At 54.5% G+C, this 54482-nt stretch carries 63 protein-coding genes and 3 tRNA genes (1 of these 66 running past the window's edge); 28 read left to right on the plus strand and 38 right to left on the minus strand.

Features of this window, described 5'->3' with window-relative positions; all coding sequences use genetic code 11:
• Window positions 1-233: 233 nt before the first annotated feature.
• Window positions 234-593 (minus strand): hypothetical protein, encoded by a 360-nt coding sequence (locus ACK5JN_RS13670; protein WP_416870687.1) that lies wholly within the window; start codon window positions 591-593, stop codon window positions 234-236.
• A 131-nt stretch (window positions 594-724) separates the two neighbouring features.
• Here ACK5JN_RS13670 and ACK5JN_RS13675 point away from each other — a divergent pair, with 131 nt between their 5' ends.
• Entirely contained in the window at window positions 725-1147 is a 423-nt protein-coding gene (locus ACK5JN_RS13675) for a DUF2513 domain-containing protein (protein WP_416870688.1), read from the plus strand.
• Here the strand turns inward: ACK5JN_RS13675 and ACK5JN_RS13680 are convergent.
• The 11 genes from ACK5JN_RS13680 to ACK5JN_RS13730 all read right to left on the minus strand — a co-directional run bounded on the left by ACK5JN_RS13680 (window position 1130) and on the right by ACK5JN_RS13730 (window position 8145).
• Complete coding sequence (locus ACK5JN_RS13680) at window positions 1130-1345, minus strand: hypothetical protein (protein WP_416870689.1); 216 nt, start codon at window positions 1343-1345, stop codon at window positions 1130-1132. The two genes, ACK5JN_RS13675 and ACK5JN_RS13680, sit on opposite strands and share 18 nt — an antisense overlap.
• Before the next feature lie 100 nt (window positions 1346-1445).
• Complete coding sequence (locus tag ACK5JN_RS13685; protein ID WP_416870690.1) at window positions 1446-1955, minus strand: gp16 family protein; 510 nt, start codon at window positions 1953-1955, stop codon at window positions 1446-1448.
• The gene (locus ACK5JN_RS13690) at window positions 1945-2397 is read right to left on the minus strand and encodes a hypothetical protein (RefSeq protein WP_416870691.1); all 453 of its coding nucleotides are present in this window, start codon (window positions 2395-2397) and stop codon (window positions 1945-1947) included. The genes ACK5JN_RS13685 and ACK5JN_RS13690 overlap by 11 nt, the downstream gene beginning before the upstream one ends.
• A complete protein-coding gene (locus ACK5JN_RS13695) occupies window positions 2394-2633 on the minus strand; it encodes a hypothetical protein (RefSeq protein WP_416870692.1) in 240 nt (79 codons plus the stop codon). Before ACK5JN_RS13695 ends, ACK5JN_RS13690 begins: the two co-directional genes overlap by 4 nt.
• Entirely contained in the window at window positions 2633-3076 is a 444-nt protein-coding gene (locus tag ACK5JN_RS13700) for a hypothetical protein (protein WP_416870693.1), read from the minus strand. Before ACK5JN_RS13700 ends, ACK5JN_RS13695 begins: the two co-directional genes overlap by 1 nt.
• A complete protein-coding gene (locus ACK5JN_RS13705; RefSeq protein WP_416870694.1) occupies window positions 3073-3555 on the minus strand; it encodes a hypothetical protein in 483 nt (160 codons plus the stop codon). Before ACK5JN_RS13705 ends, ACK5JN_RS13700 begins: the two co-directional genes overlap by 4 nt.
• Window positions 3548-3823 (minus strand): hypothetical protein, encoded by a 276-nt coding sequence (locus tag ACK5JN_RS13710; protein ID WP_416870695.1) that lies wholly within the window; start codon window positions 3821-3823, stop codon window positions 3548-3550. The genes ACK5JN_RS13705 and ACK5JN_RS13710 overlap by 8 nt, the downstream gene beginning before the upstream one ends.
• Before the next feature lie 83 nt (window positions 3824-3906).
• Window positions 3907-4431 (minus strand): host-nuclease inhibitor Gam family protein, encoded by a 525-nt coding sequence (locus ACK5JN_RS13715; protein WP_416870696.1) that lies wholly within the window; start codon window positions 4429-4431, stop codon window positions 3907-3909.
• Between the two features lie 485 nt (window positions 4432-4916).
• A complete protein-coding gene (locus ACK5JN_RS13720) occupies window positions 4917-5855 on the minus strand; it encodes an AAA family ATPase (RefSeq protein WP_271458447.1) in 939 nt (312 codons plus the stop codon).
• 78 nt (window positions 5856-5933) lie between these two features.
• A complete protein-coding gene (locus ACK5JN_RS13725; protein WP_416870697.1) occupies window positions 5934-7916 on the minus strand; it encodes a transposase domain-containing protein in 1983 nt (660 codons plus the stop codon).
• Between the two features lie 4 nt (window positions 7917-7920).
• Window positions 7921-8145 (minus strand): helix-turn-helix domain-containing protein, encoded by a 225-nt coding sequence (locus tag ACK5JN_RS13730; protein ID WP_271440439.1) that lies wholly within the window; start codon window positions 8143-8145, stop codon window positions 7921-7923.
• A 180-nt stretch (window positions 8146-8325) separates the two neighbouring features.
• Between ACK5JN_RS13730 and ACK5JN_RS13735 the strand changes: the two genes are divergently transcribed.
• A complete protein-coding gene (locus tag ACK5JN_RS13735; protein ID WP_416870698.1) occupies window positions 8326-8955 on the plus strand; it encodes a hypothetical protein in 630 nt (209 codons plus the stop codon).
• A gap of 768 nt (window positions 8956-9723) precedes the next feature.
• Here the strand turns inward: ACK5JN_RS13735 and ACK5JN_RS13740 are convergent.
• Window positions 9724-9930 (minus strand): YodD family protein, encoded by a 207-nt coding sequence (locus tag ACK5JN_RS13740; RefSeq protein ID WP_416870699.1) that lies wholly within the window; start codon window positions 9928-9930, stop codon window positions 9724-9726.
• Between the two features lie 172 nt (window positions 9931-10102).
• Here ACK5JN_RS13740 and dsrB point away from each other — a divergent pair, with 172 nt between their 5' ends.
• The gene (dsrB, locus tag ACK5JN_RS13745) at window positions 10103-10291 is read left to right on the plus strand and encodes a protein DsrB (protein WP_416870700.1); all 189 of its coding nucleotides are present in this window, start codon (window positions 10103-10105) and stop codon (window positions 10289-10291) included.
• 52 nt (window positions 10292-10343) lie between these two features.
• On the opposite strand, the gene rcsA is transcribed toward dsrB, so the two are convergent.
• The 14 genes from rcsA to fliF all read right to left on the minus strand — a co-directional run bounded on the left by rcsA (window position 10344) and on the right by fliF (window position 21880).
• The gene (rcsA, locus tag ACK5JN_RS13750) at window positions 10344-10967 is read right to left on the minus strand and encodes a transcriptional regulator RcsA (protein ID WP_416870701.1); all 624 of its coding nucleotides are present in this window, start codon (window positions 10965-10967) and stop codon (window positions 10344-10346) included.
• A 280-nt stretch (window positions 10968-11247) separates the two neighbouring features.
• Complete coding sequence (gene fliR, locus ACK5JN_RS13755) at window positions 11248-12042, minus strand: flagellar biosynthetic protein FliR (protein ID WP_416870702.1); 795 nt, start codon at window positions 12040-12042, stop codon at window positions 11248-11250.
• A gap of 5 nt (window positions 12043-12047) precedes the next feature.
• Entirely contained in the window at window positions 12048-12317 is a 270-nt protein-coding gene (fliQ, locus tag ACK5JN_RS13760; protein ID WP_416870703.1) for a flagellar biosynthesis protein FliQ, read from the minus strand.
• A gap of 9 nt (window positions 12318-12326) precedes the next feature.
• Window positions 12327-13064 (minus strand): flagellar type III secretion system pore protein FliP, encoded by a 738-nt coding sequence (gene fliP / locus ACK5JN_RS13765; protein ID WP_416870704.1) that lies wholly within the window; start codon window positions 13062-13064, stop codon window positions 12327-12329.
• Complete coding sequence (gene fliO, locus ACK5JN_RS13770; RefSeq protein WP_416870777.1) at window positions 13064-13474, minus strand: flagellar biosynthetic protein FliO; 411 nt, start codon at window positions 13472-13474, stop codon at window positions 13064-13066. Before fliO ends, fliP begins: the two co-directional genes overlap by 1 nt.
• Before the next feature lie 28 nt (window positions 13475-13502).
• Window positions 13503-13916, minus strand: coding sequence for a flagellar motor switch protein FliN (gene fliN, locus ACK5JN_RS13775; RefSeq protein WP_064544530.1), 414 nt, complete (start codon window positions 13914-13916; stop codon window positions 13503-13505).
• The gene (fliM, locus tag ACK5JN_RS13780; RefSeq protein WP_416870705.1) at window positions 13913-14917 is read right to left on the minus strand and encodes a flagellar motor switch protein FliM; all 1005 of its coding nucleotides are present in this window, start codon (window positions 14915-14917) and stop codon (window positions 13913-13915) included. Before fliM ends, fliN begins: the two co-directional genes overlap by 4 nt.
• 4 nt (window positions 14918-14921) lie before the next feature.
• On the minus strand, window positions 14922-15389 hold the full coding sequence (gene fliL, locus ACK5JN_RS13785; RefSeq protein ID WP_416870706.1) for a flagellar basal body-associated protein FliL: 468 nt from the start codon (window positions 15387-15389) through the stop codon (window positions 14922-14924).
• Between the two features lie 104 nt (window positions 15390-15493).
• On the minus strand, window positions 15494-16693 hold the full coding sequence (locus ACK5JN_RS13790; RefSeq protein ID WP_416870707.1) for a flagellar hook-length control protein FliK: 1200 nt from the start codon (window positions 16691-16693) through the stop codon (window positions 15494-15496).
• Complete coding sequence (fliJ, locus tag ACK5JN_RS13795) at window positions 16690-17133, minus strand: flagellar export protein FliJ (protein ID WP_064544537.1); 444 nt, start codon at window positions 17131-17133, stop codon at window positions 16690-16692. Before fliJ ends, ACK5JN_RS13790 begins: the two co-directional genes overlap by 4 nt.
• Before the next feature lie 21 nt (window positions 17134-17154).
• Window positions 17155-18525: a flagellar protein export ATPase FliI gene (gene fliI, locus ACK5JN_RS13800; protein WP_416870708.1), complete on the minus strand. Its 1371-nt coding sequence runs from the start codon at window positions 18523-18525 to the stop codon at window positions 17155-17157.
• Window positions 18525-19223, minus strand: a complete 699-nt coding sequence (gene fliH / locus ACK5JN_RS13805) for a flagellar assembly protein FliH (RefSeq protein ID WP_416870709.1) — start codon at window positions 19221-19223, stop codon at window positions 18525-18527. The genes fliI and fliH overlap by 1 nt, the downstream gene beginning before the upstream one ends.
• Window positions 19216-20211 carry a flagellar motor switch protein FliG gene (gene fliG, locus ACK5JN_RS13810; protein WP_416870710.1) on the minus strand — a complete coding sequence of 332 codons (996 nt, stop codon included), beginning with the start codon at window positions 20209-20211 and terminating at the stop codon, window positions 19216-19218. The genes fliH and fliG overlap by 8 nt, the downstream gene beginning before the upstream one ends.
• A complete protein-coding gene (gene fliF / locus ACK5JN_RS13815; RefSeq protein ID WP_416870711.1) occupies window positions 20204-21880 on the minus strand; it encodes a flagellar basal-body MS-ring/collar protein FliF in 1677 nt (558 codons plus the stop codon). Before fliF ends, fliG begins: the two co-directional genes overlap by 8 nt.
• 216 nt (window positions 21881-22096) lie before the next feature.
• Between fliF and fliE the strand changes: the two genes are divergently transcribed.
• Together fliE and yedD are read left to right on the plus strand one after the other, a co-directional pair.
• The gene (gene fliE / locus ACK5JN_RS13820) at window positions 22097-22408 is read left to right on the plus strand and encodes a flagellar hook-basal body complex protein FliE (protein ID WP_416870712.1); all 312 of its coding nucleotides are present in this window, start codon (window positions 22097-22099) and stop codon (window positions 22406-22408) included.
• A 166-nt stretch (window positions 22409-22574) separates the two neighbouring features.
• Entirely contained in the window at window positions 22575-22988 is a 414-nt protein-coding gene (gene yedD, locus ACK5JN_RS13825; RefSeq protein WP_416870713.1) for a lipoprotein YedD, read from the plus strand.
• Window positions 22989-23030: 42 nt separating this feature from the next.
• Here yedD and fliT read toward each other — a convergent pair whose 3' ends face one another.
• From fliT to fliD, 3 genes are read right to left on the minus strand one after another with little or no spacing between them, the layout of a single operon-like run.
• Window positions 23031-23405, minus strand: a complete 375-nt coding sequence (gene fliT / locus ACK5JN_RS13830) for a flagella biosynthesis regulatory protein FliT (RefSeq protein WP_271447391.1) — start codon at window positions 23403-23405, stop codon at window positions 23031-23033.
• The gene (gene fliS / locus ACK5JN_RS13835) at window positions 23405-23815 is read right to left on the minus strand and encodes a flagellar export chaperone FliS (protein WP_416870714.1); all 411 of its coding nucleotides are present in this window, start codon (window positions 23813-23815) and stop codon (window positions 23405-23407) included. The genes fliT and fliS overlap by 1 nt, the downstream gene beginning before the upstream one ends.
• Before the next feature lie 24 nt (window positions 23816-23839).
• A complete protein-coding gene (fliD, locus tag ACK5JN_RS13840; RefSeq protein ID WP_416870715.1) occupies window positions 23840-25246 on the minus strand; it encodes a flagellar filament capping protein FliD in 1407 nt (468 codons plus the stop codon).
• A gap of 265 nt (window positions 25247-25511) precedes the next feature.
• On the opposite strand from fliD, the gene ACK5JN_RS13845 reads away from it, so the two are divergent.
• The 8 genes from ACK5JN_RS13845 to sdiA all read left to right on the plus strand — a co-directional run bounded on the left by ACK5JN_RS13845 (window position 25512) and on the right by sdiA (window position 33095).
• Window positions 25512-27188: a FliC/FljB family flagellin gene (locus ACK5JN_RS13845; protein ID WP_416870716.1), complete on the plus strand. Its 1677-nt coding sequence runs from the start codon at window positions 25512-25514 to the stop codon at window positions 27186-27188.
• A gap of 164 nt (window positions 27189-27352) precedes the next feature.
• Window positions 27353-28072, plus strand: coding sequence for an RNA polymerase sigma factor FliA (locus ACK5JN_RS13850; protein WP_064544586.1), 720 nt, complete (start codon window positions 27353-27355; stop codon window positions 28070-28072).
• A 40-nt stretch (window positions 28073-28112) separates the two neighbouring features.
• On the plus strand, window positions 28113-28664 hold the full coding sequence (gene fliZ, locus ACK5JN_RS13855) for a flagella biosynthesis regulatory protein FliZ (protein ID WP_416870778.1): 552 nt from the start codon (window positions 28113-28115) through the stop codon (window positions 28662-28664).
• An 86-nt stretch (window positions 28665-28750) separates the two neighbouring features.
• Window positions 28751-29551: a cystine ABC transporter substrate-binding protein gene (gene tcyJ / locus ACK5JN_RS13860; RefSeq protein WP_416870717.1), complete on the plus strand. Its 801-nt coding sequence runs from the start codon at window positions 28751-28753 to the stop codon at window positions 29549-29551.
• Window positions 29552-29632: 81 nt separating this feature from the next.
• Window positions 29633-30619 carry a D-cysteine desulfhydrase gene (gene dcyD / locus ACK5JN_RS13865; protein WP_416870718.1) on the plus strand — a complete coding sequence of 329 codons (987 nt, stop codon included), beginning with the start codon at window positions 29633-29635 and terminating at the stop codon, window positions 30617-30619.
• 13 nt (window positions 30620-30632) lie between these two features.
• Window positions 30633-31301, plus strand: a complete 669-nt coding sequence (gene tcyL / locus ACK5JN_RS13870; RefSeq protein ID WP_416870719.1) for a cystine ABC transporter permease — start codon at window positions 30633-30635, stop codon at window positions 31299-31301.
• Window positions 31298-32050 (plus strand): L-cystine ABC transporter ATP-binding protein TcyN, encoded by a 753-nt coding sequence (gene tcyN, locus ACK5JN_RS13875; RefSeq protein ID WP_416870720.1) that lies wholly within the window; start codon window positions 31298-31300, stop codon window positions 32048-32050. The genes tcyL and tcyN overlap by 4 nt, the downstream gene beginning before the upstream one ends.
• Before the next feature lie 322 nt (window positions 32051-32372).
• The gene (gene sdiA, locus ACK5JN_RS13880; protein WP_416870721.1) at window positions 32373-33095 is read left to right on the plus strand and encodes a transcriptional regulator SdiA; all 723 of its coding nucleotides are present in this window, start codon (window positions 32373-32375) and stop codon (window positions 33093-33095) included.
• A 70-nt stretch (window positions 33096-33165) separates the two neighbouring features.
• On the opposite strand, the gene ACK5JN_RS13885 is transcribed toward sdiA, so the two are convergent.
• On the minus strand, window positions 33166-33390 hold the full coding sequence (locus tag ACK5JN_RS13885; RefSeq protein WP_416870722.1) for a DUF2594 family protein: 225 nt from the start codon (window positions 33388-33390) through the stop codon (window positions 33166-33168).
• 456 nt (window positions 33391-33846) lie between these two features.
• On the opposite strand from ACK5JN_RS13885, the gene uvrY reads away from it, so the two are divergent.
• From uvrY to ACK5JN_RS13915, 6 genes are all read left to right on the plus strand, one after another.
• Window positions 33847-34503 carry a UvrY/SirA/GacA family response regulator transcription factor gene (gene uvrY, locus ACK5JN_RS13890; protein WP_064544562.1) on the plus strand — a complete coding sequence of 219 codons (657 nt, stop codon included), beginning with the start codon at window positions 33847-33849 and terminating at the stop codon, window positions 34501-34503.
• A complete protein-coding gene (gene uvrC / locus ACK5JN_RS13895) occupies window positions 34500-36332 on the plus strand; it encodes an excinuclease ABC subunit UvrC (RefSeq protein ID WP_416870723.1) in 1833 nt (610 codons plus the stop codon). Before uvrY ends, uvrC begins: the two co-directional genes overlap by 4 nt.
• Window positions 36333-36387: 55 nt before the next feature.
• Window positions 36388-36936, plus strand: coding sequence for a CDP-diacylglycerol--glycerol-3-phosphate 3-phosphatidyltransferase (gene pgsA / locus ACK5JN_RS13900; protein WP_416870724.1), 549 nt, complete (start codon window positions 36388-36390; stop codon window positions 36934-36936).
• A gap of 151 nt (window positions 36937-37087) precedes the next feature.
• Window positions 37088-37163: transfer RNA gene (locus ACK5JN_RS13905), tRNA-Gly, on the plus strand.
• 40 nt (window positions 37164-37203) lie between these two features.
• A tRNA-Cys gene (locus ACK5JN_RS13910) sits at window positions 37204-37277 on the plus strand.
• Window positions 37278-37288: 11 nt separating this feature from the next.
• Window positions 37289-37375, plus strand: a tRNA-Leu gene (locus ACK5JN_RS13915).
• Between the two features lie 93 nt (window positions 37376-37468).
• Here the strand turns inward: ACK5JN_RS13915 and cho are convergent.
• A complete protein-coding gene (cho, locus tag ACK5JN_RS13920; RefSeq protein WP_416870725.1) occupies window positions 37469-38323 on the minus strand; it encodes an excinuclease Cho in 855 nt (284 codons plus the stop codon).
• Between the two features lie 295 nt (window positions 38324-38618).
• Here cho and ACK5JN_RS13925 point away from each other — a divergent pair, with 295 nt between their 5' ends.
• Window positions 38619-39425, plus strand: coding sequence for a hypothetical protein (locus ACK5JN_RS13925; RefSeq protein ID WP_416870726.1), 807 nt, complete (start codon window positions 38619-38621; stop codon window positions 39423-39425).
• Window positions 39426-39531: 106 nt separating this feature from the next.
• Here the strand turns inward: ACK5JN_RS13925 and ACK5JN_RS13930 are convergent, their stop codons facing one another.
• Window positions 39532-41307, minus strand: a complete 1776-nt coding sequence (locus ACK5JN_RS13930) for a sodium:solute symporter family protein (protein WP_416870727.1) — start codon at window positions 41305-41307, stop codon at window positions 39532-39534.
• Window positions 41308-41807: 500 nt separating this feature from the next.
• Between ACK5JN_RS13930 and ACK5JN_RS13935 the strand changes: the two genes are divergently transcribed.
• From ACK5JN_RS13935 to ACK5JN_RS13960, 6 genes are all read left to right on the plus strand, one after another.
• Entirely contained in the window at window positions 41808-42926 is a 1119-nt protein-coding gene (locus ACK5JN_RS13935; protein WP_416870728.1) for a branched-chain amino acid ABC transporter substrate-binding protein, read from the plus strand.
• A 78-nt stretch (window positions 42927-43004) separates the two neighbouring features.
• Window positions 43005-43919, plus strand: a complete 915-nt coding sequence (locus tag ACK5JN_RS13940) for an ABC transporter permease subunit (RefSeq protein WP_416870729.1) — start codon at window positions 43005-43007, stop codon at window positions 43917-43919.
• Window positions 43920-43928: 9 nt separating this feature from the next.
• Window positions 43929-45218: a high-affinity branched-chain amino acid ABC transporter permease LivM gene (gene livM, locus ACK5JN_RS13945; protein ID WP_416870730.1), complete on the plus strand. Its 1290-nt coding sequence runs from the start codon at window positions 43929-43931 to the stop codon at window positions 45216-45218.
• The gene (locus tag ACK5JN_RS13950; RefSeq protein WP_416870731.1) at window positions 45215-46093 is read left to right on the plus strand and encodes an ABC transporter ATP-binding protein; all 879 of its coding nucleotides are present in this window, start codon (window positions 45215-45217) and stop codon (window positions 46091-46093) included. The genes livM and ACK5JN_RS13950 overlap by 4 nt, the downstream gene beginning before the upstream one ends.
• Window positions 46090-46806, plus strand: a complete 717-nt coding sequence (locus ACK5JN_RS13955; RefSeq protein WP_416870732.1) for an ABC transporter ATP-binding protein — start codon at window positions 46090-46092, stop codon at window positions 46804-46806. The genes ACK5JN_RS13950 and ACK5JN_RS13955 overlap by 4 nt, the downstream gene beginning before the upstream one ends.
• A gap of 84 nt (window positions 46807-46890) precedes the next feature.
• Window positions 46891-47559 (plus strand): YecA family protein, encoded by a 669-nt coding sequence (locus ACK5JN_RS13960; RefSeq protein WP_416870733.1) that lies wholly within the window; start codon window positions 46891-46893, stop codon window positions 47557-47559.
• A 32-nt stretch (window positions 47560-47591) separates the two neighbouring features.
• Here ACK5JN_RS13960 and tyrP read toward each other — a convergent pair whose 3' ends face one another.
• Entirely contained in the window at window positions 47592-48803 is a 1212-nt protein-coding gene (gene tyrP, locus ACK5JN_RS13965) for a tyrosine transporter TyrP (protein WP_416870734.1), read from the minus strand.
• A gap of 196 nt (window positions 48804-48999) precedes the next feature.
• Here tyrP and ACK5JN_RS13970 point away from each other — a divergent pair, with 196 nt between their 5' ends.
• Window positions 49000-49239, plus strand: coding sequence for a YecH family metal-binding protein (locus ACK5JN_RS13970; RefSeq protein WP_416870735.1), 240 nt, complete (start codon window positions 49000-49002; stop codon window positions 49237-49239).
• 34 nt (window positions 49240-49273) lie between these two features.
• Here the strand turns inward: ACK5JN_RS13970 and ftnA are convergent, their stop codons facing one another.
• The 3 genes from ftnA to ACK5JN_RS13985 form a co-directional block, all read right to left on the minus strand.
• Window positions 49274-49771, minus strand: coding sequence for a non-heme ferritin (gene ftnA, locus ACK5JN_RS13975; RefSeq protein WP_416870736.1), 498 nt, complete (start codon window positions 49769-49771; stop codon window positions 49274-49276).
• 190 nt (window positions 49772-49961) lie between these two features.
• Window positions 49962-50297 (minus strand): YecR family lipoprotein, encoded by a 336-nt coding sequence (gene yecR / locus ACK5JN_RS13980; protein WP_416870779.1) that lies wholly within the window; start codon window positions 50295-50297, stop codon window positions 49962-49964.
• An 86-nt stretch (window positions 50298-50383) separates the two neighbouring features.
• Window positions 50384-52570, minus strand: a complete 2187-nt coding sequence (locus ACK5JN_RS13985) for an HD domain-containing phosphohydrolase (RefSeq protein WP_416870737.1) — start codon at window positions 52568-52570, stop codon at window positions 50384-50386.
• Window positions 52571-52857: 287 nt separating this feature from the next.
• Here ACK5JN_RS13985 and ACK5JN_RS13990 point away from each other — a divergent pair, with 287 nt between their 5' ends.
• Window positions 52858-53496 (plus strand): RpiB/LacA/LacB family sugar-phosphate isomerase, encoded by a 639-nt coding sequence (locus tag ACK5JN_RS13990; RefSeq protein WP_416870738.1) that lies wholly within the window; start codon window positions 52858-52860, stop codon window positions 53494-53496.
• A gap of 54 nt (window positions 53497-53550) precedes the next feature.
• Here ACK5JN_RS13990 and ACK5JN_RS13995 read toward each other — a convergent pair whose 3' ends face one another.
• Window positions 53551-54482: the 3' portion of an MFS transporter gene (locus ACK5JN_RS13995; protein WP_416870739.1), read on the minus strand. The gene runs 493 nt beyond the window's last position; 932 of the gene's 1425 nt are visible here — the last part of the coding sequence; its start codon lies off the right edge, out of view; its stop codon occupies window positions 53551-53553.

The raw sequence follows: 54482 nt of genomic DNA on the forward strand, positions 1-54482 counted from the left end.
AGCAATTCCGAGGCGCTTCAATTCTGCCTCCATCACATCGACAAGCGCAACCAGCATTTGTGGCCATTGGTGCTCAAGCTCACCGACAGGGATATTGTCGATATGGTCAAGCAACTGGTGAATGGCCGGGTCGTGTTCAAAAAGCTCCGACTGTTGTGACATAAACCCTCCTCAAGGTAAGTGCACAGTCAGTATACAAAAAATCCCGCACGTTGGCGGGATTGTTGATGACATCAGCTGTCACGTTTGCATGGGTGAAGCTTGAAGAATTTTATATCGTCATGGAGATACAATTTTTTCCCCGATTTATCGACTATAAAAAACTTGATGACTGCCGGGTTACGCATTGAAGCAAATGTATACGAAGTTCCATGCACAGAAATTTCTTTGTCATTCTCTGGTGACGGCGGCTCTGTCTGCACATAGGTATCACCATCATCAAGATTCTGCCAGGAAACCAGGTCAACGCCCATATGAAGCTTGATGCCGTTACATGTCCAGAAGCCAGATGCAGGGTCTTTCTTGCCCGACTCCTCTGCCGCATAAGAGGCCAGACTAACTACCATTACGACTATTGCTAACAAATACTTCATATAACCCCCTTAAAAATAATGATTAAAATTTATCACCGTTTTGCTTGAAAAGCATTTACTGATAACGTTTCCCCGTGGCGTCATCATGGTCACAAAGAGCCGGGATAATTTTCTAACAGTGAGATAGTTGAATGAAACTCGATCTTGATAAAATGAAGAAGTTGCTAAATTGTTTTATTGAATCTCCAGAACCCTACATCACCCTTAAAGAACTTGGTCTGTTTGACATCGATGAGAAGGAACAGAACATATTGATTGCCCACTTGCTACTTCTGGCCGAGAACGGGTTCGTCAGTAGTCTCAAACTGGAGACAGGCTTTGAATCATTAGGCCTACATCCGTCGCATAGAAGCACAGGCATCTCATGGAATTTTGCAATCAAACCAATACGGTTGACACAAGCGGGACATGATTTTGCTGCTGTATTAAATCAACGCCCCGTATTTGAAAAATTGAAAGAAGAAGCGCAGGAGGCTCCAGTCGCCCTCCTGCGCAAGATCGGCAGTGCGCTTGCCGAAAAATTGCTGAAAGAAAAATTAGGGCTGGGGGACTGAAGGTAATAGATCCGCCAATCGAGCTGCTGCAATTGCAGCAGCATCATATTCACCAGCAGCCATAGCCTGTGTTTTGATTGTTTCCAGATTACAAACAACACGGTACAGATTCATTTTTGACATCAGTTCAAATTTATAATCACGAACCAGCTCAGCAATGACGGGTACACGATAAACAGGGTCAGTATTTTTTAACAAATCGTGAATTACCCCACCCCCTCTGGCCAACCGCTTGCAATCAGTTCGGCCGCATGAACTTCAGTGTGCGACACCTCACGAATGTTGCTAGATTCTGGTTTCATTTTGCCCCCTTGCAAATACTCAACATGTTCTGGTAACGCTCACATACACTGTCGTAAGTTGGTTTAATACCGGTGTCAGGTAAACGCTCAAGCATGCACCGCATATGCCACCGTTTCAGACTTTCCAGAACAGTTCTGGCTTTCTCGTCACGCAGCCAGTTCAGCTTTGCCACTCCTTCGCCGCCGTTCTGCTGGCGGGTAATGCGTTTAACGTAAGCATCAATCGCGGTTGTGTCGTTACTGGTGACGAACCCCTGATTGTACATGGTGAACCATACCGCACGAATTTTGCCGGCAATCCCTGATGATGCTTTAGGTTTAGATGATACAGGCTTAAATCCTCTCGCCTTCAGTGCATCAAGAACGGCCTGCAGCTGCGATGCGCTCATATCGCGGCAACTTCTCTTACCGGGTACAACCGAGCCCAAAAAGACGCGATAGGTTTCATCGTCAAGGCCCAGAGAACGCCGCGCCACGTGGATCAGTTTGATGGTATTAGCACGCATCAGCCATTACCTCGCTCAGTGGTGTAACAAGCTCTAGCCCGTCGATTTTCTTAAACTGGCGAACCAACGATGCAGCGGTGCTGAAATGACATACCCAGTACTCCACTACCTCATGGAGGTGCGCATTTTCCTTCTGTTTTAACCAGCGCTTGCCGTCTCTGGTTTTTGATGCACGGCGAATGATAGACGCACCTGGTTTGTAGGTCTTACGACGCCAGACAACCTTTGTTACAGGGCGAAATTCTTTATGTGACGGCCACCCCCACGCTTCACTGCGGGTATCATCAATCCAGACTATTAACGCCAATTTATTCTCAGAGACCATCGCCTTATAAACTGCAATTTTTTCCCCTGAAGACAACTTAAACTCAACCCTGCTGTACAAACCACCAAGTGTATTTTGGATGCCTTGCCATTGTTTCTTTGTGATAGTGGTAGTCATTTGCGACTCCTGAAATAGGTTGAGGTAGCGAAAAACAACAGCTCCAGCACATCAAACAGCCACCAGAGCGTGATGCACCCAATCAGCGCCATCAGAGTGAACGGCCAGGCTACAGCCGCAACCAGAGCGCTGATTGAATCAGTCTCTTTATCCATAATTCCGCTTCCACGCAGCGCAGCAACGAGAATGAAGGTCAATATGCCGCCAGCGATATAACAAACAATGACGATTACCATCAGGCAACTCCTTGCACATCAATAGGCAGGTATCTAAGGACATCTCGGGTAATAATCTGCCCGGTTCTGGCGCACTGAAAATGCCCCATTCGAATGTCGATTAATGCACTTTCAAATTGTGGCCAGCCCTGCATCTGCTTTTTGTCATCAAGCTCAACGAGAACAAGCACCGTTTCAGCTGACCGTGGCCCGGAAGCCAGGTACATCACACTTCGGGGAATCTCAGTACCCTCAATCCATCCAAATGAGCGGCGAGCGGCCACCGGTGATTTGCTACGGATAATGTCGTAATAACCGTTACGCTCTTTCAGCTCGGAACGTGCCACCGCTTTGCGTAGCGCCTTGATAAGCAACTGGGCACTGGTTCCCGTCGCACTGACCAGTTGCAGACAGGTCATTTCGCCCTTATCGGACAGCACGGCTTTGATTGCATCGATCATCATTTGTCTCCCCGGCGCTGTTCTGCCTGTTGCTGTTCGCGGATCATGCTTTGTGCTGCATGCATCAGAACGGCGATACAGCGGCGAGTTCTTGCAGCAGCCAGGCGCTTACTGGATTGTTTGTCCTGATAGAGAGCCTGAGCCAAATCAAGTTGCTCAATGGCCTCTTCAAGCAAGCTGGATACAGACTGGAAAACAGGCAATACGGCATCAGGTAACTCTGCCCCCACGCGCTGAGACAGACGGGCCATTTTTCGGGATTTATGCTGGTCAATCATGTCACTCATTCCATTGTGGCGAAGCTGCTCAATCATAATTTCAACGTCGGCAGCTTCTTCGGCGATACGGTTGCCATTCGCTTTATGATTAACAAAACGAGTGCACGCAGCGGCTAACTCATTACATTCTTCAGCTGTTGCCAGCACCTGACGGTCATATCCCCACATAGCCAGGGCAGCATCGAAAATATGAGGCTTATTCATCGTCTTCATCCTCCATGTTGTCATCCGCCGGTTTCATGGTGATCGGGAAAGACTGGAACTGAAGAAGTGCCAGTTGGACACCAATTCGGATGAAACGGGCTTCTTTGGTGTCAGCCCCAAATTCAATCACCTCGTTATCGCCTAATTCACCCATTTGCAAACAGATATCAGCGTCCCTGTTGTCAATAATCATCTGGCATTTATCAACGCGATTTTGATGCCAGGATTTCAGGTCGATAATCATCGAAATTAATTGTTGTTCGGTCATAAAATATTCCTTTTGCTGAATTCGGCGCGAACGAATCCCTGACGCAAGCGCCGAAATAAAACAGAGTTAATTAAATATATGCTTTAAATATCGGCAGTCTGCTCAAACGGAATAATTGAGAAATCCTCTATTCCCGATTTGACTGTAATACCAGCCACACCAGCTACTGCCAATGGCTCGTTGAGGATGGCCTCTTTGTTGATCTCCTGCTTAGTTCGGATAAAACGCGACAACCCCAGGCGAGTCAGTGTTTCCATCACCGCATCAGGCCCACGAACGGAGACTGACGGTGGGCGGATACGCCACTGAATATCGCCAGTCACCAGATTGGCGGTTTTGACTTTGCCATTGCTGGTCAGGTCATCACGATTGGCTTCACACCAGCCCTGAACACCTTTCGAAAGCGTTTCGACATCTGCTTTAAGCGGCTTGATAAGACCTGCGTATTTCTCGGTAATAACAGCGATTTCGTCATTCATCGCCGATTCAAGCCGGGTAGCTTCACGCTGCAGGTCACCAATTTTACGGATATCTGTGATTACCGCATCCCGAGACTGAGATACGTAATTCGCCGCTGCGGCTTTAATGCGTTTCGGTTTTGATGCCATTATCTTTCTCCTGATAAATAATCTGAGTAGTAACGCTGTTATGCATTACGATTTTGTAATAAACGCCGCCACAAAATGGGCAGGACGTGAATGAACTCCAGCTTTCCCCATATGCAGCTGTCATTGTTTTTACTTCGAGTACACAACATGGGCACTTGTATGTAGTCAATGGGACCAACTCCTTTTCCAGATAGAGAACCCAGTTGAGATAGCGAGTTATACGATCGCTTTTATCCATAAATTATCTCCAGATAATCCGGCAACCATTGAAACTGGCTACCCACACGGAGCGGGAACCTGAATTGTTACGCTCAACAATACGCACAGCACTGTTTAGCAGTTCAGCCGGAGGACATGACACCTCCAGAACGGGACGTGAACGGGTCTGGCGAAACTCCGTAACCAGACAGCCTTTTTGGTTCAACAACGCCTCTGTTGCCATCGCTTGCTGAATATGAGAAGAGATCAGTTCACTAATCACGGCATTATTCCTCCACGATTTCAGCATGCCCCAGTTCAAGCATTGCTGAATGAATGTGGCCAGAGTTAACCGGCTCGCTTTTACCACTGGCATAGATATGGGCCAGCGGCAGAATATGGGAGAGAGAGCGCAGAGCGCCTGGGCGCTTTGCAATCGCGCGTAACAGCTTGCGTTCGTCGCGGCCTTCAACCTTCCATGCGTCGCAGAAAGCATCAACATCGGCGGCCAGCACGTTGTTGATGACAATTTTCTTCGCCACGCGAGAGAACAAACGCGCAAAATCGACGGTGCGACTACCACCGGTCAGGCGGTCATAGACTTTATGGTTGCCGATAAATGCCAGCCCGATGCCGCATTCTTCCTGGAGGATGCGCAGCTCTTCGATGGCGTCATAGTTCAGCCAGTCCGCTTCATCAATGATGACCAAGGCATTGGTGTCGCGCAGCCGGCGACGCAGCAGACGGGATAACGCGCCGCGCTGATAAGGCGCATCTGAAATCCCCATCTCCAGCGCCAGCTCATACATAGTTTCCAGCTCGTTCGTGCGGGACTTGCTCGCAGTAAGACGCCAGACGTTGTTGCCTGTACGGGTGTATTGCTTCAGCGCTTCCGACTTGCCCACACCAGGATTCCCGTAAACGAGCGCGATGGTATGGGTCAACTGGGCGTAGGTCAGTGCGGCCGTGATTTTTTCAGAGGTCGGCGTCACAACATAGTCAGGGATTTCCGGCAGCGCACTCTGGGCAGTTTTACGGGACTCAAGCCAGGTGCTGATTGATGCCGCCACGGCATCATTGTCGCCCTTATATTTACCGTTAATAAACTGAGAAAGGGCAGACGAAGACACCCCGGTTTCACGCGACAGCGCAGCACCAGAAATGGTTTTGTCATCAATCAGACCTTTTACGGTATTACGGATTACATCATGGTTAATTTGCGTCATCGTTTTTAATCCTGTATTTTTTCATTGTTAATACGGTTTTAAACACTTCTCAAAAGCGGCGGCTCAAACGTCGCTTTTTTATTTCTTCGACTTGCTGACACTTTTCATCAGCGTCTGGAAAATCACATCGTTCTCGTTCTGATGATCCTGGACTTCCTGAACTTTTTTCAGTGCATTACCCTGGGCAAAGACACGTTCAACAACATGCCGCTGCGGTGGTTCTGGCGGTGCAACTTTTGGTAGCAGATCGTTAACCTCGATTGCCGTCATGCGGCGTTGAGCCTTGGCTGCGCGTTTGGTATGGGTCATCATCTGCTTACGCTGGCGGCTATGTTCGCGACCTGTTTCGGTATCGCCGAACGCAACAGCTGAGCGGCATTCCGCCATACAGAGGAAGCGGCCATCAAGGTCGTAGCACGCCACTTCGCTGTGAAGGTTGCGAGGGTCGAAACGCACTGTAATTTTGCGCTGGCGAATATTGGCCAGAAGCGGATTCCAGTAGCTGTTTTTGCGGCCATAAAGAGTGCCGCCACATTGCAGGAAGAATTCACCCGTGGTTTTCACCGTTACGGCTTCCGCTGGCAGCATCAGCTGGCGGATCTGTTCTTCACTGAGGCGCGTGACAACCGCATTGCTGTAACTGCGCTCAAATGCCTGGTCAAATGACAGCTCACCCTGACACATCTCAGTTTCACGGCCGACACGCGCGTTATATAGGGCGATCCCCTCGTTGACAGCGGAAAGGAATGTCTCAACATCAACAACCCGGTCACCGTAATTGTCCGGTTTATTCTGGGGGTTCGGGCCAGTATATGCCCCGGCCAGAGAAGGATGTTTATCGATATAATCCCCCAGACCACCGATACCAAATGCACGTTCAATCGGTTTTGCCTGGCCCCAGCCTTTACCGCCAATCACGCTTGTCCAGTGCACCTGAATACCGAGCATCGGCAGAATACCCATCGGATCATCCGGCTTAACTTTGAAGCGATAGCGGTTAGGAACACCACCTGACAGCCATTTGTTAGCCGCTGCGCGGGTGTTATCGATGGTGACATGTTCAGGCTTGCCGAATTCTGAAATGGCATCCATCAGGGACAGGCGAATGCTGTCGCTGTTTTCAGAAACGTCAGTACGCCAGCCAATAATTTTGCGGCTATGAACGTCCTGCCAGACCCACGTTTTTGGGCGGATCACTTCACCGTTGTACCACTGCACGAATACGTTGTGCTGGTAACCATCGCCGTTTATCCATTCCATCGCATGCAGCTGCGCGACAGTGCGCTGCTGGCTCGGAAACATACGCGCCAGTGCGTTATCACCTTTGCGGGTGGCGACAATGACTCGTGCATCAATTTCGCGTTCAACACGGCGGCGCAGCGTGCGTTCAGATGGGATTTCCCAGCCGTACTCACGGGCAGCGACCTGAAGAAGTTCATAGGACTTTGTGAAGCATGGCTCTTCCGGGCGCAGATAATCGCCAAGGAAGAACTGCCAGGCATCTTCGCTGATTGGCGCTTCGCGGTTGGTTTTGCACTTCTCACGCAGACGGCGGTCAAGCAGAACGGGTGCCCAGACGTCACGGCTGCGGTTCTGTACGCGGTAATACAGGTTACGCAAAGAGCCTTCGCTCATATGCAGTTTCATGGCCGCTGTTCTCAGAGCCAGGCGCAAAGACAGACCTGAATCGACCAGCTCCGCGACAAGAGAAACAGCAGTAGTACGCTGCTCAGCACGCTGGCGCTGTTCGTTGGTCGCACCTTCCCAATGCTTCCAGAGCTGCTGGCGCTCGAAGTTATGTGCAGAGTCAGCATTACCCTTAGTGCGTTCAGGCAGAGAGATAACGCCAGAAGATGTTTCCACCATGCCTTTAGCGGAGAGTACCTCTGCACGTGCTTCAGGTGGTAAAGCAGAAATGTGGTATTCAAACGCTTTAGTACCAGCACGTTTGCGAACAAGTTGTGGGGCATTATCAGTTATTTTTTTCAGGCTATATCTCAGCCCCTGCAGAGTGGTTGGTAGTCCAGGCACTCCCACTAATTCATTAACAGTCACAAACATTTCACTAATCCTTGTTGTAACGGCTTGGCCAGATTGATGCAGGTTCTGTATTGAGCGCATCAGCGATGATGCGCTCCCCTTTTGGATATGATCTTGCCAGTGCATTTTTCAGCGTATCGGGTTTCAGTCCGGCACTGACGGAAAGGTAACGCATTGTGAAACCACACTTATGAAGCGCGGCAACAATGTCAATGCGATGCCAGTCACGCTGTCCTTCATTTCTTTGCATCTTTCGATTACCCTAAAAAGTTATCCATGCGGATAATCCGCACGGGTTATCCGTTGGGATAAGTATTGATCCACATTGAGCACAAGTAAAGAAAAAAACACAACATAGTTTGTTTCTTTGAGTTTTTGATGTGCCTGTGTGAGCTTCAAATTCAAAATCAATTAGTTAATGGGAATAGCAATGCAAGAACATAAAAACAAAAAACTTTCTTTGGAGTCCCTTGAAAAAGAAAGCATTTCAGAGAGATTGAGGGTGCTCATTGGCTCTAGAACTGTTCGTGCAGCAGCCGAAGAGTGGGGGTTACCGTTTTCCACATTAAACAACTACCTTACAAGAGGAACTGAGCCGCCACTCAATGTGGCATTAAGAATTGCCAAGATTGAAAACGTACCGGTTGAATGGCTTGCCGAAGGTATAATTTTCGTAGAGGAGGTGCACAAGGGGTCTAGCGTTGAAAACCTTCAAAATCGCCTTATTGAAGAAGGTTATGAAGGCGTTAGCCTGGCCTTTACAGCAACGCCCGCTACATCTATTGATGGAGCGATCTCATCCGCATGGTCTTTGATTTTTGACTCGCTGGATGCTGAAGAGCGTTATGAACTCGTGCATTTATTTTTCAGGATTGGCGCTAGAGGTGTTCTTCAAAATCTGAAGGGGCTGGAAGCTAATGATAAGACGTGGTCAAACCTCAGTGAATCTGAAAAAGAACGCTTGATTCGACTTCATGAGCAGTTGAAAAAAGGGCCACCTGAGGATGATAGCAGCGTAGCCGAGGCTGACCTGTCCAGTAAAAACCAGAAGGCCGGCTAAATTATTCATATGAACAACTTAACCGGCCTGATTGACGTTGTGAGTTGACTCTAATCAAACCGTGCTACCCCACGATCAAGGCAGTACCTAACGATTACAAAAAGCTTCCAAATGGTACCAAGCAAGTTACACAATTAATGATATTTAAACGCTGTATGAAGCCATTAAATACTGTGTATTAGCGTTACAGTTTTATGTGTCATAAGTATGCAAGCGCTCGGCGGTGATCTAATTTTGACAATGAACAATCCGTCGCAGCACACAAACAAGCATATTGCCGCCAAGCCTTAATTCGCCTGACTTTGTCCCACCAGATCCCGCTTTCTTTCACCTGTTCCCGGATTCGTTCCGATGTTCACTACATAACTGTCACCTTACATCCAGTCGATTGCCGATGGTCGTCTGTATCAGGCCAAGCAGGGGGGGCGTAACCGGGTATGCGCTGAAGACCCCGCGACGTAGACAAAAGATAAAATCATAAATTTAGCTTATGGATAAGCTTGATGATCAGATAAATCTCAAAAAAAAGAGGGGTGGCAGGCGACAGCGTAAATTGCCATCTGCTTGATTTAACTCGATGTTATCAAAACAAGTCAGGAAGCATGACTACGAAGTCATACATATTTATTAGGTGAATAATTCTTGTCATTCAACATAAACAACGATAATGTTTCATCCACGTCAGGTTTCCTGATGTAACGAATATTTCAATGCTTCTTGCTTCGGCAAGGTTGATCCCGACGCAGACGTGTCGGGATTTTTTTGCCTCTAGCGCGTCACCTCAGTCACGCTGAAGTCATGGACGTCCAGCTCGAAGGCTTCCGCCAGCTCACGCCAGGTATGGTATTCACGACCGTCGACGCTCACGTGGTGAGGGTCGCTCGACGAACGGTGAATTTCGCTTTCGCTGATTTCGTTGATGGCCGCCAGCAGCGCATCGACGTTGACCCCGCGAGGGTCGATCGCTGATTTCATCACAGATACCCTTTTTACCGCTCCCTGTATAAGTATACATTCAGCGCATAATGTTGCTCATTTTTTGTTCAATTTCTACGATTGGTGGATATTTCGCCGGTTGGTCCGCGGAGCCGCTGTCAGCACGCCTATTTTGTTCTACACTGGGAAAAACCAATCAGGAGAGGCGTTTATGCAAGTTAACGATCGTGTGACGGTCAAGACCGATGGGGGGCCGCGTCGCTCCGGCGTGGTACTGGCCATTGAACAGTTCAATGAAGGGACGATGTATCTGGTGGCGCTGGAAGATTATCCGCTGGGCATCTGGTTCTTCAACGAAGCGGGCCACCCTGATGGGATTTTTGTTGAGAAAAGCGAATAGCCATCAATCATCTGGCGGTAACCCTACCGCCAGTTTCCCTGCTGTGGATGCCCTAGCGCATATTGACGAAAATGCCGGAGGTGACGTTTTCTGCCAGGCGCACAACATGATAGATAACCTGTTTGTTATGCGTTTTAATTTTCTTCTTAATATTACCCTTATGTGACGATACGGTTTTGGCTTTAATATTCATCTGATCTGAAATCTGAATCGTGCCTTGTCCTGACATCCACATTTTTAACATGCTTGATTCTGTCCTGCTCAATGACAGAGTAGACATATTAGTTTGCTTTACGTCAGATTTTTCTTTTTTCAGATAATTCCCCAGAATGCTGTCCAGGGTTTCCGGTTTTATCGATTTGGAGCTTATTAGCAGATTACTCCGCACCATCAGGTATTCGTCAAAATGAATATTGGCAATTGCCATAAAAACAATGAATAAAGTCCTGGGATGTTGATTAATGATCTGCTTGATATGCAGGCTACTCTGCACGTCATGGATGAAGCAGTCCTCATTAATGAACACGACAGATGGACGGCGAGACGCACAAAGTTCAGTAAGTCCTTCTACGCTCTCAACATTGTCAATATCTCTTTTTTTTACTCCACGACTGGCCAGGTATCCGGTTAACCCTAGCCGCGTATAACTGCATAGATCCATAATAATCGTTGACATGGCATACCCTCACTCAATGCGTAACGATAATTAACCCATTACCCCTCGAACTTCATCGTCGCAATGAACCTAATGAAAATAAAATAATTGAGAATGAAGACGATCAGGCGGCATCAACTATCCCGTAAAGTTACGTATAATTTGCCAGGAATCATCTCAAAGTAAAGTAAATGTTAGGTTATGTGAAAGACGTAAAAACAAATAACCCGCGCCAGCGATATGCTGGTAGATGTTTTTGCGATTTTACTTTAGGAATTTCCTTATAATAACCAGGAAAGTACTATGGAGAATTTATACGTGGTAACTCACTGATAATATCAGCTAATAGATCAAAAATTTCGCTAAATAAGTGTTCGCAGAAGGGGGCGACCAGCGGCATTAATGCCGCCATCAGCAGAATGCCGACGGTCAGGGTAATGGGAAAGCCGATAACAAACACCGACAGCTGCGGAGTCATACGGTTCAGCATCCCGAGCGCGAGGTTAACCGTCAGCAGCAGCGTGATGATCGGCAGAGCGAGCATCAACCCGTTGAGGAAAATCATCCCGCCCGCGCGGGTCAGCGCCAGAAACGCGTTGCTGTTAATCGGCTCACCGCCAATCGGCAGGGTGTGGAAGGTGTCCACCAGCAGCGAAATCAGCCACAGGTGGCCGTTGAACACCAGGAACAGCAGCATCGCCAGCATATCCAGAATGCGCGCCAGTACCGGCATGTTGAGGTTGCTGCCCGGGTCGACAAAGGTGGCGAACGACAGCCCCATTTGCAGGCCGATAATTTCGCCGCAGGTCCGCACGGCGGCAAAGGCAAACTGCATGGTAAAGCCCAGCGCGATGCCGATCAGAATCTGTTGCAGCGCCAGCCATAAGGCGCCTGCGGAGAAGATGCTCACTTCCACCGGCGGCAGCGAGGGGGCAATCACCACGGTGATGACGATCCCCAGGCCCACCTTCACCCGTTTAGGAACGGAGCGTTCGCTGAGGATCGGCGCGGTGGTAATCAGCGCCAGCACGCGCAGCAGCGGCCAGAAGTAGAGGCCGAGCCAGGAAACCCACTGGTCGCTGGTGACGTGCAGCATGGCGCTTAACCGATGATATAGGGCAGGTTGTTAAACAACGTGCGCACGTAATCGAGCAGCAGATTCAGCATCCACGGCCCGGCGACAATAATCGCGATAAAAACGGCGATGATTTTGGGAATAAACGACAGGGTCATTTCGTTAATCTGCGTTGCTGCCTGCAGAATACTGATGATCAGACCGGTAACCAGCGACACCAGCAGCAGCGGGGCGGCCAGCGCCAGCGCCACCTTCATCGCCTCGGTGCCGATCATCATGACGGATTCAGGGGTCATCGGTGCTCCTTAACTGTAAAAACTTTGCGCCAGCGAACCGACCAGCAGCTGCCAACCGTCGACCAGCACAAACAGCATCAGCTTGAAGGGCAGGGCAATGGTGGCGGGCGGCACCATCATCATCCCGAGCGCCATCAACACGCTGGCGATCACCAGGTCGATAATCAGGAACGGAATGAAAATGGTGAAACCAATCTGGAACGCGGTTTTCAGCTCGCTGGTGACGTAGGCGGGCAACAGAATGCGCATCGGCACCGCTTCCGGGCCCTGAATCGGCGCGCTGTTGGCGAGGCGGGCGAACAGCGCCAGGTCGGCTTCGCGCGTCTGGCGCAGCATAAATTCACGCAGCGGCTGCGCGCCTTTGTCCAGCGCCTCCTGCATGGTGATTTTGTCTTCGCTAAACGGCTGATAGGCGTCGGTATAAATTTTATCGATCACCGGCGACATGATGAAAAAGGTGAGGAACAGCGCCAGCCCCAGCAGCACCTGATTCGGCGGCGCGGACGGCGTGCCCAGCGCGTTACGCAGCAGGCCGAAAACGATGATGATGCGGGTAAAGCTGGTCATCATCAGCAGAATTGCCGGGATAAAGGTGAGCGAGGTGATAAACACCAGCGTCTGTACCGGCAGCGACCAGCTCTGTCCGCCGTTGGCCAGCGGCTGGCTGATCAAGCCCGGAAGCTGGGCAAAAGCAGAGGGTGAAAGCAAGAACAGCCCGCTCAGCGCAAGGGAATAAATACGGCGCATCAGGATCTCCCGGGACGCTTAAGCATGTTTTTCATCAGTGAAGCAAATTCCGGCGTGGCGGCCTGCGGCGGCTGGCTATCCTGCGGCGCGGGCGGCAGCGTATGCAGCAGCGTGACCTGCTGGGCGGTAACGCCGAGCACCAGTCGGGCATCCTCGACGTTGACAATCACCACCCGCTCGCGCGCCCCCAACGACGCGCTGGCGCTGACCTTCAGCGCGCTGCTGGACCGGCCCTGAACCGTGCCGGGCAGCACGCGTTTGACCACCCAGGCGGCGGCCAGAATCAGCACGATAATACCAAGCAGCGCGCCGCTCACCTGAATCAGCGGCGAGGTCATCGGTTCATTGGCGTGCGCCACCGTGACCGGCGTGGCGGTGTGGCTGGCCGACGCTGCGTGCGACGGCGTCATAACGGGCGCGGAGTGGGTGGCGCTCATATCAGCGGCTCAGACGGCGCATACGTTCAGACGGCGTGATGATGTCGGTAATGCGCACGCCGTATTTATCGGCGACCACCACCACTTCACCTTGCGCAATCAGGTAACCGTTGATCAGAATATCCAGCGGTTCGCCCGCCAGACCGTCCAGCGCCACCACCGAACCCTGCGTCAGGCGCAGCAGCTCCTTGATGGTCATCCGCGTGCGGCCCAGCTCCACGGTCAGCTTGACCGGAATATCCATAATCAGATCGATATCCTGCAACGTCCCACTGACGTCACCGCCGCCCAGCTGCTGGAAAACCGCATCGGCGGCGCTTTTGCCGGAGGTGGATTTTTGCTCGTTCAGCGCTTCAGCCCACAGATCGTCCACGGATCCGCTGTTGTCATCGGGTGGAGTATTCATATCACTCATTTGGGCTGTTCCTCGTTCAGCGAATTCAAAATCGGGTTGATCAAATGTTCTACACGCAGCGCATACTGCCCGTTAACGGTGCCGTACTGGCTGGTTAATACCGGTACGCCGTCGACGTGGGCAATAATGCGATCGGGCTTGTCTATCGGCAGAACGTCACCGGGTTTAAGTTTGAGTATTTGTGACAGTCGCAGCGAGATATCGGCGAAGTTCGCCACCAGTACCAGCTCGGAATGCTGCACCTGGCGTACCAGGTTTTCGCGCCAGTTCTGGTCCTCGTGGCGGGAGTTTTCCAGCGGCGGGTTCACCAGCAGCTCGCGCAGCGGCTCAATCATGCTGAACGGCAGGCAGATGTTAAATTCGCCGGTCAGGTTGCCAATTTCCACGTGGAACGGGGTGTTAACCACAATATCGTTCGGCGAGGTGGTGATGTTGGTGAACTTCACCTGCATCTCTGAACGGACGTACTCCACCTCCAGCGGGTTAATCGCTTTCCAGGCATCGCTATAGCCTTCCAGCGCCAGCTTGAGCATGCGGTTAATCACTCGCTGCTCGGTGTGGGTGAATTCGCGGCCTTCCACCTTGGTCGGGAAACGGCCATCGCCGCCGAACAGGTTGTCCACCGCGATAAACACCAGGCTTGGCGAAAACACGACCAGCCCGGTACCGCGCAGCGGCTTCAGGTGAATCAGGTTGAGGTTAGTCGGCACCGGCAGGTTGCGGGCAAACTCGTGGTACGGCTGAATGCGAATGGCCCCCACGGTAATGTCCGGGCTGCGGCGCAGCAGGTTGAACAGCCCCATACGGAAGTGGCGGGCGAAACGCTCGTTGATAATCTCCAGCGCCTGCAGCCGTTCACGGACTACGCGGCGCTGGGTATTGGGGTCGTAGGGGCGAATGTCGTCTTCGCCCTTCGCGCCCGCCAGCGGTTCGCTCGCACTGTCGCTGTCGCCGTTTAACAGCGCGTCGATTTCGGCCTGAGAAAGAATACTGTCGCCCATGGCTCTACCGCAGAATAAAGGCTGTGTACAGAACATCGGTGATGTCCTGTTTCGGCTGGCCGGCAATCAACGGCGCGCTCAGCGTCTCTTTAATATCGCTGGCGAGCTGCTTTTTACCGTCATCGGTCGCCAGCTTCGTGGCGTCCTGACGCGACAGCAGCAGTAACATACGGCTGCGCACTTCCGGCAGATAGTCGTTCAGACGGGCGCGGTCGGCTTCAGATTTCATACGCAGCGTGACGCCGACGTACAGCACGCGATCGGCATCGCCGAGGTTAACGGTAAAGGTATCCAGCGGGAAAAAGACCGGTGCGGCCGGCGGCGGCGCTTCTTTCGCGGCGGCCGGGGCGTTCTGATGCTCTGTACGCCAGTAGCTGTAGCCTGCGGTGGCGCAGGCGGCGAGCGTTACCAGCACCAAAAGTGGGATCCAGAGCGAGCGTTTGCTCTTTTTATTGATAGCGGTGTCAGTCATCTGATGCGGTCTTCCTTTTTACTACTGCTTATCCAATGATTATCCCGCCTCCCGCGCCGGTCAAAGCGTGGAAAAGACGGGAATAATCATGTTACCTCTGGCGTTTAAGCGAAGATGTCTACCGCGTTATCGCCGCGGGAGGCGGCGTGCAGGGCAGCAGGGACGGCCAGCATATCGCCGTCGTCGTGTCCATCGCTGGCGTTGGCGTCAGCGCGTGAGGCAAAAGACTGCTGGGAGGAAGATTGCTGCTGCTGGCCGGCAAAGCCGTCGCTGCTGATGTTGCTCTGCCCCAGCTGAATGCCGCTGTCTTCAAGCTGGCTGCGCAGCACCGGCAGCGCGGCTTCCAGCGCCGCGCGCACGTGGCTGTGCGGCGAAGCCATCTGGATCTGCGCAAGGTTATCTTCCACTTTCAGCGTAATGTGCACCTGGCCTAGCGATTCGGGGTGCAGGCGCAGCTCGGCGGTCTGCTGGCCCTGACGGGTGAACAGAGTGATGTGCTGGCTGACGTTCTGCTGCCAGTCCGGCGTGCCAAGCTGCGCATGAACGCTGGCGCTGGCGGCGGCCGGCGCGGCCAGTGAACTGCTGCTCTGGGCGGCAACCGGCGATAGCGTAGCCGTCGGCGCGGTTGAGGTTGATGTACTCTCCGCTTCGGCTTTCTGCGCCGGGATCACGAAGGCGGCATCGGCCGACAGCGCGCGGGCATCGGTTTGTGGCTGGGAGGCCGGAGCGCTTTTCACATCAATCAAGCCATCGGCCTTCGCCCCGTGACGCTTCAGGGGCGCGCTTAACGCGTCCAGCGTGTCGCCGGTGGTCGCCGCGGAGGCGCTTACCGTGGTCTGCGGGGCCTGTGGCGGCGTGGGCAGCATTGCCATCAGCGCGTTCAGGCTGTTCAGCTCGTCATCGCTTAGTTTGCCGTCATCGGCGTCGCTCTCTTTGGCGCTGGCCTTCTCTTTACCCGACGACAGCTCGCTTTTGAGGTGCGCCGCCAGCGAGCTGAGCAACGATTGCGCATCGCTCTCAGCGGCGATGTCGGTCGCTACATCGGTTTGCGCGGTGGTGCGCGCGGCTTCCTGCTGCACCAGCCACTCGGTGATGGATTGACCTTTGGCTTTGACATCGCGCAGTGTCGCCGCGTCGTCGGCGGACAGCTGCACGGTTTTCCCTGTGCCAGCCGTCTCGCCGGTTTGGGTTAATGCGCCCGCCAGCAGAGCCAGAAAATCCTCGGCGCCGCCTGCGGTTTTGGCTGCGGTGTCGGCCCCGGCGAGATTTGCATCGCTGATAGCCAGGTTAGGCAGAGTGATCATTCTGGTTTCCTCATGGTCGCACGTTGGGCAAATTCATCCATCTTCTTCTGATCCAGACGGTTTTCCGCCAGCAGCTCCGCAGAGGCCTGCCGGTCCTGAAGCGTTTGCCATGCCTGCAAACGCTGCTTTTTCTCGCGCCAGAAGTTCAGCGCCTGTTCCACTTTGTTGTTCCACTGGATAAGCTGCTGACGATGCTGGTCAATGGCTTTTTCCAGCGTCTGAATGAACTGCTGGTAGTTTTGCCAGCGCAGGCTGGCGATCCCCTGGGTCATGTCGTTATTCAGGCTGTTCTGGTATTCAAGCTGATAGTCCATCAACATTTTGAGCTGTTCTTCCGCCTGCTGGCAGCCGCGTCGCATTTCGCCCAGCACCAGGGCGGCGTTATCGACATCGGTTTCTGCCAGTTCTTTAAGCGTTGCTAATGCACCGTGCTGCGCCATATTGGTGATCCTCTTGCTTCACTATGACGTGGGGAAAATCAATTCCAGCGCCTGGATTGATGATTCCCAATCTGCCTTTTCAAGAATGCCTTGCTGCAAAAATGCTTCCAGATGCGGCCAGAGCGTAATGGCTTTGTCCAGCATCGGATCGCTACCTTTGGCGTACGCACCGACGCTAATCAGGTCGCGGTTACGCTGGAAACTGGAGAGCAGCTGTTTGAAATTGCGCACCCGCGCGTAGTGCTGCTCGCTAATCAGCGCGGTCATCGCGCGGCTGATGGAGGCCTCGATATCAATCGCCGGGTAGTGACCGGCTTCGGCCAGCCGTCGCGACAGCACGATGTGGCCGTCGAGAATGGCGCGGGCCGAGTCGGCGATCGGGTCCTGCTGATCGTCACCTTCGGTGAGTACGGTATAAAACGCGGTGATCGAACCGCCGCCGGTGATGCCGTTCCCGGCGCGTTCAACCAGCGCGGGCAGCTTGGCGAAGACCGAAGGCGGGTAGCCTTTGGTGGCCGGCGGTTCACCGATGGCCAGCGCGATCTCGCGCTGCGCCATGGCGTAGCGGGTCAGCGAATCCATAATTAACAGGACGTGCTGGCCGCGATCGCGGAAATCTTCCGCCACCCGGGTGGCGTAGGCGGCCCCCTGCATACGCAGCAGGGGAGAGACGTCGGCGGGCGCGGCAATCACCACCGATCGCGCGCGGCCTTCGGTGCCGAGAATATTCTCGATAAAGTCTTTGACCTCGCGGCCACGTTCGCCGATCAGCCCGACGACAATCACGTCGGCGCGGGTATAGCGCGCCATCATGCCGAGCAGCACGCTTTTGCCGACGCCGGAACCGGCAAACAGCCCCATACGCTGGCCGCGTCCGACGGTTAGCAGGGCGTTAATCGGCCGCACGCCGGTATCCAGCACGTGCTCAATCGGCGTGCGCTGGAGCGGGTTGAAGGGCGCGGTGATCAGCGCGCCGGTTTCGGTGGTATCCGGCGCGGGCAGGCCGTCGAGCGGCTTACCGCTGCCGTCGAGCACGCGGCCAAGCAGCGCCGGGCCGAGCGGCAACTGTTTCCCGCTTTGCAGGCCATCGCCGACGGTGTTGCGGGCGTAAACCCGTGCGCCGGGTAAAATGCCTTCCACCTCTTCAAGCGGCATCAAAAACAGACGATGACCGTTGAAACCCACTACTTCGGCCTCGACCTCCTGCACCTCAGCGCCCTGTTGGCGTTCGATAATGCAGGTCGCGCCGAGCGGCAGCTGCAGCCCGGTGGCTTCCAGCACCAGCCCGGTAGCGCGGGTGAGGCGCCCGTAGCGGCGCACGGCGGGCAGCTGAGCGATGCGCGCTTCAACGTTGTCGAGCGTATTCAGCCAGCGGCTCAGGCGCACGGTCATCAGCAGGCCCCCGGTGCCGCCAGGCGGCACAGTTCCTGCCAGCGCGTCGCGACGCTGGCGTCGAGATCGCCTTCATCGGCGGAAACTTTACAGCCGCCGGGATGCAGCGTCGGGTCGCCGCGCAGCCGCCAGCCGTGCAGATTCAGGGTGGCGCCCAGCATCTCTTCGACGCGCGGTAAATCCTCCGGGCTCACCCGCAGCTGCGGCTTGCCGCTGAACAGCGGTTCCTGCTGCAGCAGCGCCTGAATCTGTTTAATCAGCGCCGTGTTGTCGACGGCAGGGACCTGGCCGACGATCTGCCGCGCCGCTTCCAGCGCCATCTGCATCAACCGCGAGGCGATGACGCTGTCCAGGGCATCGAGAGTGTGCTGAAATTCGCTCGCCAGCTGCTGCATGCGGGCATGAATCGGCGCCTGATCCTGTTTGGCCTGCGCCAGACCTTGTTCCAGCCCCTGCGCCAGCCCTTCCTGATAGCCCTGCTGCTGACCGGCGGCGTGGCCTTCCCGCAGCCCGGCCTGATAGCCCTGTTCATGGGCCTGAATTTGTAGCTGGGCCAGCTGCTGCTGTTGCAGCTGCTCGGCGGAAATTTCCTCCTGCTCGGCGTCCGGCTCGTCGAGGGTGAGCGGGGTAAACTCCACCTCCATCGGCGGTGACAGATCGTCAGGCTGCCAGACCTTCCACGGCGTGGTATCAGACATAGGTATCGTCTCCGCTGCCAATCACCATCTCGCCGGTTTCGGCCAGGCGACGCACGATAAGCAGAATCGCTTTCTGTTCGTTCTCGACCTGCGACAGACGTACCGGGCCACGGTTGGCGAGATCGTCGCGCAGGATATCGGCGGCACGCTGCGACATATTGCGCAGGAACTTCTCGCGTAGCGGCGGCTCGGAACCTTTGAGCGCGATAAGCAGCGATTCGGAATCCACTTCCTGCAGCAGGCGCTGGATGCTGCGATCGTCGACCTCGACCAGGTGTTCGAACAGGAACATCTCGTCGAGAATTTTCTGCGCCAGCTCGCCGTCGAATTCGCGTACCGCGGTAATAACCGCTTCTTCCTGCTGCGTTTTCATCAGGTTGATAATTTCGGCCGCCGTTCTCACGCCGCCCATTTTGCTGCGCTTGAGGTTCTGGCCGTCGAGCAGGCCGTTCAACACTTCGGTCAGCTCCGCCAGCGCCGCCGGCTGCACGCCGCCGAAGGTGGCAATACGCAGCATCACGTCGTGACGCAGACGCTCGTCGAACAGCGCCAGAATATCCGCCGCCTGGCCACGCTTGAGGTGGACCAGGATGGTGGCGATGATCTGCGGGTGCTCGTCGCGGATAATATCGGCGGCGCTCTGCGGCTCCATAAAGTTGAGCGTTTCGATCCCGCTGGTGGTTTCGCGGGTTTCGAGAATATCCTCCAGCAGGCTGGAGGCGCGCTCTTCGCCCAGCGCCTTGACCAGCACCGAACGCAGATACTCATTGGCGTTGACGCTCAGCGCCGCGAACTGCTCCGCTTCTTGCTCAAACTCGGCCAGCACGTCGGTCAGCTGTTTGTTTGAGATCTGCTTGATGCCCGCCATGGCGGTACTGAGCTGCTGCACTTCACGCGTGTTGAGGTGCTTGAACACCTCCGCCGCGCGGTCTTCGCCAATCGTCATCAGCAAAATGACGCTTTTGTCGATTCCGGTAAGATTACTCATGGTCGTTATTCATCCATTGGCGAATGACCAGCGCTACCACGCGCGGATCGTTGTCAGACATTTCGCGAATACGCTGGCTCATGACCTCGGCGCTCAGACGCTGATTGGCGCGGCGTTGCTGGGTCTGTTCATCTTTGCTGAGGCGAACCTCAACTGCTTCCTGAATTTCCTGCTGCGCTTTCGCTTTTTCCACCGCGGCCTGCGCCACCTGTTCACGGCGGGCGAGCTGCGGTTTGATGGCTTTACGCCACAGCAGCCAGGCAACGATCAGCACCAGCAGCCAGCGACCGGCGGACATCAGCTGATCGATAAACGACTGTTGCTTCCAGAACGGCAGCTCGCCGCTGCTGTCATCGGTGCTGTTAAACGGCGAGTTGACCACGTTCAGGGTGTCGCCGCGCTGCCCGGAGAAGCCCATCGCCTCGCGGGTTAAATCTTCAATCTGCTTCATCTGATCGCTGGTCAGCGGCAGCGGTTTGCCGTCCGGCAGATTGCGATAGTTGACCACCACCGCCACCGACAGGCGCTGGACGTCGCCCACGTTCTTTTTGGTGTGCGAAATGGTGCGATCGAGCTCAAAGTTGCTGGTTTCGCTGCGCTGGGTGTTGCGCGGACCGCTCGCGTTGGTGGTGGTGGTACGGGCGTTAGCGTTCTGCGCGTTGGCCTGGTTTGCCGGCGGGTTGGCGATCGGTGCCGACGGGGCAGGGGGCGGGGTATTAGACAGTGCCCCCGGTACGCCGCCCGGATACGGGCTGCCGACCTGGTCATTTTCGCTCACCTGACGCGAGCGAATGGCGGCCTGGTTAGGGTCGCCGTTCGGGCGGTACTGTTCGTCGGTTTGCTCTTTATTATCGAAGTTAACCTGCGCGGTGACCTGAGCGTGGACGTTGCCGTTGCCGACAATCGGCCCGAGGATCGCTTCAATGCGGCGCTGGATACGGCCTTCCACGTCGGCGGTGTACTTCAGCTGCGCGTCGTTCAGGTCGCGGGCGCTGGTGTTGGACTGGGTCAGCAGATGGCCGCCCTGATCGACCAGCGTGACGTTGCCCGGCGGCAGGCCGGCGACGGCGCTGGAGACCAGGTGAACGACCGCGGAGATTTGCCCTTCATCGAGCGCACGGCCCGGTTCGAGGTTGACGGTGATGGAGGCGGACGGTGATTTCTGCTCGCGCACGAACAGCGACGGTTTCGGCATCGCTAAATGCACGCGGGCGCTTTTCACCGGGCCGAGGGTTTCAATCGTCCGCGACAGTTCGCCTTCCAGCGCGCGCTGGTAGTTCACCTGCTCGCTGAACTGGCTGATGCCGAATTTTTCCTGATCGAGTAGCTCAAAACCGACCGCGCCACCTTTCGGCAGCCCTAGCTGGGCCAGACGCAGGCGCAGCTCATGCACTTTGTCGGCGGGTACTTCCAGCGCGCCGCCGTTATCGGCGAAACGATAGGGGACGTTCATCTGGGTCAACTGGGTGACGATGGCCCCGCCGTCCTGATCGGACAGGTTACTGAACAGCGTGCGATAGTCCGGGGACTTCGCCCACAGCACCATCGCCACGAGAATCGCCACCGCGGCGGCACTGGCCACCATCAGCGGAATTTTTGGATTAGCGCGCAGGCGGTTGACCCACTCTACCGTTTTATTTTGCGGCGTAGCCGTAGCACTCGCGCTCATTGCGCACCTCGTCGATCCTGATCAATGGCGTTAAACGTAAACGAAAACAAAGCAGACTCCCTGGCGCAAAACACATAAAGACAGCGATGCCATTATTTGATGCTTCGGGAAATTCGATGGGCCAAATAACCCGTTTTTATAGCGTTAATTAGCGCCTTTATCTTATTGACAAACTGTTAAGCTCGTTCACAGGTTAAAAACAATCCGGGAGTTAACATGGCGATTCAGGGTATTGAGGGCGTGCTGTCACAGATGCAGGCAACGGCGTCGATGGCGCGCAGTCAAAGCGTGGATACGCAGCCAACTATCAGCTTTGCCGGCCAGCTGCACGCGGCGCTAGACCGCATTAGCGACACGCAAAACAGCGCCAGAACGCAGGCAGAGAAGTTTTCATTGGGCGAGCCGGGCATTGCCCTGAACGATGTTATGACCGATCTGCAAAAAGCGTCCGTTTCGCTGCAAATGGGGATTCAGGTGCGGAATAAGCTGGTAAGCGCCTATCAGGAAGTGATGGGCATGCAGGTTTAGGTTTCGTTACTCTCTCAATGGGGTTTGATGTTGAGAGAGTTCCATCATTCGTCTTTCCCCCCTTCAGCGCGTTCCTACCACGTCTATTCCTGAGTCTTTTCCGTGAAACCCCCGCAAATTTAACGCTATAATGTTCCTGTTTTTTTCTCCCGGAACAGGATGAATAATGAAAAAATTAGCCATTGTGGCGGCGCTGATTGCGCTGGCGGGCTGCGCGCAGATTGACAACTACTCAACCGTGGTCAAATCACCTGCGCCGGCGGGGCTGGCGGGATACTGGCAGACCATGGGGCCGCAGCGCGCGCTGGTCAGCCCGGAGGCGATGGCCAGCCTGGTTGTGACCCGCGACGGCGACACGCTGGACTGCCGCCAGTGGCAGCGGGTGATTGCGCAGCCGGGTAAACTGACCCTGCGCGATAGCGACGTGTTAAACGTCACCAATAAGCTGGATGTTTATCCGGTGGAGCGGGAAGGCAATACGCTGAAGTATGACGGTATGACGCTGCAGCGGGTTGAGCGCCCCACGACGGAATGCGCTAACGCATTGATCAAAGCGCCGCTGTCGTCGGTGCTGCCGTAAAAGTTTGTCGCTCCGGCATCAGACGTGCCGGAGCGCGTTTCATCAGTGGTTCAAATCGACGTTATCCTGCGGTACCAGCACCTGGCCGCCCTGATTGCCGTAGGCGGTCATCACCGTTTTCTGAATCGATGATTGCCCCACCAGTTTTGCCAGCTCGTCCATGCGGGCCTGCAACAGGCGTTTTACGTTATTTTCGTTATCCAGCACTTGACGCAGCAACGGGCGAAGCTGTTCCTGAAGCGGGTCGGTGGGCTGAGTTTCCCGCGTCAATTGAGCAATCTTTTGCACCGCATTCACGTACTCCATTTCGCTGGCGATTAATTCATCCCACAGACCCTCCGTGGCAAGCCGCAGCATCAGATTGCTTTTTTCAACCAGCTTTTGGTACGACAGATAAAGGTGCGGTGCATGGCTCATTAGACGGCGTCCTGAATCAAGTTAGGCGTAAGTAAAGATTCCTTCCAGGCATCGGCGATGTTGCGGATTAAGGCCTCAACTTCTTCAACGGCGCTAACATCATTGTGCAGGTTGGCCTGCAGAAGGCGTCTGACCATATAGGCGTAGAGCGACAGCAGATTCTGCGTCAGCTCGTCGCGGCTATCCTCATCAAGGCCAACCTTCAGCCCGTTTTCGATAATATTGATGGCTTTCGACAGGGAAAGCCCTTTCCCCTGCTGGTTGCCGTCCTGCATAAACAGGCGGGCGCGGATCAGCGCGCTGAGCGCGCCGTCGAACAGCATGGTCACCAGCTGTTGCTGACTGGCGCTCATCACGGCGCTTTCCACGCCAATCTGTGCGTAGGCCTGCGTACCTTTTGCCCCGTACATGATGTCTCTCCCGATCAAAAGTGATTACTTGGAATTGCTGGTGGATTCAAACTGCTGCGTTAAGTAGCTGCTGGTGCTGTTCAGCGACGTCATTAACACGTCCAGCTGGGTAAATTGTTCTTTGTAGCGCGCGACCTGCGCATCGATACGATCGCTGGCGGCGTTGTAGTCCTTGGTTAATTTGTTCAGCGTTTTGCTGACGCCATCGGTGGCGGCCTTGATGATACCGGTGGTGGAAAGCCAGCTGGTCAGGTTGGTGCCGATGGTGGTGGTGATACCGGTGGTTTTACCGTCGCCGACGATTAAGGTGCCCACGCCGGAGGCATCTTTTTTCAGCGCGGCGGTAAGTTTGTCGGCATCCAGCTCAAGCTGGCCGTTGCTCGGGTCGGTGGAGATACCGATCTGCGCCAGCGTTTTGTACTGCGACGAGCTGACGGCGTTGCTGAGCATGCTTTTCAGCTGGGTCTGAATGGTGCGCAGCGTCGAGTCGCCGAGCAGGGCACCGTTGTTGGCGCTCTGGCTATCGGCACCGGCATCGACGGCGGTGTATTTGGTCAGGCTATTAAAGGTATCCAGCAGCGTGTTATAGGCGGTGACCCAGTCGCTGATGGCGGTTTGTGCCTTGGTGGTGTCCTGAGTGATGGTCAGCGTCTGGTTGCCGGTGGTGACATCGTTCAGGTTCAGGGTAATGTTTTCCAGCGCATCGCTGATGGTGTTGCTGCTGTTTTCAATGGCAACGTTGTTGACCGTCAGTTTGGCATTCTGGGCGACAACGGAGACGTCCATTCCGTTGCTGCTGGCTTTGGCGTCATAGCCCATAAAGCTTTGCAGCGCGTCGTCACCATCGACGGTCAGCGTCATTGCGTTGTCGCTGCCCGTGTCGTTCGCGGTCACCGATAAACGATATTCACCGTTACCGACGTTAATGATACTGGCGCTGACGCCCGCTTTGGCGTTGTTGATGGCATCGCGAATACCGCTCAGCGACGAGTTGGCCGCGCTGATATCAATGGTGACCGGGTCTTTACCGCCGCCTTGTTGAATCGTCAACTTGCTATCGCTGGTGGCGATGGCGGTTTTGGTATCGCTTTTGGTGGTGCTGGTGGTCAGCGTTTGCGCCTGCGCCAGATGGCTGATGCTGATGGTGTATTTACCGGCAATCGCGTTGCCCGCCGTCGTGGCGCTAAACGCGGTGCTGCTGCTGGTGGTGGTGGTCGCGGAAAACAGGTCGGCCTTTGACAGCGCGGTGTTAGCGGTCTGGAAGGTGGTCAGGGCGCTTTTCAGCGTTCCGTAGGCGCTCAGCTTAGCGGTATAGGATGTCTGCTGTTTAGAGATAGGGGTCAGCGTCGCTTTCTGGGCGGCGGTGAGGCTATCAAGAATGCTGCTTAAATCCAGGCCCGACCCGACTCCCAGCGATGAAATACTTGCCATGTGATTTCCTTTTATCTGTCGACACGTAGAACGAATACCGGAGTTATCGGCCTGAATGTCGCAAAGTTTACGCCTGATGATAAATTTCTAATGGCAGGAATAAGGGCAAGAGGAAAGAGTATTTCGGCGGCTAAAAAAAAGCGTGATTACGAAAAAAAATTCTAAAGGTTGTTTTACGGCAGACGATAACAAGTTTGACGGCGATTGAGCCGACGGGTGGAAACCCATTACGTAATCAACGACTTGCAATATAGGATAACGAATCATGGCACAAGTCATTAATACCAACAGCCTCTCGCTGATCACTCAGAACAATATCAACAAGAACCAGTCTGCTCTGTCGAGTTCTATCGAGCGTCTGTCTTCTGGCTTGCGTATCAACAGCGCGAAGGATGACGCAGCGGGTCAGGCGATTGCTAACCGTTTCACCTCTAACATTAAAGGCCTGACTCAGGCGGCACGTAACGCCAACGACGGTATCTCCGTTGCGCAGACGACTGAAGGCGCGCTGTCTGAAATCAACAACAACTTACAGCGTATTCGTGAGCTGACCGTTCAGGCCACTACCGGTACTAACTCCGATTCTGACCTGGACTCCATCCAGGACGAAATCAAATCCCGTCTGGACGAAATTGACCGTGTATCTGGTCAGACCCAGTTCAACGGCGTGAACGTGCTGGCAAAAGACGGCTCCATGAAAATTCAGGTTGGTGCGAACGATGGCGAAACCATCACGATTGACCTGAAAAAAATTGACTCTTCAACTCTGAACCTGACCAGCTTTAACGTGAATGGCAAAGGTGCTGTTGACAATGCTAAAGCAACAGAATCGGACCTGACTACCGCTGGTTTTACCCAAGGTGCTGTAGATACTAATGGCAATAGCACCTGGACTAAATCTACGACGACGAACTTCCAGGCAGCAACAGCAGCCAGTGTGCTTGGTTCAGTGAAGACTGGTAGCACCATTAGCTATACCGGTACCGATACTGGCTTAGGGGTTGCAGCCAGTGGTAATTACACTTACGACGCAACTAACAAGTCCTATACATTTGATGCGACAGGCCTCACCGGTGCTAACACTGCGACTGCTCTGAAAGGTTACTTAGCTACAGATACTAATACCGCCAAAATTTCAATTGGTGGTACTGAGCAAGAAGTGAACATCGCTAAAGATGGTACCATCACCGATACCAACGGCGATGCTCTTTATCTGGATACAACGGGCAACCTGACTAAAAACAGCGCAGGTACTCCGCCAGTTGCTACTCTGGATAATGTGTTGGCTTCTACACGGGATGCCACCATCAGCTTCGATAGCGGTATGAAGGTTACTTACACTTCTGGTACTGGCGCAGATATCACTGGTGCATCAATTTCCGCTGCTGATATGGCAACAAAATTGGATGGAAAGGCATATACAGTTGCTACTGGTGCTGAGTCCTATGATGTTGCTGCAACTACAGGTGCAGTGACTGCAACTACAGGCGGCGCAGCCGTATTTACTGATACTGATGGCAAACTCACTACCAGCCCGAGCAGTACAGTTACCCAGACCTACCATGAATTTGCTAACGGCAACATCTATGATGATAAAGGTGCTTCTCTTTACAAAGCTGCTGATGGTTCTCTTACTACTGAAGCAACAGGTAAGTCTGAAGCTACTACCGATCCGCTGAAAGCTCTGGATGACGCAATTAGCCAGATTGACAAATTCCGTTCTTCCCTGGGTGCTATCCAGAACCGTCTGGATTCCGCGGTCACCAACCTGAACAACACCACCACCAACCTGTCTGAAGCGCAGTCCCGTATTCAGGACGCCGACTATGCGACCGAAGTGTCCAACATGTCTAAAGCGCAGATCATCCAGCAGGCCGGTAACTCCGTGCTGGCAAAAGCCAACCAGGTACCGCAGCAGGTTCTGTCTCTGCTGCAGGGCTAATCGCTCGCTTCCTGACCCAACCCCGCCTCGGCGGGGTTTTTTGTTACTGAAATTTCACTTACTCCGTAAATAACCCCACATTTGCCCCACTGTTCCACCGATTAAAACGGCTACAGAAACGGATAATCGTGCCGATAACTCATATTAATGCAGGGCTGTTTATCGTGAATTCAATGTATACCGCTGAAGGTGTAATGGATAAACACTCGCTATGGCAACGCTATGTGCCGTTGGTGCGCCATGAAGCGCTGCGCCTCCAGGTGCGTTTGCCGGCGAGCGTGGAACTGGACGATCTGCTCCAGGCGGGCGGTATCGGCTTATTGAACGCTGTTGAACGCTATGACGCTCTGCAAGGTACGGCATTTACCACTTACGCAGTGCAACGCATCCGTGGGGCGATGCTGGACGAACTACGCAGCCGGGACTGGGTGCCGCGTAGCGTCCGGCGGAACGCGCGTGAAGTTGCGCAAACGCTGGGTCAACTGGAGCAAGAGCTGGGACGAAACGCGACGGAAACTGAAGTCGCGCAGCGATTGGGGATTGCGGTTGAGGAATACCGTCAGGTGCTGTTAGATACCAATAACAGCCAGCTTTTTTCCTACGACGAGTGGCGAGAAGAGTATGGCGACAGCATCGAACTGGTGACGGAAGAGAATCAGCATGAAAACCCGCTGCATCAACTGCTGGAAGGCGATCTTCGCCAGCGCGTGATGGAGGCGATTGAAGCCTTACCGGAGCGTGAAAAGTTGGTGTTAACCCTCTATTACCAGGAAGAGCTTAATCTCAAAGAGATTGGCGCGGTGCTGGAAGTGGGGGAGTCGCGCGTCAGTCAACTGCACAGTCAGGCGATCAAGCGTCTGCGCATCAAACTGGGTAAGCTTTAGGTTTAAAGAATGCCGCATTAATCAATGAAAACCCGGAGTTATCATGATGATGCAGGTAAAAAGACGGCCACTAAGCCGCTATTTGAAAGACTTCAAACACAGCCAGACGCACTGCGCACACTGCCATAAACTGCTCGACCGCATTACGCTGGTCCGGCAGGGGGAGATAGTCAATAAAATCGCGATCTCCCGTCTTGATACATTGATGGATGAAGTGGCGTGGCAGCATGAACGCGAAGCCTGGTCCGCGCTGTGCCGTTTCTGCGGCGATCTGCATTGTAAAGAGCAGAGCGCCTTCTTCAATATCATCCGCTTTAAACAATATCTGCTTGAACAAACGGACATGAGCGCGGGAACCGTGCGGGAATACGTGGTGCGCTTGCGTCGTCTCGGTAATCACTTTGCCGAACAACAGGTACCGCGTTCGCTGCTTCAGGAACCTTACGCCGACGAGAAGCTGGAGGCGTGGCTACCGGACACCAGCACCAACAATTATCGTATCGCCTTACGTAAATACCTGCGCTTTCAGCGCCATCTGCCGTTGAACGACGAGCAAAATTTCGCAGACCGGGAAACCTCTGATATATATTAAATTGGAATAAGATGTATCGCATGGGTGTTTGTCATTGCTGACGAACGGTTTACACTACGAAAAAATCGATGTTTTTCGGGGGCATAATGAAATTGAATTTTCTGGGTCGTCAGGCGCTGATGGGCGTAATGGCCGTTGCGTTAGTCGCGGGGGCAAGCGTGCAGGCGTTTGCAGCCGAAAATTTATTAAACCAGGTAAAAGAACGCGGCACGCTGCGCGTTGGGCTGGAAGGCACCTATCCCCCGTTCAGTTTCCAGGGCGATGACGGCAAGCTGACTGGTTTTGAAGTTGAGTTCGCCAACGAACTGGCGAAGCACCTTGGCGTGAAGGCCGATCTGAAACCGACCAAATGGGACGGCATGCTGGCGTCGCTGGACTCCAAACGTATTGACGTGGTGATTAACCAGGTGACCATTTCGCCGGAACGTCAGAAAAAATATGACTTCTCTACCCCGTACACCATCTCCGGTATCCAGGCGCTGGTGAAAAAGGGCAGTGAAGACACCATCAAAACCGCCGCCGACCTGAAAGGGAAAAAAGTGGGCGTCGGTCTGGGTACGAACTATGAAGAGTGGCTGCGCCAGAACGTGCAGGGCGTGGACATTCGTACCTACGACGATGATCCGACCAAATATCAGGATCTGCGCGTAGGCCGCATTAACGCGATTCTGGTCGATCGCCTGGCAGCGCTGGATCTGGTGAAGAAAACCAACAACACCCTGGCGGTCGCCGGTGATGCGTTCTCCCGTCAGGAATCGGGCGTTGCGCTGCGTAAAGGTAACGATGACCTGCTGAAAGCGGTAGATAGCGCGATTGACGCCATGCATAAAGACGGTAGTCTGAAGGCGCTGTCCGAAAAATGGTTCGGTGCAGACGTTACGCAGTAATCGCTCTGAAGGAAAAAAGGCGCTGAAAGAGCGCCTTTTTTTATTTAAGGCGCATAATAAAAACGAGACCAAGGAGATGCTATGTCACTGCAAAATTTAACCCGTTTCCCGCGCCTGGAATTTATTGGCGCGCCGACGCCGCTGGAATACCTGCCGCGTTTTTCCGACTACATCGGGCGCGACATCTTTATCAAACGTGACGACGTGACGCCGCTGGCGATGGGCGGCAATAAGCTGCGCAAGCTGGAATTTCTCGCCGCCGACGCGCTGCGCGAAGGTGCCGACACGCTGGTCACCGCTGGGGCGATCCAGTCTAACCACGTACGCCAGACCGCGGCGGTGGCGGCAAAACTGGGGCTGCACTGCGTGGCGCTGCTGGAAAATCCGATGGGCACCACGGCGGAAAACTATCTCAGCAACGGCAACCGCCTGCTGCTGGATCTGTTTAATACCCAGGTCGAGATGTGTGAGGCATTGACCGACCCGAACGCGCAGCTGGCTGAACTGGCGACGCGTCTTGAAGCGCAGGGCTTTCGTCCTTATGTGATTCCGGTGGGCGGTTCAAACGCGCTGGGGGCGCTGGGGTACGTGGAGAGCGCGCTGGAAATCGCGCAGCAGTGCGAAGGTGCGGTGTCGATTTCCTCCGTGGTGGTCGCTTCCGGCAGCGCGGGAACCCATGCCGGTCTGGCCGTGGGGCTCGAACAGGTGATGCCGGAAGCCGAGCTGATTGGCGTCACCGTTTCCCGCAAGGTGGCCGATCAACTGCCGAAAGTGGTCACGCTCCAGCAGGAAATTGCGCGCAGCCTTGAATTGACGGCTACCGCCGGGATCACGCTGTGGGACGATTATTTCGCCCCGAGCTACGGTATTCCGAACGACGCCGGCATGGAAGCGGTGAAACTGCTCGCACGTCTGGAAGGCATTCTGCTTGACCCGGTCTACACCGGTAAAGCGATGGCCGGGCTTATTGACGGCATTAACCAGAAACGCTTTAAAGATGAAGGGCCTATTCTGTTTATCCATACCGGCGGCGCGCCTGCGCTGTTCGCCTATCATCCTCACATTTAAATAGAACGCGCTCATGCAAGAAAGTATTCAATTAGTGATCGACTCCGCGCCGTATCTGCTCAAAGGCGCGGTATTTACCCTCCAGCTCAGTATCGGCGGGATGTTCTTTGGGCTGGTGTTGGGCTTTATTCTCGCGCTGATGCGCCTGTCGCCGGTTGCGCCGGTGCGCTGGCTGGCACGCTGCTACATCTCTATTTTCCGCGGTACGCCGCTGATCGCGCAGCTGTTTATGATCTACTACGGTCTGCCGCAGTTCGGCATTGAGCTGGATCCTATCCCCTCGGCGATGATTGGCCTGTCGCTGAATACCGCGGCCTATGCTGCTGAAACGCTGCGTGCGGCGATTTCGTCGATCGATAAAGGTCAGTGGGAAGCGGCGGCGAGTATCGGCATGACCCCGTGGCAGACGATGCGCCGGGCGATTCTGCCGCAGGCGGGCAGGGTGGCGCTGCCGCCGCTGTCGAACAGCTTTATCAGCCTGGTGAAGGACACTTCGCTGGCGGCAACGATCCAGGTGCCGGAACTGTTCCGTCAGGCGCAGCTGATCACCTCCCGCACTCTGGAAGTGTTCACCATGTACCTCGCCGCCTCGCTGATTTACTGGGTGATGGCGACCGTATTGTCGGTGCTGCAGAACTATTTTGAAAATCAGCTTAACCGCCAGGAGCGAGATCCGAAATGAGCGCAATTGAAGTCAAAAACCTGGTGAAAAAATTCCACGGCCAGACGGTGCTGCATGGTATCGACCTCGAGGTGAAAGAGGGGGAAGTGGTGGCAATTATCGGGCCGAGCGGCTCGGGAAAAACCACGCTGCTGCGCAGCATTAACCTGCTGGAACAGCCGGAAAGCGGCACCATTCGCGTCGGGGATATCACCATTGATACCGCCCGCCCCATCAGCCAGCAAAAAGGGCTGATCCGCCGCCTGCGCCAGCACGTCGGCTTTGTGTTCCAGAGCTTCAATTTGTTCCCACACCGGACGGTGCTGGAGAATATTATTGAAGGGCCGGTGATCGTCAAGGGGGAAGATAAACCTGGCGCGATTGCCCGCGCTCGCGAGCTGCTGGGTAAGGTGGGGCTGTCCGGGAAGGAGGAAAGTTATCCGCGGCGTCTGTCTGGCGGCCAACAGCAGCGTGTGGCAATTGCCCGCGCTTTGGCGATGCGCCCGGACGTGATCCTGTTCGACGAACCCACGTCGGCGCTGGATCCCGAGCTGGTAGGGGAGGTGCTGAACACCATTCGCGCGCTGGCGCAGGAAAAGCGAACCATGGTCATCGTTACCCACGAGATGAGCTTTGCCCGCGACGTGGCGGACCGGGCCATCTTTATGGATCAGGGGCGGATTGTGGAACAGGGTGAAGCCAAAGCGCTGTTTGCCAATCCGCAGCAGGCCCGTACCCGTCAGTTCCTGGAAAAATTCCTGATGCAGTAATCGCATTGGGGCGCGTCGGGTATCCCATCCCGGCGCGCCGTAAGCGGGACTTAATTTGCATCGAAAATGATGACGCCAGTATACCCTCATCTTTTTTATGAGAAATTTTACTTAAGTATGTCCAATCAATGGGCAAATATTATGTTGTCCGTATCGCGTGCAAAGCGCCTGAAGACAGCAATATCGCGTATTGAGTTACGAAAATAGGGTATATTAAGATTATTTTGACGATGCGTGATATTTTATACATATAAATAAGATTTATGTGTTAGGTTTCTGTATTCATAAAAATGATTATTGATCAGGGGGTTTCTCGTTCGTTATGAGAGACGATGATTTTTTCAGTTGGCGGCGGGAAGTGCTGCATCTTTTCCAGGCGGCTACGGCAAGCGAACAGATATACGCGTTACTTCAACAGCAAACAGAATATCTGGAATACGATTTCTTCGCCCTGTGCGTTCGGCATCCGGTGCCGTTTACCCGACCGCGCATTTCGGTGTACACCACTTATCCTGATGCCTGGATGTCGCACTATAAGTCTGCGAACTATATGGCTATCGATCCGGTGCTGAAGCCAGATAATTTTTCGCTCGGCCATTTACCCTGGGATGATGAGCTGTTCAGCGACGCGCAGGAGCTGTGGCACGCGGCGCGCGCGCATGGCCTGCAAACCGGTGCGACGCAGTGTCTGATGCTGCCTAACCACGCCCACGGTTTCTTATCGGTGTCGCGCACCCGTATTCCGCACCTTACGCACGATCAAGATGAAATCGCGTTGCGGTTACAGATTCTGCTGGAAATGAGCCTGCTGGCGTTATTACGCGTCGAAGATGAAATGGTGATGCCGCGGGAGATGAAATTCAGTAAAAGGGAATTAGAAATTCTGAAATGGACGGCGGAAGGGAAAACCTCGGCGGAAATCTCTATCATTTTATCGATTTCTGAAAATACGGTGAATTTCCATCAGAAGAACATGCAGAAGAAATTTGATGCCCCGAATAAAACGCAGATTGCCTGCTATGCGGCGGCGATTGGATTGATCTGACTCGTATTCACGTTCTGCGTGCCAGACGACAAACCGGCTGTCAACAGCGATGCTGACAGCCGGTTTTTTATTACTGGCGGTAAGCTTGTTTAATTTGCTTAACGGTGCTGGTAAATACGGCAGCCTGAGCTTCATCTTCTAACTGCGCAATTTGCTTTTCCATCTTAATAATCACGCGACCCGCATCAGCCTGGCCCATCGCCTGCAGCATCAGGGTCAGCATAGCCTTCAGGCAGGATACTTCCTGGGCCAGATTTTGATTATTTTCTGCGGTGGAAAAATCAGGTGTGCTCATTTATTGCCTCGTACAATTTCTGCGCATTATGCGCGATCAGGATTATGAAAGCGGCGCAGTATACCACAAGCGGAGAGAAAAAAAGGAGTGCCTGTTTTTTGCGCGCTGCTCAGATGTGATATTCATTATTATTTCAACTGTCTGTACAGCGGGTTAGCGGTAAATTGTTTAAATACGGTTCCGGCATCGTTAATTATTGTTACATATTATAAGGGGTATTTATCAAATATACGACAAAGCGCCTGTTTACGCGATTAATCGCTGCGAGCATACTGACATCTGCCCTTGCCATCTTACTGTTTTTTCGCGCTTTCCAGCGTGTGTACATGATTATTTCCAAAAACGAGATCGAAATCGAGACTCTGGCATTTTTAGACTTTCACAGATGATATAAAACCCGGTAGTATGGGGGAATTAAGCAGTAGTAGCGTTATCCCTATTCTGGAGATTATTCCTTTGATCAACGTCCTTCTTGTTGATGACCACGAACTGGTGCGCGCAGGGATACGACGCATTCTCGAAGATATAAAAGGTATTAGAGTCACCGGTGAAGCCAACTGCGGAGAAGATGCGGTGAAGTGGTGCCGTGCTAACCCTGTTGACGTTGTGCTGATGGACATGAATATGCCCGGCATCGGGGGCCTCGAAGCAACGCGTAAAATCGCACGTTCCGCGGTCGATACCAAAGTTATCATGTTAACCGTACACACGGAAAATCCGCTGCCGGCTAAGGTGATGCAGGCAGGCGCGGCGGGTTATCTGAGTAAAGGCGCTGCGCCGCAAGAGGTGGTTAACGCCATTCGCTCGGTATTTTCCGGCCAGCGTTATATCGCGTCAGACATTGCTCAGCAAATGGCGTTGAGCCAGATTGAGCCGGAAAAAACGGAATCGCCGTTCTCCAGTTTGTCTGAACGTGAATTGCAGATTATGCTGATGATCACTAAAGGTCAGAAGGTGAATGAGATTTCAGAGCAGTTGAATCTGAGTCCCAAGACGGTGAACAGTTACCGCTACCGTATGTTTAGCAAGCTGAACATACACGGTGACGTTGAGCTGACGCACCTGGCAATTCGCCATGGCCTGTGCAATGCGGAGTCGTTAGCAAGTCAGTGAGTGATGTTTTTGATTCAAAAGCCTTCCTGAAAACTGTGACCAGCCAGCCCGGCGTTTATCGTATGTATGATGCCGGCGGCACGGTCATTTACGTTGGCAAAGCCAAAGATCTTAAAAAGCGCCTTGCCAGCTATTTTCGCGCCCAGGTTGCTTCCCGCAAAACGGAAGCGCTGGTGGCGCAAATCGCCCAGATTGACGTTACCGTCACCCACACCGAAACCGAAGCGCTGTTGCTGGAGCATAACTACATCAAGCTCTACCAGCCGCGCTATAACGTGCTGCTGCGTGACGATAAATCGTATCCCTTTATTTTCCTGAGCGGTGACGCTCACCCGCGTCTGGCCACGCATCGCGGCGCTAAGCATGCCAAGGGCGAGTACTTCGGTCCTTTCCCTAATGGCTATGCGGTGCGGGAAACGCTGGCGCTGCTGCAAAAAATATTCCCTATCCGCCAGTGTGAGAACAGCGTCTATCGCAACCGCTCGCGTCCTTGCCTGCAATATCAGATTGGCCGCTGTCTGGGGCCATGCGTTAAAGGGCTGGTGAGTGAAGAAGAGTACGCGCAGCAGGTGGACTACGTGCGGCTGTTCCTGGCGGGGAAAGATGACCAGGTGCTGACGCAGCTGATTGCGCGCATGGAAAAAGCCAGTCAGGCGCTAGCGTTTGAAGAAGCGGCGCGCATTCGCGATCAAATTCAGGCCGTGCGTCGGGTGACGGAAAAACAGTTTGTCTCCAATAACGGCGACGATCTGGACGTCATCGGCGTGGCGTTTGAAGCCGGAATGGCCTGCGTGCACGTGCTGTTTATCCGCCAGGGTAAAGTTCTCGGCAGCCGCAGCTATTTCCCTAAGGTGCCAAACGACACCGAGCTTGGCGAGGTAGTCGAGACCTTCGTCGGCCAGTTCTATTTCCAGGGCAGCCAGATGCGCACGCTGCCGGGCGAGATCCTGCTCGATTTCACGCTGAAAGATAAAACGCTGCTGGCTGACTCGCTATCGGAGCTGGCGGGGCGGCGTATTCAGGTGCAGACCAAACCGCGCGGCGATCGCGCGCGCTACTTAAAACTGGCGCGCACCAACGCGGTGACCGCGCTGTCGACTAAACTGTCTCAACGGTCCACCGTACACCAGCGTCTCCAGGCGCTGGCCGCCGAGCTGAAGCTGCCGGCGATTAAGCGGATGGAGTGTTTCGACATCAGCCACACCATGGGCGAGCAGACCGTTGCCTCCTGCGTGGTGTTTGACGCCAACGGGCCGCTGCGCGCCGAGTATCGTCGCTACAATATTAACGGTATCACCCCGGGCGATGACTATGCGGCGATGAATCAGGTGCTGCGCCGTCGTTACGGCAAGGCGATCGATGAAAGTAAAATTCCTGACGTGATTTTGATCGACGGCGGGAAAGGGCAGCTTGGGCAGGCGAAAGCCGTGTTTGCCGAGCTGAACGTGCCGTGGGATAAGCACCACCCGCTGCTGCTGGGCGTGGCGAAAGGCAGCGACCGTAAAGCCGGTCTGGAGACGCTGTTCTTTGAACCGGAAGGCGAGGGCTTTAGCCTGCCTCCGGACTCACCGGCGCTGCATGTGATTCAGCATATTCGCGATGAATCGCACGATCACGCGATTTCCGGCCACCGTAAAAAGCGCGCCAAAGTGAAAAGCACCAGCTCGCTGGAAACGATTGAAGGCGTGGGGCCGAAGCGGCGTCAGATGCTGCTCAAATACATGGGCGGGCTGCAGGGTTTACAGCAGGCCAGCATCGAAGATATCGCCAAAGTGCCCGGAATCTCGCTTGGCTTAGCAGAAAAGATCTTCTACTCGTTGAAACATTAGGGGCTCTGTAGCAACATAGGGCTAATATTTACTAACAACAGATAGTTACCACGCCATGCAATATAATATCCCTACATTGCTTACGTTGTTCCGCGTCATCCTGATTCCGTTTTTTGTGCTGGCGTTCTACCTTCCGTTTGTCTGGGCGCCGTTTGTCTGCGCGCTGATCTTCTTTGTGGCCGCGGTGACCGACTGGTTTGACGGCTATCTCGCCCGTCGCTGGAACCAGAGCACCCGCTTCGGTGCCTTCCTCGATCCGGTGGCGGATAAAGTGATGGTGGCGATCGCCATGGTGCTGGTGGCCGAGCACTACCACACCTGGTGGGTCACCCTGCCGGCGGCGACGATGATCGCCCGGGAAATTATTATTTCCGCATTGCGCGAGTGGATGGCCGAGCTGGGTAAACGCAGCAGCGTCGCCGTATCGTGGATCGGCAAAGTGAAAACCACCGCGCAGATGACCGCGCTGGTGTGGATGCTGTGGCGTCCGAATATCTGGGTTGAGTGGGCCGGTATTGCGCTATTCCTGGTGGCAGCGGTGCTGACGCTGTGGTCTATGCTGCAATATCTGAACGCGGCGCGAGGCGATTTGCTTCAAGAGTGATCGTTTCGGCGTAATTTTCAGCAAACGATACAAAGTTGCGAAAAATACCGTTGACTCACCGCGTCAGATAAGTAGAATGCAACGCATCGAACGGCAGCACTGATTGCCAGACGATAGCAAAATCAAGTGGTTATCGAATCAACTTGATAATGCGGGAATAGCTCAGTTGGTAGAGCACGACCTTGCCAAGGTCGGGGTCGCGAGTTCGAGTCTCGTTTCCCGCTCCAGATTACAAGCATCTGCGTTAGCGGATGTATAAGATTTAAAGGCGCGTTAGCACAGCGGTTATGTCGCGGAGTGCAACTCCGTCTAGTCCGGTTCGACTCCGGAACGCGCCTCCACTGTCTTCCCTGGCCGGATGGTGGAATCGCTAGACACAAGGGATTTAAAATCCCTCGGCGTTCGCGCTGTGTGGGTTCAAGTCCCACTCCGGCTACCATGGGAAAGACAAGAATAATCAAAGCAATAAGCAGTGTCGTGAAACCACCTACGGGTGGTTTTTTTGTTTTTGTACTCTCCCTTCACCACGTTGTTACCTATTGAGAACGATAATATTTTCTTTTCCGGCCAGAAGCGGTTTACATAAAATTTTATAACCATCCTGATCAAAGCCTGCCTGCTGTCGCGAGAGCATTTTTGCCTCGTCAAGCGAACTGACAGAACCAAGCCACATCCAGTTGCGAATAATATGGTACTGAGTCAAATCAGCACTCTCTTCTTTCATCGCGATGGCGCCGTTCCACGGCCAGCACACAAGCTGCAGGCGCTCAAGTGCCAACAATAGCCTCTGGTGATGAGATTCAAGGGTTTCTTTACCACAACAGGCGCCTGCGCATCGCTTCAGGGCCGAACGAAAGCAACCACGATGGCCGCTCAGAGATTCCAGACCCAGCAATCCATAACAGAGGCGATGTTCATCGGCGATAGACTTCAATGCTTCAAGCGCACTGCGTCGATGAGAAAACAGGCCATACAAATTTGGTTGATGAGAAAAATCTATCTCCTTTGCATACACCACTTTCGGTTGCCCTTCATCTAACCGTAATGAACAAAGTTGATGGGTGCGACGAAGACGTTTATTGAAGAGTGGTTGCTGCTCTTTGATCATTTTAGCCTCAAGCAGCAGCGCGCCAACTTCACCGGCGGTACGTATCCAGCTTATTTTTTTGGCTTGGTAGAGCAGAGATGCTTCATCCTGGGCGCGGAAGTGGGACATCACGCGGCTGCGTATATTCACGCTTTTCCCTATGTAGAGCGGTAGCGTTTCACTTTCTCCGTGGAAGACATAGACGCCGGGTAATGGCGGAATTTCAGAGAGATACCGACGGAGATGCTCTGGATATTGGTAAATCGCTGAAGGCTCAAATCTAAGGCGTTGTGTGGGCAAGTTCCCTCCGATATCTGTTTATTTAAACAGTATAATGTCAATAAACAGAGAACTCTAGCTGGTTTATATGTAAGCAACGTGGAGTCGGGAGACGGAACCTTTCTGATCATACTGCTATTCACGCACTTCGATGAACAGCGCTAACTGTCGGCACGCTCTCAGGCTTCCCCAGCGATTTCCATTCGCTTTCCGCAATCCATTGGCTGCTAACCGATGTCTTATGTATCAGCATTCTGTATGATTGCGGGGCTGCTGCGTATGACAGCGGCATACTCAGTATTGCGAGGGAATAAAGATGGGTTTATTTGGTAAGGCGGTGTCTCAGCAGGAATATGATTCTCTGTATCTGAGCTTTCAGTCGTTGGCGAAAAAATATGACGCTTTAGAACAAAAGTGCGCGGATTATGAGCAAAAAATTCAGCAACAAAATGAGCTGATTTATTCGCTGAAAGAGAGAGAAGCCGAGCTGTTGAACGACATCGACAGCGTTACGCGCGAGAGCGTCGATCTTCCCGCTGAACCCGCCTCCATTCAGGAGATGTCCGTCTTTAGCGTTCTGTCTGCACTCGTTGAACAGGTCAATAGAGAGTCGTGTACGCTGCAAGATGTGAAAAGTATGAAAGCCAATCTTGTCGACTATGCTAAAAAAATAACCGATAGATATGAACGCGTTGAAGATATCCGCATTACTACATTAGGCCAACGCGCCCATGATGACGGGAATCCGATGCAGATGGGTTTTGAGATAAAAATGCAGTCTCTGAATAAATACGAGATTGATATCTTTTTATCGATGGTGAGAGGCATGTATTCAAACACCGTTAACGCCAGTTTAATGGAGGGGGGATATATTGATCTTGAGGTTGCCGGAGGATATACCGCGGTCATTCAGCTGACGTTTGGCTCCTGGGGAGATGCATCCGCCCCCACGTTCTCTTTCTACACCGATGTGTACAATGAAAACTGGAAGGATAAATATCTCTCTGAAGTGTATGTCAAAGTTCCTTACGAAATTGAAAACCTCGTCGCCAAATTTGGCTATGAGTACAGAATGAATATCTGGCGAAAGCTGGCTGAAAAGGGGTTGCCTCCGCTGGGATAAGCCGCTTGAAAGCTGATTCTCCAGCCTTCATCGTTGATAAACTCAGCAAAACCCCAAAATGACAATGCCCCTGCGCAAGGCGCGCAGGGGCAAGACATGGCGTTAATTAGAGCGCCGAGGCTTTGCGGCCGCTAAAGTGCTCGCGACTCTGCACGATGGCGCTGCGCCACAGCGCGTAGCCCACCAGACACACCGCAGCGGCGCAGCCAAGGTACAGACAACGACCCCACAGTGGGTTTGGAATCAGCGCCATCAGGGACAGACCCGCCGCCATCACCATCGTCAGCATCCCTAGCTTTCTACGCTGCATGATATCCACGATATCCTGCTCATCGCCCGCCAGACACTCGGTCTCAATATCCTGGAAGAAGGCTTCGGTGCTTTCGCGGCAGACGTCTTTCTCTTCGCGCCAGAACAGGCGAGTCAGGCAGAAGAAGCCGCCGGTCAGTACCAGATGCGCCACAATCGGAATCATGGTACGCAGTTCACCAGCTTCACGGGCGGTGATGGACTCAACCCCAAACCAGCTCATGACATACTGCGGCGTGAAGACATCCACCACCAGCCAGGAGACGCCCAGACCGACCAGCACGGTCGCCCACGGTGCCCAGTTTGGCGTTTTGCGGATCAGCATACCGAAGAACAGCGGAACCAGAATCGGTGATTGCAGCAGCGTGGCGACCTGCATCATCAGATCGAACAGGCTCAGGTGCTTCAGCGAGTTGAAGAACTGCGCCATCAGAATCACCAGAACACCGTTGATTAAGCAGGCTACCTGGCCCGCACGCAGCTGCTCGGCGTCTGAGGCTTTGCCTTTACGCAGAATGGTCGCATAGAAGCTGCGCACGAAAATGCCGGAGTTACGGTTCAGCGCCGAGTCCATTGACGACATCGTGGCGGCAAACAGACCGGCCATCAGCAGGCCAACGGTACCTATCGGCATCGCATTACGCGCAAACACCAGATACACCGCGTCACGCGATTTGGCGCCCAGTTCCGCATACTCATTACCGGCCTGCGGATAGAGAATGGCGGAAGCCCACGGCGGGATAAACCAGATAATCGCGCCCACAACCATCATACCCAGCGCCATCAGCGCCGCTTTGCTGGCATTTTTAGAATCTTTGGCATTCAGGAAACGGTAGGATTCCTGCATGTTGTTGATGCTCTGCAGCTGCTTCACCACGAAGAACAGGAAGGTGCAAACCACCAGCAGCGGATAGTTTAAATCCGGGCCGGTAAAGAAGTTGACCGGGAAGTCATTAACAATATGCGATGGGCCGCCGACCAGGAACAGCGCGACAATCGCGCAGGCGACGGAAATCACCGCTACCACCAGGGTTTGAATAAAGTCAGAGGCCACAACGCCCCAGGCGCCGCTAAGCAGCGAGATAGCCAGCACGGCGAGGCCGGTGATCCAGATGGTGATGATGATATCGGCGTTGAATACCGCCGAGGCAAACACGCCGAGGCCGTTCAGCCATACGCCGGCGTTAATCACGCTCAGCGGAATAATCACCCAGGTAAAAAACTGCTCGTTAACCGGGCCAAAACGACGGCGCACGGCTTCCGTTGGGGTATCGACGCGCATCTGGCGGAAACGACGCGCGAAGTACTTCCAGGCAACCAGGTAAGCCACCATGTTACCGACAAAGACCGCGAGAACCGCGAAGCCATCGGTGAAGGCTTTACCCGCCGCACCGGTAAAGGTCCAGGCGGAAAACTGGGTCATAAAGGCGGTGGCACCCACCATCCACCACAACATTTTACCGCCGCCGCGGAAGTAGTCGCTGGTGCTATTGCTGGCCATCTTCTTGAATAATAGGCTGATTACAATCATCAGCGCAAAGTATCCGAAAATCACAAAATAATCGTATTGCATACCTGCTCCCTGCATGCGTTATTGTTCCGCGGCATTAAAAACGATATTCATTTTTATTGAAACTACATTTCATATTTATTGCATGAATTTGTGTTGAAGTCGGCAATATTTAAAAAAGTGCTAAAGTGACGGGCTTTCTTGCCGAGGGGGGCAGAAAGGGTGAATTTTGCACCATCATGTTGCAGCGCAAACAAAATGCACAAAGCGTGACTATTGCAATATTTATGTACTTTATTGTTAACGAGATGTGATCTTCTCCGTAATTTCTCTCCATCGCGCCAGAATGCCCACCACGGCGCTCTATACTCAAAATTGTCAAAATCTGTGCGTGGGTTGTGCAAAGTTGGCAACCATTTTGCTTAATGATTTGGCCTGAAAAGCGTAAGGAAACCTCGCCGTTATCAGCAGGATATTGTCAGGATGTCGTTTGTCCGGCGCGTGCGCCGGTGGTTCGGCTTCACACCGTTATGCATAAACCTCTTTTGCTAAGGTAGATAATAATGTCGCTGAAATTAATAAGAAGTCCGCTTTCTATTGTGTTGGCAGGGTGTCTGGTGACGGCGTTTTCCGCCCAGGCCGATATCGTGATTGGCGTTGCCGGGCCGTTTACCGGTCCGAATGCCACCTACGGCGATCAATATTGGCACGGCGCGACCCAGGCCGCGGCGGATATTAACGCCGCCGGAGGGATTAACGGCGAGAAAATCAAGCTGGTGCAGGGCGATGACGCCTGTGAACCGAAACAGGCGGTGGCGGTGGCTAACCGGCTGGTCGATCAGGACAAGGTGCAGGCGGTGGTGGGCCACTTCTGCTCGTCATCCACCATGCCGGCTTCTGAGGTGTATAACGACGCCGGGGTGCTGGCCATTACCCCGGGTTCAACCAACCCGCTGATTACTGAACGTGGGATGAGCGATATGTTCCGCATGTGCGGCCGCGACGATCAGCAGGGTGACGTCGCCAGCAACTTCATCATTGATAAGCTGAAGGCCAAACGGGTGGTAATCATCCACGATAAAGATACCTACGGCCAGGGTCTGGCAGACGCCACGCGCGCGGCGCTGGCCAAACGCGGCGTGAAGGATGTGATGTATGAAGGCCTGTCGCGCGGCGAGAAGGACTTTAACGCGCTGGTGACCAAGATTGGCGCGCAGAAGCCGGACGTGGTCTTCTTCGGCGGCTGTCATCCGGAAGCCGGCCCGCTGGTACGCCAGATGCGCGAGCAGGGCGTGCAGGCCAAATTCTTCTCCGGCGACTGTATCGTTAACGAAGAGATGGTGACCGCCGCCGGTGGCCCGCAGTACACCAACGGCATCTACATGACCTTTGGCAAAGATCCGCGTCTGATCCCGGACGGTAAAGCGGTGATCGAAAAATTCCGCGCCAACAAGTTTGAACCTGAAGGCTACACCCTCTACTCCTACGCCTCTATCCAGGCGATCGCCGCCGCGTTTAAAGCGGCGGGCCCCGACTCGGCGAAAGCCAGCGAATGGCTGAAGGCTAACCCGGTTGAAACCGTGATGGGCAAAAAAGCCTGGGACAGCAAGGGCGACCTGAAAGTCTCGGATTACGTTGTTTATCAGTGGGATGACAAAGGTAAGTATAAGGAAGTGGATTAACCGGATGGAGTCACGCTCAGCGCCGGTGTGCTCGCATACCGGCGCTTTATAATAGGCCAATAACATGAGCGCGCGAAGATGGAGACATTCTTTCTGCAACAGTTAGTCAATGGCTTGACGCTGGGTTCTGTCTACGGATTGATCGCCATTGGTTACACCATGGTATACGGTATTATCGGCATGATTAACTTCGCGCATGGCGAAGTGTATATGATCTCGGCCTATCTCTGCGCGATTGGTCTGGCGCTGCTGTCGTTCTTCGGCCTGCACTCCTTTCCACTGCTGATCCTCGGCACGCTGGTCTTTACCATCGTGGTCACCGGCGTGTATGGCTGGACTATTGAGCGCATCGCCTACAAGCCGCTGCGTAACTCTACGCGCCTGGCGCCGCTGATTTCCGCCATCGGCATGTCGCTGATTCTGCAAAACTATGCGCAAATCAGCCAGGGCCCGCGTCAGCAGGGGGTTCCAACGATGCTGGACGGCGTACTGCGCTGGCATATTGGCGAAGGATTTGTGCAGATCACCTACACCAAGGTCTTCATCCTGCTGGCGTCGTTTGCCGGGATGCTGCTGCTGACGTGGATTATCGGCCACACCCGTCTCGGGCGGATGTGCCGGGCGGTGCAGCAGGATCGCAAAATGGCGTCCATTCTGGGGATCAACACCGATCGCATTATCTCGCTGGTGTTTGTGATCGGGGCGGCAATGGCGGGGCTGGCTGGGGTGTTGATCACCATGAACTACGGCACTTTCGACTTCTATGCCGGGTTTATTATCGGCATCAAGGCGTTTACCGCGGCGGTGCTCGGCGGTATCGGTTCGCTGCCGGGGGCGATGCTGGGCGGGCTGCTGCTTGGCGTGGCCGAAGCGCAGTTCTCGGGGATGGTCAATTCTGACTATAAAGATGTGTTCTCATTCGGCCTGCTGGTGGTGATCCTGATTTTCCGCCCGCAGGGGCTGCTCGGCCGCCCGATTGTGGCCAAAGTGTAGGAGCGGACGATGACTCATTCAACGGCTTCACACGAAACGTTTTCCCTGAAACGCTGCCTTCTTGACGCGATTTTCTCCGGCCTGGTGGCGCTGATTATCTTTGGGCCCATCGTTGGCGTGGTGCTCGACGGCTACGGTTTTAACTTTGAAGGCCAGCGGCTGGTGTGGATTATCGCGGTGGTGATGATCGGCCGCTTTGCGCTCAGCTCCGCTGCCACCACGGCGGTCGGGCGACGCTTTGCCTCCCGTTTTGACAGCGATAACGCGGGCGTTTATGTCCGCCCGGTGGATTACAAAAGCCGCATGCGCTGGATCATTCCACTGATACTGGCGCTGGCCATCTGCTTCCCGTTTGTCGCCACCAAATACGTGCTGACGGTGGCCATCCTCGGCCTGATCTACGTGCTGTTGGGGCTAGGGCTGAACATCGTGGTGGGCCTCGCGGGGCTGCTGGATCTGGGCTACGTGGCGTTTTACGCCATTGGCGCCTACGGTCTGGCGCTGGGTTATCAGTATCTGGGGCTGGGTTTCTGGTCGATGCTGCCGCTGGCGGCGCTGATGGCGGCGGCGGCGGGCGCGCTGCTCGGCTTCCCGGTGCTGCGTATGCACGGCGACTATCTGGCGATTGTGACCCTTGGCTTTGGCGAAATCATCCGTCTGATCCTCAATAACTGGCTGAGTTTTACCGGCGGCCCGAACGGTATTTCCGCGCCGCCGCCCACCTTCTTTGGCCTTGAGTTCGGAAGGCGGGCAAAAGAGGGCGGGGTGCCGTTCCACGAGTTCTTCCATCTCACCTACAACCCCAACCTGAAGTTTATTTTTATCTATGCGGTGCTGGTGCTGGTGGTTCTGCTGGTGCTCTACATCAAGCATCGTCTGACGCGCATGCCGATTGGCCGCGCGTGGGAGGCGCTGCGTGAAGATGAAATCGCCTGTCGCTCGATGGGGCTGAATCACGTGCTGGTCAAGCTGTCGGCCTTTACCCTCGGGGCGTCGACGGCGGGGATTGCCGGCGTGTTCTTTGCCACCTACCAGGGCTTCGTCAACCCGACATCATTCACCTTCTTTGAGTCGGCGCTGATCCTCGCCATTGTGGTGCTGGGCGGAATGGGCTCCACCGTCGGCGTGGTGCTGGCGGCGTTTGTGCTGACCGTCACTCCCGAGCTGCTGCGTAGCTTCGCCGAGTACCGCGTGCTGCTGTTTGGCGTGTTGATGGTGGTGATGATGATCTGGCGGCCGCGCGGCCTGATTCGCATTAATCGCAGCGGATTTGCGGTGCGTAAAGGAGTGGCGCCATGAGCCAGGACGTCATTTTAAGCGTTGAACATCTGATGATGCATTTCGGCGGAATTAAGGCTCTCAACGACGTTAACCTCGAGGTGCAGCGCGGCTCGATTACCGCGCTGATCGGCCCTAACGGCGCGGGGAAGACCACGGTATTTAACTGCCTGACCGGCTTCTATAAGGCTTCTGGCGGTCACATTCTGTTCAATACCCGCAGTAAAACCACCAACGTGATCCAGATTCTTGGGCAGAAGTTTCAGCCGGGCGATTGGGTCAACCCCGCGCAGCTTGGGCAGCGGATTTTTTACAAAATGTTCGGCGGGACCCACCTCGTTAACCGGGCGGGGCTGGCACGGACCTTTCAGAACATCCGCCTGTTCCGCGAGATGTCGGTGGTGGAGAACCTGCTGGTGGCGCAGCATATGCAGGTCAACCGTAACCTGGTGGCGGGGATTCTCAACACCCCGGCCTACCGCCGGGCAGAGAGCGTCGCGTTGGATCGCGCCTTTTACTGGCTGGAGGTGGTGGATCTGGTCGACTGCGCCAACCGGCTGGCGGGCGAAATGTCCTACGGCCAGCAGCGCCGTCTGGAGATTGCCCGCGCGATGTGCACCGGCCCGGAGATGCTGTGCCTCGATGAACCGGCCGCCGGGCTAAACCCGGTGGAGACACGAGCGCTGAGCAAAATTATCCGCTTCCTGCGCGAGCATCACGCCATTACCGTGCTGCTGATTGAACATGATATGGGGATGGTGATGGAGATTTCGGACCATATCATCGTGCTGGACCACGGCGACGTGATTGCCCAGGGCAAAGCGGAGCAGATTCAACACGATGAGAAAGTGATCGCCGCCTATCTCGGGGCCAGCGAAGACGAGGTCAGCCTATGAGCGAGCCGATGCTGGAGTTTCGCGAGGTGGACGTCTATTACGGCGTTATTCAGGCGCTGAAGCAGGTTTCATTACAGGTGAATCAGGGGGAAACCGTTTCGCTGATTGGGGCTAACGGCGCGGGGAAATCGACGCTGCTGATGTCGATTTTCGGCCAGCCGCGGGTGCGCAGCGGGCAAATTCTGTTCTGCGGCGACGACATCAGCCATCGCTCCACCCACTATGTGGCCTCGGCGGGGATCGCCCAGGCCCCGGAAGGGCGGCGCATTTTCCCCGATATGACCGTGGAAGAAAATCTGCTGATGGGCACCATCCCCATTGGCAATCAGCATGCGGCGCAGGATCTGCAAAGCATGTTCGATCTGTTTCCGCGTCTCAAAGAGCGGCGCAAGCAGCAGGCAATGACCATGTCCGGCGGTGAACAGCAGATGCTGGCCATTGCCCGCGCGCTGATGAGTCGCCCGAAGCTGCTGCTGCTCGACGAGCCAAGCCTCGGGCTGGCGCCGATTGTGGTGAAGCAGATATTCCAGACGCTACGCGAACTGGCCCGCGACGGCATGACCATTTTCCTGGTAGAGCAAAACGCCCACCATGCGCTGAAGCTGTCGGATCGGGGGTACGTGATGGTCAACGGGCAAATTCGCCTCAGCGGCAGCGGCGAGGAGCTGCTGGGCAATCAGGAGGTGCGCAAAGCCTATCTGGGCGGCGTATAGCAGGCATTGCTGGAGTTAGACGGCAAACTCCGGCATCATTGCGCCTGAACTGAGTGACCTCATCAACAACGACAGAGATTGAGTATGAAAACGGGACCTTTAACCGAAAGCGAACTGGAATGGCTGGACGAGACCATTGCGAAGTATGCCTCCGACGCGTCAATTATCGACGTCTCCGAACTGGACGGTATGCTGACCGCGATCCTCTCCTCACCGCTGGAGATTGAACCCGCCGAGTGGATGTTTGCCGTATGGGGCGGTGCCGATCATGTGCCGCATTGGGCCACCGATCGCGAGCGCGACCGTTTTGTGAATCTCACCCTGCAGCATATGAGCGATATTGCCGACCGCCTGAACGATTATCCGGATCAGTTTGAACCGCTGTTTGGTACCCGTGAAGAAGAAGGGCAGGAGCTGACCATCGTTGAAGAGTGGTGCTATGGCTACCTGCGCGGCGCGCGCCTGACCGACTGGTCCGGTCTGCCGGAAGAGCAGCAGGCGGCGTTTGACTGCATTGCGCTGCACGGCGATGAAGAGAAAAGTGAAGCGCTCGGCGCCTTTACGGCAGAGCAGTATCTCGACAGTATCGATAAAATTCGCCCGGCGGCGCTGGATCTGTTCGACTACTGGATGGATAACCCGAAAGCCGCGCCGGTGAAGCAGCCGATTAAAAACGAGCAGAAGATTGGCCGTAACGATCCCTGCCCGTGCGGCAGCGGTAAAAAATATAAGCAGTGCTGTTTAGCAAAATGAAAAAGGGGCCGATTGGCCCCTTTTTTACACGGTTATCCCACCGACGGCAGCAGGCCGGTGGCAATACCTGCCTGAATGGCAATCACCGCAATCCCGCAGGCAAACACCAGCCACAGCATCGGCTGGCCGCCGGCGACGCGATAGCCGGCCTGCGGGTGATGTTTACGGCTTTGCAGCGTCAACAATGACGGAATTATTAGCGCCAGCACCGCCAGGGCCACGCCCGCATAGCCCAGCGCCATTACGAAACCGCGCGGATAGAACAGCGCGAAGGCCAGCGGCGGCAGGAAGGTGATGCCGCCGGTTTGCAGGCGGCCGCGAACGGTATTTTTGCGCTGGAACAGATCGGCCAGATAGTCAAACAGCCCCAGCGCGACGCCGAGGAAGGAGGTCGCCAGCGCCAGGTCGGCAAACAGGTGAACCGCCAGCTCGACGTGCGGCGAGGCCACGACCTCGCGGATCGCCATCAGCAGCCCGTTCAGACCGGCGTGCTGAGCCATCAGCGCGCTGAACATCGGCGAGTCGATGCTGCCGAGGGTCGCCAGCTGCCAGAACAGATAGGCCACCAGCGGGATGGCGCTGCCGATGATAAAGATGCCGCGCAGCTTGCGCACGTCACCGTTCATATAGCTGACGATACTCGGTACGCTGCCGTGGAAGCCAAACGAGGTAAAGATCACCGGAATGGCCGACAGCGCCAGGCCCTGAGCCAGCGGCAGGGTCATCAGGTTAATTTTATGAATGTGCGGCAGCAGCAGCGCCAGCATCACGATCAGAAAGATGATTTTGGCGCTGAACAGGAAACGGTTGAACAAATCGACCAGCGAGGTCCCCACGCAGATCACCATTCCGCCGATAGCGCTGAACAGCAGTACGCCGACGGCGGGCGGCATATCAATGCTAAACCACTGGCTGAGGCTTGAGGCCAGCAGTTCGCCCGCGCCGCTGATATACGCCGCCGTGAGCGCATACATCAGGAACATCATGCTGAAGCCGGTCACCCATTGCCCGTAGCGACCGAGGTAGCGCAGCGCCAGCGAACCTAAGCCGGTGTCGGCCGGCACGTGCTGGTACACTTCCAGCAGCAGCAGGGCGGTATAGCACATTAAGGCCCACAGGCCGACCAGCAGCACCAGCGTGACGCCAAAACCGACGCCCGCCGAGGCTAACGGCATTGCCAGCATACCTGCGCCTATCGTGGTGCCGGCGACGATTAAAATACTCCCCAGAGTGCGGTTCTTCACGCTTTCCTCTACTTCACAACGTATTCACAACGAAAGATGTCGCGCAGAGTATGTGAATCCGCTGCTTTCGTCAAATCTGAATTACAGAGACTGTACACTTATGTTTACGTATTTTATTAGGCAACAGAAAGCTGCGCTAGCGCAAAACATGCAATACAAATGCAGTTTATGGCGGCGTTTTTTAAGGGGAGAAATAATGGACTCTATTCACGGTCACGAAGTACTGAATATGATGATTGCATCCGGCGAACAGTACAGTGTTGAAAGCCTGGAAGCGGCTATTCACGCGCGCTTCGGCGAGCAGGCGCGTTTTCATACCTGTTCAGCGGAAAATATGACCGCTGGCGAGCTGGTGGCTTTTTTGCAGAAGAAAGGCAAGTTTATTCCGCAGGAATCTGGCTTTACGACGGAAGAAAGTAAAATTTGCCGTCATTAATCGGCAGCGGCGTATAAACGCCGCTGCACAAATATTAATTCTGGGTATCGAGCGTGGCCAGCTCTTTATCAATAAAGTACAGCCCTTCGCCGCTTTTGCCCGCCAGCGTTAACTTATCGATTACTGATTTAAACAGTTTTTCTTCTTCATGCTGTTCAGCGACATACCACTGCAGGAAATTAAAGGTCGGATAATCCTGGCTGGACATGGCGGCGTGTGCCAGTTCATTGATTTTACTGGTAATCAGCTGCTCATGTTCGTAGGTGACGCGGAACAGTTCGTCCAGCGAGGCGTACTCGGCAAACGGTGAAGAGACGGTGTTGATGCGCGGCAGGCTGCCGGTGTCGGTCAGGTAATCGAACAGACGCTGCATGTGCGTCATCTCTTCCTGTGCGTGACGACGTAAAAAGGCGGCGGCGCCTTCAAAGCTGTTGTAGCTGCACCAGGCGCTCATCTGTTGATACAGCAGCGAAGAATAAAGTTCGAGATTCATTTGTTCGTTTAATTTCTCGATCATTGGCGCTTTTAGCATGGTGTCGCTCCCGAAAAAATACGTTAATAGTTAATAACAGCGGAACTATAAGTTGTTATTAAAATATTTGCAAAAGGTAAATATAAAATTATTTATATAATAATGCGAATAGGAATGAAACTCATTGGCGTAAATATAACGATAAATATCAAGGCGGAAATAATAACGCCGGAATTCACCGGCGCAGGAATTAATAATAGGCGGCGGAGGCCGGAATATTGGCAATGCCGCGGCACTGGTATTGCAGCGTGACGTGCTCATTGAGGCACAATGAACCGCTAATGGTGGAACAGGTGGTAATCGGCTGGCCGAAGGAAAAGGCGGTGGCGTAGCCCATTTGCTGGCAGGCCTTGTTGGCCTCGGATTGTGCCAGGTAGTTATCGGTATAGGCATTTTGTAATACCGCCTGCCCGTAGGTCAGGCGAACGATCCCGCTGGTCGCATCAACTTCGCTGACGCTCGCCGTGCGGGGAATCGAACACGCGGTGAGGGCCAGCAGGGCGGGAATAAGAATGAGGCTTTTCATCATGTCGCTCTGCGCAATCTGTCGTAGCCCCATTATACCCGCACAGGCCGGCGAGCAATCCCTTGAATAGTCGCCAGATTCAGGGGTTAATCAGCCTGCGACTCGTAAATGGCCTGGAATTGCAGGTGCAGCTGACAAAACAGTTTAACCAGCGTCGGGTCGAAATGGCTGCCTGAACTGTTGACGATAATTTCACAGGCCTGCTGGTGCGAGAAGCTGGGCTTGTAGACCCGCTTTTGCCGCAGGGCGTCGTACACGTCGGCGATCGCCAGAATACGTGCCTCCAGTGGGATCGCATCGCCCGCTAAACCGTCCGGGTAGCCGCTGCCGTCCCACTTTTCATGATGATAGTGGATCAGATTTTCCGCCACGGAGCCGAGCGCCAGCCCCTGAACGATGCGCCAGCCCTTCACGGTATGTTGCTGAATCTGCTTAAATTCGTCCGCGGTCAATTTACCCTGCTTACGCAAAATGGTCTCGGGAACGGCAATTTTGCCGATATCGTGCAGCGACGCGAAGTTCTCAATATCACGCACCAGACGGTGCGGCAGCTTCAGCGCACGGGCCAGCAGGCTGCAATAGGCAGCCACGCGGCGAATATGGCAGCCGGTTTCATCATCGTGAACGTGGTTAATCTTTTCCATCGCCTCAACGATGCTGCGGTTGACCGCGCGATTCTGGTTCATATGTCGCCACATCATCAGCATGATACTGAGGATAAAGACCAGCATCACCAGCAGACCGGCGCTGATCATCTGTAATGCGTTTTTACTCAATGACGTTGAGGCCGCGACGTAGGTGGGGGGCGTAAGCTGGTGACGGTAGCTGGAAATCAGGTGCACCTGCGTCAGCAGCGCATGCAGCGGATGGTCGATGTTCACCCAGGTGCCAATCTGATAGCTGGAGTGGGTGAGCCCGGCGACTTTCAGCGCGCCGCGGAACAGATCGCTACCCCGCAGCGCCTGCTCAAGCGAGCTTAAATCCCCGAGAATAAAGTCAATTTGATTGTTATCGATAGTATCGAGGAGCTCGTCGATGCTGGACCGCGCAACCAGCGTCACGTCGGTTCCGAAGCGTTGACGCAGATAGTAGGCGGCAAAGGAGCCGCGAATCACGCCGACCCGCTGATGGCGTATCTGTTCTTCGTCCAGAATAAATGGCTGCCCAACCTTGTTGTAGTAGGCGTTGTACCAGTTCACCAGCGGGCCGACCAGCCCTTCCAGCTGTGCGCCGTCGCGGACATCAATGATATCCGCAAGCCGCAGCGGCCAGTCTTCATTTTTCATGCGCACCAGATAGTTATCCACGAACTGAACGTCGACGTTGATATTCAGTAAATCGCGGAGATCGTTGACGAGGCTGACCGCGCTGCCGTGGTACCCCTGATTGTCTTTCCAGATAATGGGGGAAAAGTTTTCATTTTTGGGTAGCCAGAGGGTGAGGCGATTTTCCTGCAGCCAGCGGCGTTCCTCGTCGGTAATGGCAAGACGGTGACGCAGGAACGCTGTCTGGCTTTGCTCTTCCAGCGCCTTAAGCTTGCCGTTTTGCAGCCATTCATTAATCAACTGATTGATATTATTACGCATTGAAATCAGTTCAGGGCTGATGCCAAACGACGCGGTGATGCGCAACGCGTCAAACGGCCGGGAAATCGTGTAGTAGTAGAGCGGGCCGCCGATCTCCCGGTCCTCGTTGATGTAAAAATCGGCACCGCCGCTGCGGAGGATTTGCAGCGCCTCTTTGCTGCTGTCGACCTCGATCACTTGCTGGAATCTCAGGGTGGGATAAGCTTGTTTTACCAGCGCCTGAGTGGGATCGCGGCGGCGGAAAATGACCCGCGTATCGTTAAGATCGCGGGCGCTTTTCGCCTGCCGGGTAATGCTGGCGGTGACAATGGTGCTTTCCAGTAAACGTGAAGAGAGAATCGTGTTTTCCAGATGCTCCCGGGTTTGCAGCACGCTGGTATACAGACCGTAGTCATGGTGGCGAAAGCGCTGCTCGAACGTTGTGCCGTCAATCGGATGAAGCGTCAGGTTATAGCCATAGCGCGAATTGATGGCGTGCAGCAGTTCAGGATAGAACCCGTGAAGCTGTCCATGGTCGTCACGCCAGAATTCAAAGCTATCGGCGTCAAGTATCCAGACGGGAATGGCGTCTGGCGTCTTTATCTTTTGCGGCGGTGAGGCGAGAGCGCGAGTCGTGCAAACGAGCAGCAGGGTCAGTAGAACAAGGAGACCCAGTCCGCGTCGAAGCGATCGGCAGTTCTGTGTCACAAGTCAGTTCCTTTGCGAAGACTATTTTATCCATTTAATAGCGTAAAATTTGTAGGGCCTATCAGTGGCCTTAGGTCAGTTTAGTCGACTATTTGCCCGGTAACAGTAAATAAATAAGGGTTTATGTAATGATTTATCTATCGCGTAAAGGCAAAAGTGTGACCGTCTCAGTAAAAACTAAAACCATTTTTCATAAAATTTGAAAGTGTGTTTGTCTGGTAGTAAGGTTACTACAACGTAATCGAACGACTGCGGGAAATCCCGCGTAGCTTTCAGGAGAGGAAAGAATGAAAATTGCACTGATGATGGAAAACAGCCAGGCCAGCAAGAACGCGACTATTCATCATGAGTTAAAAGCCGTTGCCGATGAAAAAGGCTTCCCGGTATACAACGTGGGCATGAGCGATGAAAACGATCATCACCTGACCTACATCCACCTGGGTATCATGGCCAGCATCCTGCTGAACTCTAAAGCGGTAGATTTCGTGGTGACCGGCTGCGGTACCGGCCAGGGCGCGATGATGTCTCTGAACATCCATCCGGGCGTAGTGTGCGGCTACTGCCTGGATCCAGCAGACGCCTTCCTGTTTGCGCAGATCAACAACGGTAACGCGCTGTCTCTGGCCTTCGCGAAAGGCTTCGGCTGGGGCGCAGAGCTGAACGTGCGCTATATGTTCGAAAAAGCGTTCACCGGCCGTAACGGCGAAGGCTATCCGCCGGAGCGTAAAGAGCCGCAGGTACGTAACGCCGGTATTCTGAACCAGGTTAAAGCGGCCGTGGTGAAAGAAAACTATCTGGACACCCTGCGCGCTATCGACCCTGAGCTGGTGAAAACCGCCGTTTCCGGTCAGCGTTTCCAGGAGTGCTTCTTCGAAAACTGCCAGAACAAAGAGATCGAAGCCTTTGTTCGCGAGATCCTGGCGTAAGCCTGACGTTCCTGAAAACCCACGCTGCGGCGTGGGTTTTTTTATGCCCTGAATTCAGGCTTTCACTTTCTTCGACACCGCGCTGCCCGCATCCCGCGTCAGATGCAGCGTATCAATCATCCCCACCAGGCAAATCAGCGCGATAAACACAAAGGCCAGGCGGAAGCTGATGCCCGGCACGGCGCTGAGATCCATGACGGCGCTGACCTTCTCACCGATACGAATGCCTATCGCCCCCAGCGTGATGCCCAGGCCAATCGCCAGCTGGCTGGCGGTACTGAACAGCGTGTTGGCATAGCTCATCTGCGGTGAGGGAACGTCGGCGAACGCCAGCGTGCTGACGCCGGTAAACTGAATGGAACAGAATACGCCGCCGAGGTACAGCACCAGCATAATTACCCACACCGGCGTCTGCGGCGTCAGAAAGGCGCAGGCAACCAGCGCCAGCACGTTCAGCGCGCCGTTCAGCAGCAGCAGGCGACGGAAACCGAGCCAACGTATCAGCGGCGTGGTGGCGGGTTTAATCGTCAGGTTGCCCACGAATACCGCCAGTACCAGCAGGCCGGAGTGGAACGGGTCCATACCAAAACCCACCTGAAAGAGCAGGGGCAGCAGGAACGGCACGGCGCTGATCGAGGCGCGGAACAGCGAGCCGCCGTACATTGTCACCCGAAACGTAGGTACCTGCAGCGCGTCCATGCGGATCATCGGCGCCGGGCTGCGGCGGAAGTGGTACAGCGCATAATAGAAGGTGACGCCGCCGAGCAGCAGCAGCGCCACGATCGGACCGGCCTGCATTTTCTCCGCGCCGAGCATCTCCATCGCGTAGACCAGGCTGACCATCGACACCGAGGTGGCGAGGAAACCCGGCAGGTCGAACGGGCGGCGCTCGTCGTCGCGGATGTTGGGGATAATCCGCAGCGCCAGCAGGATGGCGATGATGCCCAGCGGCACGTTAATAAAGAAGATCCAGCGCCAGTCGGCCA

Origin of the sequence: Kluyvera sp., assembly GCF_047971185.1 — a bacterium.
Lineage (GTDB): Bacteria > Pseudomonadota > Gammaproteobacteria > Enterobacterales > Enterobacteriaceae > Kluyvera.

Coding starts and splice junctions, on each gene's coding strand:
- ACK5JN_RS13670 (WP_416870687.1), bottom strand. CDS start 593: ATGAAGTATTTGTTAGCAATAGTCGTAATGGTAGTTAGTCTGGCCTCT.
- ACK5JN_RS13675 (WP_416870688.1), top strand. CDS start 725: ATGAAACTCGATCTTGATAAAATGAAGAAGTTGCTAAATTGTTTTATT.
- ACK5JN_RS13685 (WP_416870690.1), bottom strand. CDS start 1,955: ATGCGTGCTAATACCATCAAACTGATCCACGTGGCGCGGCGTTCTCTG.
- ACK5JN_RS13690 (WP_416870691.1), bottom strand. CDS start 2,397: ATGACTACCACTATCACAAAGAAACAATGGCAAGGCATCCAAAATACA.
- ACK5JN_RS13695 (WP_416870692.1), bottom strand. CDS start 2,633: ATGGTAATCGTCATTGTTTGTTATATCGCTGGCGGCATATTGACCTTC.
- ACK5JN_RS13700 (WP_416870693.1), bottom strand. CDS start 3,076: ATGATGATCGATGCAATCAAAGCCGTGCTGTCCGATAAGGGCGAAATG.
- ACK5JN_RS13705 (WP_416870694.1), bottom strand. CDS start 3,555: ATGAATAAGCCTCATATTTTCGATGCTGCCCTGGCTATGTGGGGATAT.
- ACK5JN_RS13710 (WP_416870695.1), bottom strand. CDS start 3,823: ATGACCGAACAACAATTAATTTCGATGATTATCGACCTGAAATCCTGG.
- ACK5JN_RS13715 (WP_416870696.1), bottom strand. CDS start 4,431: ATGGCATCAAAACCGAAACGCATTAAAGCCGCAGCGGCGAATTACGTA.
- ACK5JN_RS13720 (WP_271458447.1), bottom strand. CDS start 5,855: ATGACGCAAATTAACCATGATGTAATCCGTAATACCGTAAAAGGTCTG.
- ACK5JN_RS13725 (WP_416870697.1), bottom strand. CDS start 7,916: ATGTTTGTGACTGTTAATGAATTAGTGGGAGTGCCTGGACTACCAACC.
- ACK5JN_RS13730 (WP_271440439.1), bottom strand. CDS start 8,145: ATGCAAAGAAATGAAGGACAGCGTGACTGGCATCGCATTGACATTGTT.
- ACK5JN_RS13735 (WP_416870698.1), top strand. CDS start 8,326: ATGCAAGAACATAAAAACAAAAAACTTTCTTTGGAGTCCCTTGAAAAA.
- ACK5JN_RS13740 (WP_416870699.1), bottom strand. CDS start 9,930: ATGAAATCAGCGATCGACCCTCGCGGGGTCAACGTCGATGCGCTGCTG.
- dsrB (WP_416870700.1), top strand. CDS start 10,103: ATGCAAGTTAACGATCGTGTGACGGTCAAGACCGATGGGGGGCCGCGT.
- rcsA (WP_416870701.1), bottom strand. CDS start 10,967: ATGTCAACGATTATTATGGATCTATGCAGTTATACGCGGCTAGGGTTA.
- fliR (WP_416870702.1), bottom strand. CDS start 12,042: ATGCTGCACGTCACCAGCGACCAGTGGGTTTCCTGGCTCGGCCTCTAC.
- fliQ (WP_416870703.1), bottom strand. CDS start 12,317: ATGACCCCTGAATCCGTCATGATGATCGGCACCGAGGCGATGAAGGTG.
- fliP (WP_416870704.1), bottom strand. CDS start 13,064: ATGCGCCGTATTTATTCCCTTGCGCTGAGCGGGCTGTTCTTGCTTTCA.
- fliO (WP_416870777.1), bottom strand. CDS start 13,474: ATGACGCCGTCGCACGCAGCGTCGGCCAGCCACACCGCCACGCCGGTC.
- fliN (WP_064544530.1), bottom strand. CDS start 13,916: ATGAGTGATATGAATACTCCACCCGATGACAACAGCGGATCCGTGGAC.
- fliM (WP_416870705.1), bottom strand. CDS start 14,917: ATGGGCGACAGTATTCTTTCTCAGGCCGAAATCGACGCGCTGTTAAAC.
- fliL (WP_416870706.1), bottom strand. CDS start 15,389: ATGACTGACACCGCTATCAATAAAAAGAGCAAACGCTCGCTCTGGATC.
- ACK5JN_RS13790 (WP_416870707.1), bottom strand. CDS start 16,693: ATGATCACTCTGCCTAACCTGGCTATCAGCGATGCAAATCTCGCCGGG.
- fliJ (WP_064544537.1), bottom strand. CDS start 17,133: ATGGCGCAGCACGGTGCATTAGCAACGCTTAAAGAACTGGCAGAAACC.
- fliI (WP_416870708.1), bottom strand. CDS start 18,525: ATGACCGTGCGCCTGAGCCGCTGGCTGAATACGCTCGACAACGTTGAA.
- fliH (WP_416870709.1), bottom strand. CDS start 19,223: ATGTCTGATACCACGCCGTGGAAGGTCTGGCAGCCTGACGATCTGTCA.
- fliG (WP_416870710.1), bottom strand. CDS start 20,211: ATGAGTAATCTTACCGGAATCGACAAAAGCGTCATTTTGCTGATGACG.
- fliF (WP_416870711.1), bottom strand. CDS start 21,880: ATGAGCGCGAGTGCTACGGCTACGCCGCAAAATAAAACGGTAGAGTGG.
- fliE (WP_416870712.1), top strand. CDS start 22,097: ATGGCGATTCAGGGTATTGAGGGCGTGCTGTCACAGATGCAGGCAACG.
- yedD (WP_416870713.1), top strand. CDS start 22,575: ATGAAAAAATTAGCCATTGTGGCGGCGCTGATTGCGCTGGCGGGCTGC.
- fliT (WP_271447391.1), bottom strand. CDS start 23,405: ATGAGCCATGCACCGCACCTTTATCTGTCGTACCAAAAGCTGGTTGAA.
- fliS (WP_416870714.1), bottom strand. CDS start 23,815: ATGTACGGGGCAAAAGGTACGCAGGCCTACGCACAGATTGGCGTGGAA.
- fliD (WP_416870715.1), bottom strand. CDS start 25,246: ATGGCAAGTATTTCATCGCTGGGAGTCGGGTCGGGCCTGGATTTAAGC.
- ACK5JN_RS13845 (WP_416870716.1), top strand. CDS start 25,512: ATGGCACAAGTCATTAATACCAACAGCCTCTCGCTGATCACTCAGAAC.
- tcyJ (WP_416870717.1), top strand. CDS start 28,751: ATGAAATTGAATTTTCTGGGTCGTCAGGCGCTGATGGGCGTAATGGCC.
- dcyD (WP_416870718.1), top strand. CDS start 29,633: ATGTCACTGCAAAATTTAACCCGTTTCCCGCGCCTGGAATTTATTGGC.
- tcyL (WP_416870719.1), top strand. CDS start 30,633: ATGCAAGAAAGTATTCAATTAGTGATCGACTCCGCGCCGTATCTGCTC.
- tcyN (WP_416870720.1), top strand. CDS start 31,298: ATGAGCGCAATTGAAGTCAAAAACCTGGTGAAAAAATTCCACGGCCAG.
- sdiA (WP_416870721.1), top strand. CDS start 32,373: ATGAGAGACGATGATTTTTTCAGTTGGCGGCGGGAAGTGCTGCATCTT.
- ACK5JN_RS13885 (WP_416870722.1), bottom strand. CDS start 33,390: ATGAGCACACCTGATTTTTCCACCGCAGAAAATAATCAAAATCTGGCC.
- pgsA (WP_416870724.1), top strand. CDS start 36,388: ATGCAATATAATATCCCTACATTGCTTACGTTGTTCCGCGTCATCCTG.
- ACK5JN_RS13925 (WP_416870726.1), top strand. CDS start 38,619: ATGGGTTTATTTGGTAAGGCGGTGTCTCAGCAGGAATATGATTCTCTG.
- ACK5JN_RS13930 (WP_416870727.1), bottom strand. CDS start 41,307: ATGCAATACGATTATTTTGTGATTTTCGGATACTTTGCGCTGATGATT.
- ACK5JN_RS13935 (WP_416870728.1), top strand. CDS start 41,808: ATGTCGCTGAAATTAATAAGAAGTCCGCTTTCTATTGTGTTGGCAGGG.
- ACK5JN_RS13940 (WP_416870729.1), top strand. CDS start 43,005: ATGGAGACATTCTTTCTGCAACAGTTAGTCAATGGCTTGACGCTGGGT.
- livM (WP_416870730.1), top strand. CDS start 43,929: ATGACTCATTCAACGGCTTCACACGAAACGTTTTCCCTGAAACGCTGC.
- ACK5JN_RS13950 (WP_416870731.1), top strand. CDS start 45,215: ATGAGCCAGGACGTCATTTTAAGCGTTGAACATCTGATGATGCATTTC.
- ACK5JN_RS13955 (WP_416870732.1), top strand. CDS start 46,090: ATGAGCGAGCCGATGCTGGAGTTTCGCGAGGTGGACGTCTATTACGGC.
- ACK5JN_RS13960 (WP_416870733.1), top strand. CDS start 46,891: ATGAAAACGGGACCTTTAACCGAAAGCGAACTGGAATGGCTGGACGAG.
- ACK5JN_RS13970 (WP_416870735.1), top strand. CDS start 49,000: ATGGACTCTATTCACGGTCACGAAGTACTGAATATGATGATTGCATCC.
- ftnA (WP_416870736.1), bottom strand. CDS start 49,771: ATGCTAAAAGCGCCAATGATCGAGAAATTAAACGAACAAATGAATCTC.
- yecR (WP_416870779.1), bottom strand. CDS start 50,297: ATGAAAAGCCTCATTCTTATTCCCGCCCTGCTGGCCCTCACCGCGTGT.
- ACK5JN_RS13990 (WP_416870738.1), top strand. CDS start 52,858: ATGAAAATTGCACTGATGATGGAAAACAGCCAGGCCAGCAAGAACGCG.